Origin of the sequence: Streptomyces amritsarensis, assembly GCF_001953875.1 — a bacterium.
Lineage (GTDB): Bacteria > Actinomycetota > Actinomycetes > Streptomycetales > Streptomycetaceae > Streptomyces > Streptomyces amritsarensis.
This window is the reverse complement of sequence record NZ_MQUR01000026.1, coordinates 1-53,302: the sequence shown is the minus strand read 5'-3', so window position 1 is coordinate 53,302 and position 53,302 is coordinate 1. Positions and strand designations below refer to the sequence as shown.

The following is a 53,302-nucleotide window of genomic DNA, read 5'->3' as shown; positions in this document are numbered from 1 at the left end:
GTCGTCCACGTTGTACGGGTCCGCTTCGGGGAGGTGCACGATCGTCGCGGCGTGGCGCAGGGCCGCGTCGACGGCCCGTTCGGCGGGGGTGCGGGCCTCGGGCAGGTCGAGTACGGGTGCCGAGGTGCTGCCCTCCTCGACGGCCGTCGCGAGTCCCCGTACGGCCGCGGGGATCTCGGGGGGCAGTGGCCGGCCGCGCAGGTGTGCGGCGGGGGCGGCTTCCACCAGCGGGATCACCACGTTGAGCTGGGCGAGCATGCGCACGAGCGACGGGCTGCGGCCGTGGACGCGGGCCCGGCGGCCCAGGATCAGGTCGTAGGCCCGGTCGAGTTCCCCGGTGACCCGGCGGCGGCGCTCGTCGTAGAGGTCGCCGGGACCGCCGGCGGCTTCCAGGGCGTCGGCCAGGGCCCGGTAGGTGGCGGCGACGGCGGCCCGTTCGGGGCGGCGGCCGCGCAGCGGCCAGCCCAGCAGGGTCAGTGCGAGGACGAAGAGTCCCCCCGCGCTCAGCAGCAGCGGGGCGATCCACCAGGGCTGCGGCATGGGGAGCCCGGCGCCGACGACGGCGTTGAGCAGGAGCAGCAGCCCGGACACGGAGGCGACCGTGCCGATGGAGGAGATCATCCCGGAGACCAGGGCGATGAGGGTGAGCACGGCGACGGCCACCCAGCCGTGGCCGTAGACGAGGGTGCCCAGGGCCACGCCGACGGCGCCGAAGACCTGCGGGACGGCGATGTTCAGGACACGCATCCGGTAGGCGTCGGCGGTGTCGCCGATGACCCCGGACAGGGCGCCCATGGAGGCGAGCGCGCCGTATTCGGGCTCGTCCAGGGCGAAGCCGACGGCGAGCGGGACGGACAGCGCGACCCCCGCGCGTGCCGCGGCGGCCCAGGGGACGGGCGCGGTGGTCGGCTTCAGCCCCTCGAGGAGCCAGGCCGGCGGGGCCAGGGGGTGGTGCCGGGCTCGCCGCGACGCTATGTGTTCGGTGCGTTCGGTGCTCATTCCCGCTTCCGTGCCGCCGCTCGCGAATCGGTTCTTCTGGGCTCTTCTGAGCCGTTCTGCGCGTGTTGTACCTTCCGAGCTTATGGGGTGCGGCGCAGTCGTCCCGTCACCCATGCGGCGAGAGCCGCGGCGAGCCCGATCAGCAGCACGACCCAGGCGGTGGTCCGCAGGAACGCGGTGAGGGCGTCGTACACCGCGCCGGCCGCGGCGCGGTCGATGTCGGCGGGCAGGTCGTCCAGGGTGAGGCGGCGGCACACCTCCACGGTCAGCCACAGCAGTCCGGCCCCGACCGCCAGTCCCAGGCCGGTGGCGATGACGGCGCGGCGCCGCCGGACGGCGACCGCCACGGCCGACACGGCCAGGACCACGGTCAGTACGGGGAGCCAGACGCCGGCGATCTGGAGCATGCGGAAGCCCTTCCTGAGGGCGCCGAGGTTGTCGTACTCCATGACCTCCACGGACAGCCGGGTCACCGGGATGCGGTCCGCGAAGGGCACCTGGTCGGCGACGAGTTCGCTCTTGATCCGGTCGATGACGGGCGCGAGGTCGACGGTGACGGCGTCGCCGCGGCCGGTGGTGAGCGCGTGGAGGAAGGCGGTGTGGGCGGCGCGGTTGGCGGCGTCCCAGGCCGTGCGGTAGGCGGGGGTGTCGGCGAAGGAGCGCAGCGCCTCGCCGAGCAGGGCGTCGACCCCGGCCTGGAAGGGGCCCGCGTCGATCTGCCCGGTGAGGGCGCGGGCGGTGTGCGTGACGACGACCTCCTGCACGGCGGGGTTCTCGGCGAGGGGGGACATGGCCGCGGTGTAGCGGTCCGCGTCGCCCAGCTCGCGGTCGGCCCAGTACGCGACGGCGCTCGCGGGCACGAGGAGGGCCACGAGCACGATGAGTACCGCCGACAGGATGGTGCGCACGTCACCAGGGAAAACGGGGGAAGGCCCGGGCGCGAGCGGTGTTGCTGCGGGCGGGTGGTGGGCCGGTGGACGGCCCGGCTGGCCCGCCCGCCGTCTCGCTCACGGACGTGGTCGCCGCCGTCGAGGGGCCCGCGGAGGCCTCCCGGTGCGCGGAGATCCGGATGCAGGGGCCCGGCGCGGGCGCACCGGCGCCGGACGGCGCGGAGCCGACCTCCGCACCGCCCTCGCCGCGGCCGGCCGCGGTCAAGCACCTGCACGCCACCTGGGGCACCGAACGTCCCGCGCAGACCCTCATCGGGGTCGCCGCCCCGGCCCTGCCCGGCATGCTCTTCGAGATCGACGCCGTCGCGGTGCGCACGCCCCGACCGCTGATCCACTTGCCGGTCGGAGGCGGCGGGTGTGCCCTGGAGGATGGGAGAGAGGAGCCCGTCATGGCACATGCGGCACCCGCTGCCCCCCGGCAGCACCGCCCGATGGCGGACATGACCCACCTGAGCAAGGGCGCCTACGTGAGGCCGCTGCTCCTCGGACTGGTCTACGGAGTCTGGTGCGCGTTCATCGCCCGCCAGGAGGGTCCGGTCACCGCGGCCAACGTCCTCTTCGGCATCCTCTGCGGCGTGATCTTCGCGGGCATCATGTTCGGCCTGGCCAGGGTCGGCCCGCGGATGATGCGCGAGGTCCACGCCGCCGCCTACGGGGCCTTCGGCGGCATCGCGGTGGGCTACCTCTACAGCCTCACCGGCGAGTCGATCCTCAAGGGCGTGGTGATCGGCCTGGCGGTCGCCGTGGGCGTCGGCGCCACCGCCTTCTACCGCTACTACACGCACGAGGACTGAGCAGGCCCGCAGCCGGACCTCGCAGGGGCGCCGGCCCTCCGCCCGTGGTCGAGGGCGGGGGAGCCGGCGCCCCTCCATGTCCGCTCGCGGCCGCTATGCGGCCGAGTCGCCGGCCGCGGTCCTCGCGCCGACCTTCCGGGAGGCCACGGCCGGCTGCGCGGCCGTGGCCTGCTGCGGTTCACTCTCGTCCTCGACGGACGGGGCCGGGGTCTTCGGCGGAGCGATCGGCTCGGCCTGGCGGACGGGCGGCGCGAAGCGGGAGACCTCGGCGCGGAGCATGGCGTTCAGTGCGGCGTACGGGTCGATGGGCATGGCGGAACCTCACGGGTGCTCAGGGGGGTGTGGGGGATGCGCTGGGGACCCGGTCCGCTCAGCAGCGCAGCACCACGGTGCGCACCGTCCGCAGGGACAGGGCCGGTTCGGCCGCTCCCGTGCGAGGCCCGCGCCCGGGGACCTCGCCCTGTTTCACGTGAAACACCGTGAGCGGGGTCCGCTGGACGCAGACCGGCCCGCGCGCGGTGGACCGTACGGCTGCGCGTGCCTCGGAATCGGCGGCGGGATCGGACTGGCCCTCCGCGGGTTCGGCGGGCTCGCCGGGAGCCGCGGGGGCCCCGGGGGCCGAGGAGGCCGGGCGGTACTCCGCCGCGGCCGCACCGGCCGGACCGGCGCCGAACACGCACAGCAGCACGACGCAGGCCGCGGTGAGCGCCCTCGTCAGTGCCGCGCGTGCGTGTCGCCTCCAGGTCATGCGAGGGGTGTGCCCCGCCACGCCGGAAGACTCCCGGACGGACCCCGAGAAGCCCCCGACCGGGGGACGAAGACACTCCCCTCGGCTGACAGCCCGCCAGATGTCAACTACTGCTGCGGTGCCCCGTGAGCCGGGCCAGCACGGAGGTCTCCCCGTCGATCACCCGCAGTCGGGCGCGATCGGGCGGCTCCTCCCGGCCGGGCGCCCTGCCGGGCGAGACCCGCACGACGGTGAACACGGCCGTGCGGCGGTCCGCGCGCGGGATCTCGATGGTCCGGCCCTGGCGCAACTCCCCCAGCCGCAGCCCGGTTCCGGTGACGACGGCGGTTCCGGCGGCACCCGGCGCCGGCCCGGTGGAGTCCCAGGACGCCTCCTCGCCGTCGACGCCGAACGGCACGTCGACACCCAGGCTCGGGATGCGCAGCCGTAGGGGACGGGCGGCCCGCAGGGGTCCGGAGACCGTCCTCAGCGGCCCGGCGGCGATCCTGCGCGGCCGGGGCGCCGCGCCGGGGCGGCTCTCCCCGGACTGTTCCAGCTCCCGTACGAGACGGCGGTGGCCGGACAGCCCCAGCGCCCGCGAGGGCAGTGCGTCGTCGGTGGTCGCGGCTGCGGGCGCGGCACCCTCGGTCCGCTGCAACACCACCACGGTGCCGGACAGCAGAGCCACCGTCAGCGAGGCGACGACCCACGTGGCGCGGGGCATGGGGATTCCCTCCAGTCCGGCTCGTGCGGCCGGGTCATGTGAGCAGTGGACACTTCCACTGCCCATCGACACACCGTGAAACACGAGAGACTGACATGGAGTCACGGGCGTGTTCCCGCACGATCGGGGAGTCTTCGCAGCTCGCGCCGGTTCGGCGCACCGGCCGCCGGGGCCGGCGCGGATACGCCCGAACGGGTGAGGGATCAGCGGTGCCCGGTGACGCGGGCGCGCGGGGTCACAGGACGACGGCCGCCGTGCCCGCCCCCATGAGCGCGGCGGCCAGGTGCATGGCCGGATGGCCGTAGTCGCCGTACCAGAGGTGGCGGGCCAGGCCGCCGAGCGCGGCCAGCGCGGCGATGATGCCGATCTGGCCGAACAGCGTCACGGCGCAGCAGGGGGCCAGGAGCAGCAGGAAGGAATTCAGCCAGAAGGGTGCGGCACCCGTCCAGCCCCGCCATTCCCTGATCGCCGTCGCCATGGACTATCGGCCTTTCATCGTCAACTTGTCGGCTGCACAGCCTCCTTGGGTGCGAGGGCCGGCACAAGGGCCCGGTCGGCTAGAAAACCGAAGGCCAGGCCGAAAGTCGTCCACAAGGTGGTCTGGATGGCCAGGGACGCGAGGCGGAAGTCCCAGATCAGAGCGGCGGGGAAGCCGGCCGGGACCTCGTCGACCCCCGGCAGGACGGCGTATGAGACTCCGATGAGTACGACGAAGGCCGCGCCGGCGGCCACCGACGCGTTCCCGTTGCCGAGCTTCGGCGCGAGCCGCCGCCCGACCATCACCGCGCCCGCGGCCAGCAGCATGCCCAGGACGATCATCAGGAGGTAGAGGGCGGTCCGCCGGGCAGCCGTGCCGGGGTCTCCGACGGCCGGCGGGTTGGCGGGGTACTTGAAGAAGGGCACCAGGGTCACGGTGACGAACAGGCCCGCGGTGACCAGCGCCGCCGTGGCCCGCGGCCCGATGCGGCCGATGCGGCCGAGCGCGAAGCAGTGGACCAGCGCGGCGAGTCCGCCGAGCGCGACGCCGTAGAGCACGACGCCGGTGGCGAGACCCGCCGTGGCCTGGAGGGCCCGGCTGACCGGGGCCTCCCCGCCGTGGCCGTGTCCGGCCCCGGCGGCGGCCTCCTCGATGGCGATGGCCGCGTCCACCTCGGACTCACCGAGGAGGTACGCGACGAGGAAGGCGGCCGCGCCGGCCAGCAGGCCGGCGAGCATGCCCCGGACGAGCAGGGTGCGGGGGGATGCGGAGTTCATGGTTCGGTTCCCTTGCTGAGACGGATCCCTTGCCGAGAGGGGGTCGGTGGCAGGGGAAGCGGATCAGTGGCAGGGGAATCCGAGCAGGTGGCGGCCGTCGTGCAGCCACTCGTGGATGGTCTCGCCCTCGAAGACGGCGGTGGCGCCCTGCTCGGCGCCGACGAAGTAGAGCAGGACCAGCATCAGGACGCCGGCGAACACCGCCCAGGGGGCGAGTGCGGAGAGCGAGATGGGGGCGATGGCGGGGGCGTTCGTCGTGGGCACGGCGGAGTTGGCCATTGCAGAACCTCCAGAGGGAACACGCGTCCCGGTCAGTGGTGCGCTCGACGACGGTGGCGGGTCTGACTTGCCTCCCCCTCCGGGAGGATTCACAGTGGCGCGACCGTGCCGGATTCTCACCGGTGCTTCCGCCGTACCGTCGTCATGGACTTGTCTCGTTCGTGACGGTACCGCGCTTAGGCTCCCCTTATGAAGAGTCAGTCGGTGCGCGTTCACCTCGTGCGCCCCCCACTGGACACAGCGGCCCGCCAGGGTCGTTTCGGTCACGCCCGGCCGTGCCCCGGCTACGGGGGACTGCGCGGCCCGGACACCGGGGAGTGGGCCGGACGCACCCTGGAGGAGGTGGCGGCCGAGGCCCCGCAGGCCCTGCACGCGTGGCTGACGGATCCCGGGTTCGCACCCCCGGGCGGGGAGTCCGTGGACGCGCTGATCGCCCGCGTCGGGGCGCAGCTGGCGGCACTGCCCGCGGGCACGCACCGGGCCGAGGTCGACCAGGCCGTCGTACGGGCGGCCGTGGTGCACGCGCTGGAGCTCCCGGCGGCGGCCTTCTGGCGGCTCGACGTGCGGCCGGAGTGGGTCACCACCCTGACCGGACGGGCCGGCCGCTGGAACCTCCTCGTCGGCCGGCCGCAGGACGAACCGCCCGACGCCTAGCAGGCGACCGGGCGGGCAGGCGACCGGGCCCGGACCCCGCGACGCGGTCCGGGCCCGGCCGGCGGCGGGCGCGGGTGTGTTACGCCGTGATCCAGTCGGACGTGGCGATCACCGGCTGCACGCCGTCACGGTGGACGGTGCCCTCGATCAGGCCGTACATGCGGTCCGCCGCGAAGTAGACCTCGTTGTCGTTCTTGAGGCCGAAGGGCTCCAGGTCGACGAGGAAGTGGTGCTTGTTGGGGAGGTTGAGCCGCACCTCGTTGACCTTGGGGCAGTTGTCGAGCACCCGCTCGGCCATCTGGTTCAGGGTCTGCTGGAGCGAGTACGAGTACGTCTCCGCGAAGGCCTCCAGCATGTGCTTGCGGACCTTCTTGTACGCCCGGTCCCAGTCGTGGCCGGGGTCGTCGGCGGCCAGCGCGGAGTGCGCCCAGCGCGCGGTGACCTTGGTCGCCAGGATGCGGTCGTACGCCTCCTTCAGCGTCGTGTACTTGTCCTTGATGTAGCCGTGGAACTCGGAGTTCGTGGAGTTCATCACCGTCAGATCCTTCAGGCCCGAGATGACCTGGAGGCCCGTCGTCTCGCTGTAGGTGATCTGCGCGGTGCGCACCTCCTGGCCCTTGAGGGCGAAGGAGTGCTGCTCCTTGCGCGTCGGGACCGGGATGCGCTCCCAGGCGAACTCCTCGATGCGGATCTGGGCCTCGCGGATCGGTGCCTGCGAGGAGACGAAGTGCTTGGCGAGCAGGATGCCGAAGGCCTCCGGCGACTCGATGCCGTGCTCCTTGCCGAAGGCGTACACCGTGTTCTTGGTGGTGTCGGTCGGCAGGCAGTTGGCGTTGTCGCCGGTCAGGTGGACGTCGCGGAACTCACCGCGGAGCGCGACCGAGACGTTGAGGTCGCGGATCTCGTGCCAGGAACCGTCGTTGCCCTTGCGGGTCACCTTCACGATCCGGTTCTCGGCCTTGCCGTACTGGTTCTGGGCCAGGACGTGCTTGCTCATGCTGTCTTCCTTCGGGTACTCGGGAACACGGAGTCCGTACTTCTGGATCCCGTACGCCCGGCGTCCAGCGGTCAGCCCGCTCCCCGCCGTTCGGCCCCGAGGGGGCCGCCCCGGGACTGACGTGCATCCCGGTCCGTAGGTGCTTGGCCTGTTTTGCGTTCGCGGCCTGCACGGATTGCAGCATGTGCGCGGCGGGTTGACCACCGCACGGATCCTCCGAACACCGGCACCAGCGGATTGGGCGACCCCACAGATGCGCAGGTCAGACGGTGTGCGCGTCAGCCACTGTCAGGGCCTCGTCCAGGATCCGCAGCCCCTTGGCGACGTCCTCGGGCGAGATGTTGCAGGCCGGCGCGATGTGGATCCGGTTGCCGGCGATCAGCGGCCAGAGCCCGCCCTTCCTGCACGCGGCCCCGAACTCCGCCATCGGCGCGTTGTCCGCCCCGGCCGCGTTGTACGGCACCAGCGGCTCGCGCGTCTGCCTGCTCCGGACGAGTTCGAGGGCCCAGAAGGTGCCGAGGCCGCGGACCTCCCCGACCGAGGGGTGGCGCTCGCCGAGCGCGCGCAGGCCGGGCCCGAGGAGCTCGGCGCCCGTGCGCGCGGACTGCTCGACGACGCCCTCCTCCTCCATCACGCCGATCGTGGCGACGGCGGCGGCGCAGGCCAGCACGTGCCCGGAGTACGTCAGCCCGCCCGGGTAGGGCCGGCGGGCGAAGGTCTCGGCGATGGCCGCCGAGACGGCCACACCGCCCAGCGGGACGTAGCCGCTGGTCACGCCCTTGGCGAAGCAGATCAGGTCCGGGGTGACGTCCCAGTGCTCGGACGCGAACCACTTCCCGGTGCGGCCGAAGCCGACCATGATCTCGTCGAGGACGAAGACGATGCCGTAGCGGTCGCAGAGCGCCCGTACCCCGGCCAGGTAGCCGTCGGGGTGCACGAGCACGCCGGGCGCCCCGCCGACGGTCTCCAGGATGATCGCGGCGATGGACTGCGGGCCCTCGAAGACGATGGTGTCCTCCAGGTGGCGCAGGGCCCGCTCGCACTCCTCGGCCTGCGTCGTCGCGTAGAACGGCGAACGATAGGCGAAGGGCCCCCAGAAGTGCACGACGCCGGCGGTCGCGGAGTCGTTGCCGAAGCGGCGTGCGTCACCGGTCAGGTTGATCGCGGTGGAGGTGGCGCCGTGGTACGAGCGGTACGCGGACAGCACCTTCGGCCGCCCGGTGTGCAGGCGGGCCATGCGGACGGCGTTCTCCACCGCCTCCGCCCCGGCGTTGGTGAAGAAGATCTTGTCGAGGTCGCCCGGGGTGCGCTCCGCGATCAGCCGGGCCGCCTCGGAGCGCACGTCGACGGCGAAGCCGGGCGCGACCGTGCAGAGCCTGGCCGCCTGCTCCTGGATGGCCGCGGTGACCTTGGGGTGCTGGTAGCCGATGTTCGTGTAGACCAGGGCGCTGGAGAAGTCGAGGTAGCGGGTGCCCTGGTAGTCCCAGAAGTACGACCCCTCGGCGCCGGCGACGGCGAGCGGGTCGATGAGCTCCTGCGCCGACCAGGAGTGGAAGACGTGCTTCCGGTCAGCGTCTTTCACGGTCGCGAGGGCGTCGGCTTCTGCGTTCATGAAATGAGAGTAGTCGTCCAGGATGTGGACACGGCGCGGCGCCCGCCGGAGGCTCCTGCGCCCGGATCCCGTCGATCAGCAGCGCGGCGGCGACCACGCGCCCGGCCGGGCAGGGCCGGGCCCGCAGCGCCGAGATCCGCATGCGGACACGCGGGCACGCGGCACGCGGACATGGGAACAGGGGGCGATGCGGGCGCGGGCCGGGGCCGCGGCTATTTGTCGGAGTAGCTGAAGTCCCCCACGGTCCAGGCGCTGACGTCGCCGAGGGCGATCCGGTACATCCCGCCGGTCTCGGGGATGCCCACCGGGCCCTGGAGGATGCGCGCCACGTGGAAGTGCAGGTGCGAGGGCGGGCCGGAGGGATGTCCGGCGGTGGCTCCGGGGGAGCTGAACACCTCGGCGAACGGGCCCAGCTGGTCGGAGTCCCGCAGGACCTCCGCCACACGCTGGCGCCAGACGCGTTCGGGGGCGAGGCGGCCGGTGATGACGGCGCCGTTCACGACGACCGTCAGGGACATCTGATTGGTCTGCTCCGACTCGACCTTGGCGGCGATGTCACGGAGCAGGTCGTCAGGGATCGACATGGGCAGGGACTCTAGCAAGCGTGCCCGGTCCGTGGCGCTGCTTCCGGCGGGACGGCGGCCGATTTCCGACGCGGAAGCGGGCCCGCGGCCCGCACGCACAGGTGCGGGCCGCGGGCCCGTTCGTCCGCCTCCGCGGCGGTGCCGACGCCGGTGCAGGTACAGGCGCCGGCGTCAGTGCGGTCTCAGGCGGGAACGATGTTCTCGGCCTGCGGGCCCTTCTGGCCCTGCGTGACGTCGAAGGTGACCTTCTGGCCTTCCTGGAGCTCACGGAAGCCGGAAGTGGCGATGTTGGAGTAGTGGGCGAAGACGTCCGCGCCGCCACCCTCCTGCTCGATGAAACCGAAACCCTTTTCCGCGTTGAACCACTTCACGGTGCCGGATGCCATGCAAGTTCTCCTTTGGGGCAGTGCCCGGGCCGCACTGTGCGGACCCGGCGTCGCCGAGATGATTGCCCCGACCGGAAATCGAACCGGAAATGAAAAGTGCGCCCACCGCAAAAATCAGGTGAGAGCACTTGTAAGCTTTTGGGGACCACAACCGCAACTGGCGCCACCGTAGCACAGTGATAACCGGAGAACCGGTAAAGACTTTCCAGGCCGATAATTCCGGCGTTGCGCGCGCCGGATATCCGGTCCAGAAATCCAATGAACGGTAATACGGTAATACGGTCATGAGGTCGTGCGGTCATGTGGTCAGGCGCCGATGCGCAGCAGCGCGAGGGTGATGTTGTCGGGTCCTCCCGCGTCGATCGCGGCCTTCCACAGTTCGAAGGCCGCCCGGCCGTCGTCGTGCACCCGCAGCAGCTCCTCGATGGCGTCGTCCGGCACCGGGTCGGTCAGCCCGTCGCTGCACACCAGGTAGCGGTCGCCCTCCGCCAGCGCGAAGGCCTCGATGTGCGGGGTGATCGCGGTGTGGCCGCGGCTGCCGCCGAGGACCTGCGTGACGGCGGAGGTGGTGCGGTGCCCGGGCACCGGGGGCGGGCTGTCGTCCACGCTCACCTGGTGCAGCCCGTCGCGCGCCGCGTGGAACACCTTGCTGTCGCCGACGTTGAAGGACAGCAGTGACTCGGCCAGGACGAGGGCGCCCGCGACCGTGGTCCCCATCGCGGTCAGGTCCGGACGGCCGTCGGCGGCCGAGTACACCGCGTCGTTGCAGAGGTTCAGCGCGTCGTCGACGGCCTGCGCGCAGTCCAGTGAGGGGCCCAGCGAGGAGAGCTGGCGCACCACGAGCTCGCTGGCCACCTCCCCGGCCGGCTGCCCGCCGAGCCCGTCGGCGACCGCGACGACGAGCGGTCTGCCGAAGGGGAACACCAGCGTCTGGGGGTTCTGGGTCACGGTCCCGCACAGGGTCCACGGCCCGATGACGAGGCTGTCCTCGTTGTGCTCGCGGACCAGCCCGACATGGCTCAGGGCGGTCACAGCTATGTACGTCACCTCGTCGTCCCGCCTCTCCGCAACGGCACCGGCAGACGCGTCCTGTCGCCACCATTGTCGCGCCGCTCCGGCATGCGGGGCGCGGTCTGCCGGAGCACGCTGGTCCTGGAGCCGCCTGTCCCCCGACGGCGGCCGGGCCAGGAAGGACCGCCGCAGATGTTCGCGAGGCTGAGCACCTACCAGGGATCACCCGTCCCCGCGGAAGGGGACGTGGGCGCGCATTCGGAGGAGATCGTCCGGCAGGTGAAGGACGCCCCCGGCTTCCTGGGCGTCTACTACCTGGTCGACCGGGCCACCGGGGAGGCCAAGTCGCTCACCCTGTGGGAGGACGAGCAGAGCATGCGGGACAGCGAGGAGCTCGCCCACCGGATCCGCGAGGAGACCGCGCGCCGGGAGGGCCAGCAGGTCGTCGGGGTCGAGCACTTCGAGGTGGGCTTCAGCCATCTGGGGCCGTAGCGGCAGCCTCCGGCGCACGCGTCCCGGCGCGGCGTGGGAGAGAGGTACGAGGGACGAGGAGCGATGGTCATGGGCAAGCTCTCGATCGACCAGCTGCGGGAACGCGTACGCGGGGCGGTGGTCACCCCCGGCGACGACGCCTACGAGGAGGCCCGCGCGGTCAACAACGCCATGATCGACCGGCGGCCGGCCGCCGTCGTGCGGTGTGCCAACGCCGGCGACGTCATGGCCGTGGTCGACTTCGCACGGGAGAACGGGCTGGACCTCGCGGTCCGCGGCGGCGGCCACAGCGTGCCGGGCTTCGGCACCTGCGACGACGGCGTGGTCGCCGACCTGTCCGCGATGCGCGGGGTCCGCGTCGACGCCGCGCGCCGCACGGCGCGCGCGGAGGGCGGCGCCACCTGGGGCGACTTCAACGCGGCGACCCACGCCTACGGGCTGGCCACCACCGGCGGGATCATCTCCACCACCGGCATCGGCGGGCTCACCCTCGGCGGCGGCATCGGCTACCTGTGCCGCGGGCTGGGTCTGAGCTGCGACAACCTGATCTCGGCCGATGTGGTGACGGCGGACGGCCGGGTCGTCGTGGCGAGCGAGGAGGAGAATCCCGACCTCTTCTGGGCGCTGCGCGGCGGCAGCGGGAACTTCGGCGCGGTGACCTCGTTCGAGTACCGGCTCAGCCCGGTCAAGGACATCTACGGCGGACCGATGCTCTTCGAGCTGGACGACGCGGCGACCGTCCTGCGGTCGTTCGCCGAGTACATCGCCGACGCCCCGGAGCAGCTCGGCGGCTTCCCCGCCTTCCAGCTCGCCCCGCGGCTGCCGTTCATCCCGGAGGACCGGCACGGGGATCCCTTCGCCCTGATCGTGGGGTGCTGGGCCGGGCCGCTCGACGAGGGTGAGAAGGCCCTGCGGGCCTTCCACGACTTCGCCCCGGTGGTCGCGGAGCACGTCGGCCCGATGCCGTACCCGGCGCTCAACAGCGCCTTCGACGCCCTCGTGCCGCCCGGTCTCCAGCACTACTGGAAGGCCAACTTCGTGACCGAGCTCAGCGACGCCGCGATCGAGGCGCACCTGGTGCACGGTCCGAAGCTGCCCGCCGTGAACTCCACGGTCCACATCTACCCGATCAACGGTGCCTGCCACCGCGTGGGGGCGGACGAGACGGCCTTCGCCTACCGCGACGCCTCCTTCGCCACCGTCATCGCCGGCATGTGGCCGGACCCCGCGGACAACGAGGCGAACACCGCCTGGGTGCGCGACTACTACGAGGCCACCGCCCCGCACTCGGAGGAGGGCGGCTACATCAACTTCATGGCCGAGGACGACCAGAGCCGGATCAGGGCCAACTACAAGGGGAACTACGACCGTCTGGCCGAGGTGAAGCGGACGTACGACCCGGGCAACCTCTTCCACCTGAACCAGAACATCCAGCCCGCCGCCTGAGGCGGTGCGGATGCGGGCCGTGTCCGGTTGTGCATAGTTTGTCGTAGTACCGGAAGGTCCCGTACGCCTGGTTTTTGCCTGATCGAGGAAGGCCCCTCCATGAAGCGTTTCCCGGTGGTCGGTGTGCTCTGCCTGAGCGCGGTGTTCGGCCTCAGCGCGTGTTCCGACGACAGTTCCCCCGCCGAGGAGGCCACCGAGGCCGCGGCCGACCTGTGCACCGACCTGAACGCCCTCAAGGCCGACAACGCCAAGCTGAAGGCCCTGAACCCCGCCGTCGCGACCAAGGACGAGATCAAGGATGCCTACGACGCCGTCCAGCAGGACTGGGAGGACGTCAAGGAGAACGCGAGCAAGATGAGGGACGCGGAGCGCGAGGCGGTCCAGTCCGCCGCCGAGAACCTGAAGAAGGGCTACGAGGACCTGCCGGGCGACACGACCGGCAAGGACGCGCTCACCCAGCTGCAGCCCCAGATCCAGTCGCTGGACCAGGCCGCGACGGCCGCCTCCTCCGGTCTGAAGTGCTGACCACCGGGTGACCGGCTCCTCGGCATCGTGCAGAAGACCCCGTCCGGTTCGCCGGGCGGGGTCTTCGCATGCAGCGCGGGCCCGCGGGCGGGCCCGCGGGGCTGAGGGCTCAGGGTTCCTCGTCGTCCACGAACGGGGGTCCCCCGCGTCGCTCGCCGCCCCGCCTGCGCATCCCGATCTTCATCGCGCCGAAGAGGGCCTTGGCGATCACGCCCACCACGATCAGGTCGGCGATCATCTGCACGGTGACCAGCACGCGGCCGGTCCCGGTGGTCGCGGTGATGTCGCCGAAGCCGACGGTCGCGAAGACCGTGACCGTGAAGTAGAGGGCGTCCGTGCGGTCCAGGGGCTCGGTGAAGGTCGCCGGGAGGCTCTCGGAGAGCATGAAGTACGTGGCGGAGAAGACCACCAGGAAGAGCGGTACGGCGGTGGCCATGGCCTCCAGGGCGCTCAGTCTCGGATACTCCGCCCGGGTGATGGCGTGGACCTGCCAGGCTGTCAGCACGCTGAAGGCGAGCAGCCCCAGCACGAGCGTGAGGACCGTCAGGATGCCGAAGCCGCCCTCCAGGGGCGCCAGGTAGTACAGCGCCGTGAGCAGGACCACCGAGCCCGCCGCACGCAGGCAGTGGCCCAGCAGGACGCGTCGGCGGCGACGGGCGGCGTTGCGTTCCATGCCTTCAGGAGAACGGCAGCCGCCGCATCCGGCGACCGGAGCGGCGGACGTACCGCGCTCCCGCCGTCAGCGGGTGAGCTCGTACAGGCTCCTGGCCGCCAGCCACACGCCGAGGACGAGGCAGCCGAGGACGATCGCCGGGTCCTTGTGGTCCGACAGCCACGCCCGCATGCCCGTGAGCGCCCGTGCGGCCCGCTCCTGGGCGAACACCATGTACAGCTCCATCGCCAGCAGGGTGGAGGTGGCCAGCAGGCAGAAGCCGATCAGGGCCAGATAGGTGGCGCCGTGGGAGAGGTCGGCCTGGAGCACCGTGGCGGCGGCCGCGGCGACCATGCCCCACGGCTGGAGGAGCACCCCGAGCCCGGCCGCGGACCACGCGGACGTCCGGTCCATCCGGGTGAGCGCGCTCGGCTCCTCGGCGGAGCCGGACGGGGATTCTCCGGACGTGCGGGCGGCGTCCGCCGCGGGGCGCCGCCGGCGCCGGTGCTCGGCGTACGCCACCAGCCCGATGCCGATGACCAGTCTGACCGCGAGCCCGGCGGTGGACGGCGGGGAACGCGGCGGCGGGGGCTGGCCCCCGGTGACGAGCAGGACGAGGGCGATCACGACGACGAGGCAGCCCAGCCAGGCGAGGATGAAGGCGAGCCCCTTCCACACGCCTCCGGGCGCGGACACCACCAGCACGAAGGCCATGATGGGCAGCGGATTGAGCGCGATCATCAACCCGATGACGAACAGGTCGAGCACCATGGGCTGTTCCCCGGCGTCGCTGGAACGTGCCTTCCCCGCGAACGGAGGGAGGCGATCTCACGCCTTCATGGTCGCGCCGTCCCGCGTACGGGTGCAAAAGATGCCGCATCTGCTCCGCATGCGGAGCAGCCGACCCGCCTGTATCAATGAAGTACCACGTGCATGATCGGAGTCGGGTATGGACGACTATCCCCTGCTCAACCTCTTCTGGACGATGCTGTGGTTCTTCCTGTGGGTCATGTGGTTCTTCCTGCTCTTCAAAATCATCACGGACATCTTCCGTGACCACAGCCTGCACGGCTGGGGGAAGGCGGGATGGCTCATCCTCGTGCTGCTGGTCCCCTTCATCGGTGTGTTCGTCTACGTCGTCGCGCGCGGCCGCAGCATGCACGAGCGCGATGCGCAGCAGGTCAAGGAGAACGAGGCGGCCTTCCGCTCGTACGTCCGACAGGCGGCCGGCAGCGGTGGCGGCGGCAGCGCCGACGAGCTGACCAAGCTCTCCGCGCTCAAGGACAAGGGCGACATCAGCCAGGAGGAGTTCGACCGGGCCAAAGCCAGGATCCTGGCCTGAGCCGGACCGGTCCGGTGGGCCCCGCCCCGCCCGGGGCGGGGCCCACCGGGCTCATTCGCGCTGCTCCGGCCGGTCGTCCGGCCCGTCGGCGAGGCGGCCGCCGGCCGCCAGCAGGGCCAGGACGGCGAGCACCGCGAGCAGGATCAGCACCAGCAGCAGCACCGTCAGCACCGTCGGGTGGTTCCACAGCGCGAACACGAGCGCGACGACCAGGAGCGCGCCCACCGTGAGCGCGTGGCGGTGGGCCTCCACCCACCGGCCGGTGCCGCCGGTGTGCACCCCGTGCCCGGCGCCCCAGCGCGCCGCGGAGTCGGCCGTACGGTCGGCCCTGCCGCGCACACCGCGCGGCAGGCGGCCGGCACCGGACAGGTACGCGCCGAGCGCCACGACGACCCCGAGGACCATCGCCGTCCGCAGACTGACCCGCAGGAAGCGCACCAGGGTGTCGAAGACGGCCGCCGCCGCCTCCGGGGACTGGACCTCCTCGGGAAGGTGGTCGAGGTAGTAGCGGCGGCCCACCACCAGGGCGATGGCGACCAACAGGCAGGCGAACGCGGCGCACAGGGCGGTGGTCACCAGGGCCCGGCGCCGGCGCCGGGCGAGCAGCACGCCGGCCGCGCCCAGGATGACCGTGAGGACCGGCAGCCAGTTGCCGAGGACGTCGAGCAGGCGCACCGCGCCCCTGATCTGCCCCAGCTTGTCGTTCTGGAACAGCACCATCTGCTTGTCGACCTCGGGGATCTTCTCCGCCGGGGAGACCCCGGCGGCCACGAGCTCTTCCTTGACCCGGTCGACGGCCTCGCCGACATCGAGGGTGACGGTGCCGCCGTCGACCCCGACCGCACCGCGGCCCTCGCCGGTGAGCGCGTGCACCACGGCGTTGTGGGCGGCGCGGTTGGCCACGGTCCACACGTTCTCGAACCGGTCGCTCTCCACGAACCGGGTCGCCACCTTGGAGACGACCTGGTCGGCGGCCGAGTCCAGCTGCGGGCCCAGCGCCTTGACCGCCGCGCCCACGCGCGGCGGCAGGCCCTGGGACTCCAGCCACTTCGCCAGGTCGGCCGTGACCTGGGAGCCGTCCACCTTCACATCGGCGGCCTGCGTGATGCGGTGGACGGCCGCCTGCTCGATCGCCGGGTTCGAGGCGAGCGGCTCGACCGTGGAGACGTACCGGTCCGTGTCCAGCACGATGTCGTGCACCCAGACGGTGAGCAGGGAGACCGGCACGAAGATGCACGTCAGCGTGATCAGTACCGCCGAGAGGGTGCTCTTCGCGATCCTCCCCCCACGTGATCCGCCGCCGGGGGCGGCGGCCGGCCGGGAAGGCGGCGCCGCGCCGGGCGGGTCGCCGGGTGACGGGGACGGCTCGCTCATGGCACTCCCGGGGACGGCTGGGCAACGGCGGGGCGCGGCGGACGGCCGCGCCCTGCCATTGCACCCAGACCCCCGCGGGACGCGCCTGTTCAGCTGGGCCCTCCAGGTGACGCGGCCCCGGACACGGGCTACGCGTCGGCGACCGCGCACGCGGGCCCGGACCGGGGGATCGGGGGGACCGGTGGGGTCCGGGAGACCGGTGGGACCGGGGGATCGGTGGGGATCGGAGCGGGCTCAGAAGGGGACGGAGTCGGCGGGCCCGACGATGCCGAACAGCGCGCCCTCCGGATCGCGCAGGGTGACCTCGTGGGGGCCGGCCCCCGAGTCCGCCACCGAGACGGTGCTGCCGCCCAGATCGGTCGCGGCCTTCACCGCGGTCTCCAGGTCGGGGACCCGGAAGTGGACCTGCCAGCGCGGCCGCACGTTCGGGTCGGGTGCCTGCGCGAGCGTCCCGCCGTGCAGGCGGGCCACCGTACGGCCGGCGTGGCGGAGCAGGATGCGGTTGTCCTCCTCCATGTAGGCGACCTCGCAGCACCCGGCGTGCGCACAGGCCCATTCCAGGACCTCGCCGTAGAAGATGGCGGCGTCGAAGGCGTTCCGGGTGCGCAGTTCGAGCCAGGCCGGCGCGGCCTCGCCGCCCATGCCCCAGTCGGGGATGGCGTCGCCCTGCCAGATCCCGAAGACCGCCCCGTCGAGGTCGGAGGCGAGCGCCGCCCGTCCCGTACCGAAGGCGAGGGGGCCGACGGCGACGGTCCCACTGCGTTCGAGGATGCGCGACGCGGTGACGTCGGCGTCGTCGACGGCGAAGTACGGGGTCCAGGCGACGGGGATGGTGACACCGGCGGGCATGGAGCCGATGCCGGCCACCGGGATCCCGTCGCTGAAGCCGACGGCGAAGCCGTCGCCGAGCCGGTCGCTGCCGAACCGCCAGCCGAGGACCGCGCTGTAGAAGTCCCGGGCGGCGCCGACGTCGCGCGCCATGAGGCTGACCCAGCAGGGTGCGCCGAATGTTTCGTGACTCGATGTCGACACGCCTGTCATCCCCATCCGCCGGTGCGGCCCCGGATGCCCCTCCCACGGTACTCGCGGGGGCTCCCGGGAAGCGTCGGCCAACATCCTCCTGGCGCCACCGCCCGCCCCCGCGCCGACACGGCGACCGGCACCCCGCCCGGCGGAACACATCCCGCCCGCCCGCAGGGCCGGCCCTCACCGAAAAGTGCTGGCCGCAGGCCCGGCAGGGCCGTGGCGGGATGGGGAGGAGTGACACCAACGTGCCAGACCCCATGCTGCCAGCCGCATCCCTTGGGCCCGCCGCGGCTCTCGTGCAGGATCGACGCAAGGGGAAATCGGGCCGGAACACAGAACGATCCGGCCGGTTGTCGAAAGTGAAACACGGGGGAGCTCCACATGAAGTGTGTCAGGAATACGGTCGCCGCATTTGCCGCGCTCATCGCCGTCGCCTACGGGGTGGCCGCATTCGGAGCCGGTGACGCGGCGCCCGCGGCGGTCTTCTCGGCGTCGGCCGAGACCGCGCCCGAGGTGGCCGCCGCTCCGGCCGCCACCCGCAGCAGCCTCAACTGGGACTGATCCGGCACATCGCGAGAAGGACGTAGGGAGAAACAGATGAATGTCTTGGTGTGCCGATGGGACCGGGTCACGCTGGAGGCCGTACTCGACCGGGGCGCCTCCGTGACCCTGGTGTTCGACGAGTGGGAAGCCGCCAACCGGGGCATCGACCAGGCGCTGCTGGACCGGGTCGACCGCCACTACGTGATCCGCAGCTTCGACGCCCTCGACGAGCTGGCGCAGCTGGCCGTGGACATCCGCTCCACCGGTGTGAAGATCGACCGGCTGCTCAGCCTCTCCGAGTTCAGCCAGTTCGGCGCCGCCTACCTGGCGCAGCTGCTCGGCCTGGCGCTGCCCGCCGTCGAGACCTCCGTGCTCATGCGGGACAAGCGCGCGATGAAGGACCGGGCCCAGCAGGCCGGGATCCGCTGCGCCCGCTACGTCTCCCTGTCCACCCGGGACGTCGAGGGATCGGTGCGCCGGGTCGAGGACGAGCTCGGATTCCCGGTCATCGTCAAGCCGGCGGCGGGCCTCGGCTCGGTCGACACCTTCAAGGCCGAGGACGCGGCGCAGCTCACGGCGGCCCTGCGCGGGGCGGCCGGTGACGCGACGGTCAAGTTCCTGATGGCCGAGCAGGTCCTGGACGGCGACGAGTACCACGTCGACGCGGTCTGGACGGACGGGAAGGCGCGCGTCTTCGGCGTCAGCCGGTACCTGCGCCCCCGGATGACGGTCACGACGCCGGGCCACGACAACGGCTCGATCCTCCTGCCCCGCGACCGGGAGGCCGCGCTGTACGAGGAGATCGAGCAGCTGCACGAGCGCATCAACACCGCCTTCGGCATCACCGACGAGATCACCCACCTGGAGATCTTCCGCCGGGCGGACGGCGAGCTGTGGTTCTCCGAGATGGCCACCCGCTTCGCCGGCGGCGCCATCCCGGAGAGCTTCGGTCCGCAGGGCGCCGACCTGCGGGAGCTGTGGATCGCCGCCGCTCTGGGCGAGCCCGGCGAGGAGCTGCCCGCGAAGACGGCCCCGTACCCCTACATCGGGTGGATCAACCTCGCGCCGGCCGTGACCGGACGGATCCTGGAAGACCCCTCCGACGAGCTCGTCTCCCGCTTCCCGTACGTACTGAAGACGGTCCGCAGCCGCCCGGTCGGCTCCGAGATCGGCGAGCTGCACCCCTCGGTCTGGTGCACGCTGCTGGTCCTCGGCGCGGACAGCGAGGCCGAGTTCCGCGAGCGTGCCGCGGAGCTGGAGGCGGCGCTGCTGCCGGCCTACGTGATGGGGGAGTGAGCCGGATGGGCGTGACGGGGCTCGGCTTCGGCCGGTACTTCACGCGGCACATGGCGCTCGCGCGGTGGACCCACGGGTCGGGCTGGTCCGGCGTCGAGCTGACCGGGCACGGTCCGCTGGCCCTGTCCCCCGCCGCCATGGCGCTGCACTACGGCCAGGCGATCTTCGAGGGGCTCAAGGCCTATCCGCAGCAGGACGGCTCGCTCGCCCTGTTCCGGCCCGGGGTCAACGCGGAGCGCCTCAACCGCAGCGCCGTGCGCCTGGCCATGCCCGAGCTGCCCGAGGAGCTGTTCGTCGAGGCGTGCTCCGCGGTGGTCCGGGCGGACGCCGACGAGGTGCCGCGCGGGCCCGGGCAGAGCCTCTACCTGCGCCCGTTCATGATCGCGGTGGAGCCCTCGCTGGGCGTGCGGCCGGCGCTCGAGTACCTGTTCGCCGTCATCGCCTCCCCGGTCGACCACTTCTTCGCCGACGGCTACCAGGCCATCGACGTGTGGTGCGCGAGCGACCAGATCCGTGCCGCCCGCGGGGGCACGGGGGCGGCCAAGTGCGCCGGCAACTACGCGGGCAGCCTGGCCGCCAAGGCCGAGGCCGTGGCCCAGGGCTGCCACGAGGTGCTGTGGCTCGACGCGCAGGAGCGCCGCTGGGTGGAGGAACTGGGCGCGATGAACTTCTTCTGCGTGACCCAGGACGACGGCGCTCCGCTCCTGGTCACCCCCCGGCTCTCGGGGACGATCCTGGCCGGCAACACCCGGGACAGCCTGCTGCGCATCGCGCCGGACCTGGGCGTGCGGGTCGCCGAACGGCCGGTCGCGCTGGATGAGTTGACGGACCCCCGCGGCCGGGTCACGGAGGCGTTCGCCTGCGGTACCGCCGCCTCGGTGGTGCCCATCGGCGCGGTGACCACGGCGCACGGGCGGGTCCGGATCGGCGACGGCCGCCCGGGGAAGATCACCACGATGCTCCGGGACGAGCTGGCCGCCGTCCAGTACGGCACCCAGCCGGACTCCTACGGTTGGATGCACCCGGTCCGGGCGCCCGAGGCCGCCGCGGCCCCGGCGCGCTGACACCGGGGCGGCTCCGGGCGGCCGCGGCCGGGCGCAGCCGCTCGCGCCCGGCCGCGGCTCACAGCCAGCCGCACTCCGCGGCGCGCACACCGGCCTCGAAGCGGCTGCGGGCCTCCAGCCGGGTCATGAGGTCCGCCATGATCCGGCGGACGCTGCGCAGGGAGAGCCCCAGCCGCTTGCCCGCCGCCTCGTCGGTCATCCCGGAGGCCAGGATGCGCAGCAGCTCGCGCTCCTGCGCGGTGAGGCCCTGGTCGTCGCGCTGCCCGGAGGTGCCGAGCGGGAGCGCCGACTCCCACAGCCGCTCGAAGAGGGCGACCAGGGCGGCGATCACGCTCGCGTCGCGCATCAGCACGGCTCCGGCGCGGCTGTCCTTGAGGTCGATGGGCAGGATGGCCGTCTTCCGGTCGATCACGATGATGCGCATCGGCAGGGTGGGCACCGTGCGGATCTCGCCGCCCAGACCGGTGAGCCAGACCGCGTACTGCTGGGTCGCGGGGTGGTTGCGGACGCTGTCCAGGTACAGGGTGCGCAACGACACCCCGCGGGCCAGCACCTCGCTGTCCAGCTTCTGGCTGGCCTCCAGGCTCTCGGGCGACAGCCCGGCCTTGGGGATGAGGGCGAGGATCTCCGACTGCACGTCCTTGGACAGCTCGGCGATGCGGTGCCTGGTCGAGTCGAGGCTGCGCAGATACTCGATCTCGCCGGTCTCCCGGGGGCCCTGGGCGGCTTCCTGCTCGCGCATCAGGCTCAGCATCGCCGTGCGGGCCTGCTGCAGTTCCTGCTGCTCCTTCAGGAGCGCGGCCTCCCGCTCCGCGATGAGCGTGCCGAGGCCGAGGCTCGGCCGGATGGCGACCCTCCGGCGGGGCTCCTCGTGGGAGGGCCAGATCAGGCCCAGTTCCATCAGCTCGGCGAGGCTCGCCTCCACCGCTTCCTCGGTGGTGCCGAGTTCCGCGGCCAGTTCGGGCGCGTCCCACTCCGGATTGCGGAGCATCAGCTGGTAGGTCGACTCCGCCTGCCGGGTCAGGCCGAGGCAGTCGAGCACGGGTTCCGTCGAATCCACCGAATCCACCGAATCCACCGAACCCGCCGTATCGCCCCCGAGGCGCTCCAAGATCATTTCGCATTCTCTTTCTCCAGCCCCGGATGGTCCCTTCGGGGCATCGCACCGCGAGGGACTGTAGCCCGCGGGTGCGCGCGATGTCCAAGATCGTCACATAGCGTGATCATCCCTGATCGGAGGGCAGGGCTCGGAGTGAGGTGACACCAAGGTGCCAGTCCGCAAGCTGCCCCGCGAATCGATTGAGTCGGCGATTGCCGCGGAACGACAATTTGTCCACGGAATTCATATCTGTGGGGGCGGGATATCGGAAGAGAAATCCGCATAATGCATCTCCCTGTCCGGGGCGGCATCGGCGGCTCCCGCCCACGGACGATTGCACGAGGTGTTTCATGCGTTTTCTGGTCTGCCGTTGGGAAGTGGGAGCCATCGAGGCCCTGCTGTCCCGCGGTGTGGACGTCGTCCTGCTCATCGACGCGTGGGAGGCCGAGCACCGCCACCTCGATCCCGGGATCACCGACCGTCTGGAACGGCTGGTCCGGATCGACAGTTTCGAGGCCATGGACGAGCTGGCCCTGCTCGTCACCGGTCTCCAGGAGGAGGGCCTGGCCTTCGACCGGGTGGTGAGCGTCTGCGAGCGGGGACAGTTCGCCGCGGCCTACCTGGCCGCACTGCTCGGCCTGGGCCGGCCCACCATCGTCCAGAGCGTCCAGGTCCGGGACAAGCGCGCCATGAAGACGGCGGTCCGGCGGCTGGGCGTGCCCACCGCGCGCTTCACCACGGTCCCGTCCGGCGACCCCGCTGCCGCCGCCCGGCACGTCGAGCGGGAGATCGGATTCCCGGCCGTGGTCAAGCCCGTCGCCGGTGCCGGCGTGGTCAGCACCGCCCGGGTCGGGACGGCCCCGGAACTGGAGGCGTGGCTCGCCGAGAACGCCGCGGACGGCCGCTTCATGGCGGAGCAGATGATCGAGGGCGAGGAGTTCCACGTCGACGCGGTCTGGGTGGACGGCACGGCATGGGAGTTCGCCGTCAGCAAGTACCTGCGGCCCCGGATCGAACTCGACGACCCCTCCCACCTCAACGGCGCGGTCCAACTGCCCGCCGGGAGGGAGCCCGAGCTGTACGCGGCCGTCGAGGAACTGCACGCCCTGGTCAACGAGGCGCTGGAGATCACCGACGGCATCACGCACACCGAGCTGTTCCGCTCCCCGGACGGCAGCCTCTGGTTCTCCGAGATCGCCACCCGTCCGGGCGGCGGCGGCACCACCCAGGCCTTCCGGGCCCGGGGGGCCGACCTGCGCGAGGTGTGGGCCGAGTCCCTGGTCGCACCGGACCGGCGGCCGGAGCCGCTGCCCGCGCCGCCCCACCCGTACGTCGGCTGGGTCATGCTGACCCCCCGTACGCCGGGCCGCGTCACCGGCGAACCCTCGGACGCCGACATCGCCGCGTTCCCGTACGTCCTGGACGTCGACCGGACCGCCCGCGTCGGCGACGTCGTCTGGACGAACAGCCTGGCGCCCGGCCTGAGTCTGGTCATCGGCGCCGACAGCGAGGAGCAGTTCACCGAGCGGGCCCTCGCCCTCGAAGCGGCTCTCGTCTTCGAGACGCGGCCCGCGGTGGAGGCCGCCGCATGAGCGTCGTCCAGGACTTCAAGGACCTGCCCGCCCCGGCGAAGCAGCTGCTGCTGGCCAGGGGTGTCACCTCCTTCGGCTCCGGTCTGGTCCTCCCGCTGCTGGTCATCTACCTCGTCCAGGGCCGCGGCTTCGGGATCTCCCTCGCCACCGGCGCGATGGCCCTCACCTCGGTGACCGCCTTCGTCGGAGGCCTGGTGGCCGGCTGGGCGGCCGACCGGTTCGGCGGTGTGCGCGCGGCGTGCACCGCACTGCTGCTCGCCGCGGTCGGCACCGGCATGTACGCATGGGTCACGGCTCCCTGGCAGGCCCTGGCGGCCGCCGCGGTCTTCGGGCTCGGCGTGGGCGGAACCAGCGTCTGGTACGGGCTGCTCGCCGAGGCGGTGGAAGCAGACCGGCACCCGGTGGTGTTCGGGTTCCACTTCGGTGTCGCCAACGCCGCGCTCGGCGTCGGCGGCATCCTCGCCGGGATCGCCGTCAGCGTCGAGCGCCTGTGGACGTTCCAGGCCGTGTACCTGGCCGACGCCGTCACCTTCGTCCTCGCCGCGGTGGTCACCGTCGTCGCGGGCCGGAGCCTGCCGACTGCGCGGGACCGGGCGCAGGAGGGCGGCCGGAAGTCCTCGTATGTGCGGGTGCTGGCCAACGGGCCGCTGCTCGCGGTGCTGCTCATCGGCTTCTTGATGTTCTCCATCGGCTACTCACAGCTGGAGTCGGGCATCCCCGCCGTACTGGTCGCCGTCTCGGACGTGCGGACCTCGGACATCGCGCTGATGTGCCTGGCGGACACCGCGTTCGCCGTGATCGCGCAGATCGCCCTGATGCCGGTGGTCAAGCGCACCCCGCACCGGGTGTCGCTGGCGATCGCCGCACTGACCTGGATGGTGTTCTGGGTCGTCCTGCTCGGCGCGCTGCAGTCCGGTTCCCGGGTCGTGCTGCTCACCTCGATCTGTGCGGGCGTGGCGGTGGCCTCCGTGGGCGCCGCCTTCTACTCCATGGCGATGCCGACGCTCGTCAACGCCGCCGCGACCAGTGCCGACCGCGGTCGGGCGAACGCACTCCTCGGGATCTCCACCTCGCTGGGGTTCACCGCCGGGCCGTTCGCCGCGGGCCTGTTCGCGGACCACGGCATGGCCCGGGTCTGGGTGTTCGTCGCGGCTGCGACCGCCGCGACCACCGCACTGCTGGCCCGGGTGCTCCGGCTGCCCGCCACGGCACGGCCCGAGGAGCCCGGGCAGTCCAAGGAGCCCGAGCAGTCCGAGGAGCCCGGACGGTCCGAGCGGCCCGCGGAGCCGAGGCTGCAGTCCGAAGCGGTCTGAACCGGCGGTACGAAGAAGGACGGACGGGGCGCCCGCTGCACAGCGGGCGCCCCGTCCGTCCTTCTTCCCGTCGTCTCACACCTCGGCGGCGCCGGCCTCCACGGCCAGCTCCACGAGCGCGGCGTGCACGGCACCGGCCAGTCGCCGCAGGCCCGCCACCCCGATCCGGGCAGGGTCCGAGGTGAACAGCAACTGCCGTGTGCCGCCGGGCCGGTCGGATCGCAGGAGCTCGGCGGTGAGGTCGGTCGAGGGGGCACCGCCGGGCAGCCGCACCGGCGCCAGCAGCGAAGCCCCCAGACGCAGGGCCCGGGCCGGCTCGCCCGGCTCCACCCGCAGGGTCGCCTGGAGCGGGGGCTCGGGCTTTCCCCCGTACCACCAGTGGTCGGCCGAGAACAGCAGCTCCCGGTCGCAGGCGCGTGCCAGGGAGACGAGCGGCTCACCCGGTACGGCACGCAACGGTACGAGGAGCGTGAGCACCCGGCGGCCGAGTACGGGTTCGGGCCACGGCTCCACCCGGCCCGACACGACCAGGCCGATGCGGAACTCCGGCTGCCCGGTGAACACCGCCAGCCCGCGTGCGTAGGCGGTGAGCACCAGCGAGGTCAGGGACACGCCCAGGGTGCGGGTCGCCGCACGGAGCCGACCCAGCAGAGCGCCGTCGACCGGTACGGCCCACTCGGCCACGTCGCCGCCGGCCGTGCCACCGCCGGCCGCACCGCCCGCCCCGGGTTCGCCGCCGGCGGCCGGGTCGCCGCCGGCCGGAGCCCCGGTCGGCCAGGCGATCGGGGGCAGCGCGGCCAGCCGCCGGTGCCACTCGGCCACCACGGGCGGGGCCTCGGCGTCCGGCGCGGGCCGGAGCACGGCAGAAGCCGCCCGCCCGGACCCTTCGGGGTCCGATGGACGGGCGGCCGAGTAGGCGCTCTCCAGCTCGCGTTCGAAGACGCCCAGCGACCATGTGTCGAGCGCACTGCGGTGCACGTGGACCGCCAGCAGGCGCCCGCCGTTCCAGGTGTAGAGGACGCAGCGCAGCAGTGGGCCGCGGACGGTGTCGAGCCCTTCCCGGGACCCCGCCGCGGCGAGGTCGCGGGCCTGCTGGAGGGCCTCCCAGCCGGCATCCGGCACGGGTACGACGTCGACGCCCAGCCGGTCCCAGTCCGGCAGGACCGCGGATCGGCGGGCGTCGTCCCCCGCCCCGGCGGGCAGGGTGCGCAGGGCGGGCTGCCGGGCGGCCACCGCCCGTAGCGCCGTGGTCAGGCGGCCCGGGTCGATCCCGAGGTCCCCGGTGCCCGTATAGGTCAGGGACACGACGTCGCCGGACCGCCCGGCCTCCGCTCCCCCGCGAGGGAGGTACGGGCCGGGGGCCCCGCCGGCCGCTCCCGGCCGGCGGAGCCCGGCCGCGATGCGGCCGGGCGTGCGTCCGGCGTAGATGTCCGCGACGGGAATGCGGACACCGAACTCCTCCTGCACGCAGGCGGCCAGGCGGATCGCCGCACTCGGTTCGAGTCCGGCCTCCGCCAGGTCGGTGTCGTACCCGATCGGGACCTCCAGCACCTCGAAGGCCGATTCCGCGATCCTGGCGGTGAGTTCGGGCACGCTCCAGGAAGGCGGTCGGGTCACGGGGTGAGCGCCACGCCGTTGAGGCGGGGAGCGAGCTGGAGCTCGCGGATGTCCTTGTGGTTGAGCACCCACATGAGCCAGCGCTCGACGCCGAGCCCGAAGCCCGAGGTGTGCATCGGCGTGCCCTGCTTCATCCGCACGTACCAGTCGTAGGACTCCTCCGGAACGTTGTGATGGGCCAGGGCGGCGCGGGTCTGGGCACCGTCCACGTGGCGCTCGCCGCAGCCGACCGTCTCGCCGATGCCGAACAGCAGGTCGCCGTTGAGCGCGGTCCGCTGCTCCGCGTCGCCGTACGCCTGGTAGAAGGGCACCGACAGGTGGTCGAAGTGGGTGACCCACAGCACCGGGCTGATCTCCTGCATCAGGCGCCGCTCGCCGTGCCGGGTCAGGGTCCGCCAGCCGTCGTGCTGCTCGACCGCGTACGGGTCGTCGCCCAGGTGGGCCACGGCCTCGTCGAAGGTCAGGCGGGGGAAGGCGTCCATGGCGAGCATCTGCTCGATGTGCGCGGTGGATCCCGCCAGTTCGCGGATCTCCTCGGACAGGTTCTCCATCACGCCGGCGGCCAGCGAGCGCACGTACGCGTCGACGACGTCCATGCAGTTCTCCAGGCCGCCCGGCAGCTCGGCCTCGCTGTGGAAGAACTGGTTCAGGTGGGACTCGTCGGCGTCCTCGCCCCGGAAGCTCGGCATCAGGTACCAGGCGCCGTTGCGGCTGAGGCGGCAGCCGTACTCCAGCATGAACTGCATCGAGTCGGCGAGGAAGGTGCGCTCGCCGAACAGGTCGATCTCCACCGGGAGGGAGTCGCTGCCCAGGCCCATCGGGCTGGAGATGCTGTTCGTGGTGATCGGCAGGTGCACGGACTTGACGCCGCGCTCGCTCCAGAAGGACGTCGTCCGGGTGGTCACGAGGTCCTGGAGGTCGACCAGGGTCCGGTACAGCGGCTGGTCCACGATCTCGAGGAACCGGTCCGCCGAGGGACGCCATCCGCCGTGGGAGAACTCGTTCTTGAGGCTCATGTTTTCTTCCTGTTCGGTGGCAGACCGGCCGCCGGAGGATCTCGTGGGCGCTCCGGAGCCGTCTTGGCATACGTACTGATCGGGAGAAGAGCCGCGCGCAGATGTCACGGACGGTCCCGTTGATCGAGACAGGATGATTCCCCCGCCGACCAATATGTCGGCAGCGGTGGCGGCGGGCCAAGTGATGTGGTTGGCAGCTATGTTCGTGGCAGCTTGGTGCCTGCCCGGAGAACAATCCGTCGTTGATTGCCGCGCATCTCCGGGGATACATTCACGTCATCATCCTTCGGCATGGCCCCTTCGGCGGCCCATTCGCCGATATTCCGTGCGTACTCCGTATCCCGTGCCGCCCGGCCGTTCTTTTGCCGTGCCGTCCCGGGAATTGCGCCCCTCCGTGTCACGCGGTGGGCAGTGCCGGAGCAACGGACCGCACCGCACCACGCACCGCACCACGCAACGCGTCACGCACCGCACCACGCAACGCGACGCATCACGCAACGCACCACGTTCTGAGGAGATCCCTTTCATGACCGAGAACCTGCTCGCCGACGTCCAGGACTACTTCTCCGTGAAGGCCGAGGCCTACGACGACGTCGACCTGCAGCCGTACTGGATGCTGTCCGACCGGCTGCTGGCCGCGGCGCTGAAGGACGAGGTGCTCGCGAAGCTCCCCGAGGGCTTCCGCTTCCTCGACGCCGGCTGCGGCACCGGCCGCTGGACCACCTTCTTCGCCGAGCAGGCGCCGACCAGCCGCGGCACGTCCTTCGACCTGACCGCCGAGATGCTGGCCGTCGCCGAGGAGAAGGCCCGGCGCCGCGGCTTCGCCGACCGCGTCTCCTTCGTCCGCGGCGACCTGGCCGACGTCTCCGAGACCCTGGCCGGCCAGACCTTCGACCTCGCCTTCAACTTCCACAACGTGCTCGGCTTCGTCGCCGACCCCGAGCAGGTCATCGCCGACATCGCCGGTCTGCTCAACCCGGGCGGCCTGCTCGTGTCGTTCCTGCCGAGCGTCTGGCACACCGCCTTCTTCAACATCAGCGTGGGCAACCTGGACGAGGCCGAGAAGGCCCTCGGCCGGCGCGGCCGCTTCACCACCCAGATGCCCGACATGCACCTGTTCGACCTTGAGCGCATCGAGAAGATGCACGCGGACGCAGGCCTGGAGCTGGCCGTGGTCTCCGGCTTCCCGAACCTGATCTACCCGGGCTACCAGGAGACCCAGCTGCACGGCTCCACCGAGAAGCTGGTGGACATCCTGGCCGGCGACAACGTCGAGCGGATCTTCGAGATGGAGAACGCGCTGCGCACCACCCCGGGCATCGCCCCGCGCGGCAACAACCTCTTCGTCGTCAGCCGCCGCCCGGCGTGACGGCCCGACACCGAGACGAGCTGGACTGATCATGCACGCAACACTGCCGGCGCAGTCGCCGTCGCTGTTGTCGGAGGAGTTCGCCCGTTCCCCCCACCCCCACTACCGGCGTCTGCGCGAGCAGGCGCCGGCGTGGTGGGACGCCGAGACCGAGTGCTGGTACGTCACCAGCTACCGCGAGGTCAACGCCCTGCTCCGGGACACCAGGCTGTCGGCCCGGATCGGGTCGGGCTTCTTCGGGGACCTCGACGCGGCCGCCCGTGCCGGCATCCAGGACGTGGTGGACTTCTTCGACTCCTGGCCCATGTTCACCGATCCCCCCGCCCACACGCGGGTACGGTCCGCGGCCGGTCCGGGATACCGGCCCGCCGGCGTCGGCCCCCTGCGCGAGTGGATCGCGCGGGAGGCGCGGGAGCTGCTGGCCGGCTGCGATCCCCGGGAGACCGACCTGCTGGGACGGTTCGTCCACCCGCTCGCCGTGTCGGTGACCTGCCGACTGCTCGGCATCGACGACGAGCACCGCGAGTCGGTCCTGTCCTGGTCCTGCGACATCATCGATTTCATCGGCGTCCCCCAGTGCGACCCGGACCGGGCGCCCGCCTCCCGCGCGGCGATCCTCGAACTCCAGGACTACCTGAGAACGGTGATCCTGCCCATGGCCCGGGCCGGGCAGGGGCCCCCGCAGATCCGGGCCTTCCTCGACCTCGACCCGCACCAGGGCGCCGCCCTGTACGCCCAACTGCTCACCGGCGGCATCGAGCCCGTCGCGGCGAGCCTGGGCTCCGCGCTGGTCAGCCTGCTGGACGAGGCCGGTGACGTACTCGACCGGCTGCACCGGGGCAGTCTCGACGCGGGCCAGGTGGCCGAGGAGGCGCTCCGGTACGACGCCCCGTTCCACTTCGTGCCGCGCACCGCCACCGAGCCGATCGAGGTGGCCGGGGCGACCATCCGGCCCGGCGAGCGGGTGGCCCTCGTGGTGGCCGCGGCCAACCGGGACCCCGCCGTGTTCGCGGACCCGGACCGCTTCCGGATCCCGGCGGAGGGGGATTGGGACCGCCCGCACCTGTCCTTCGGGGCCGGCCACCACTTCTGCCTGGGCGCCGGCATCGCCCGGGCGACCCTCACCGAGGCCATCGCGGCGTTCGCCGAGTGGACCGCGGGGCGGCCCGTCGGCCCGATCGCGGCCGACCGGTCCGCCGCGTTCTGCCGGACCGTGTGGCAGCGGGTCGCCGTGGGGCTCTGACCTGTGTCCGCACCACCTCGGCCGGTGTGAGCGTGAGCGAGGGTTGCGGGTGGACCGCCGTCGTCATCGGCGGCCCGCCCGGGACCCTCGCTCACGCGTGTGCGGCCTCCGTAGGGGTGCGGGGGCGGCGGCCGGCGTTGTCGCACCGGCCGCCGCAGACGACCAGGGGCCCTCCCACCCGCGCCCGGGGGTGGGAGGGCCCCTGTGCGCCGTGCGCCTGTGCGCCGTGCCCCGGCCGCCCGTAGGCCGGCCGGCGCTACGGGCCGTGCGTCATGCGGCGGCGCCCTCCAGCACCGTGTGGACGGCCGCCGCGGCCTCGGCCAGGGGGACGGTGATGTTGCCGCCCTGGGCGAAGCGGGCGCTGCCGCCGCCCCGGCCGCCGGTCACCGCCAGCACCCGTTCCAGCAGCTCCTTGGCCGTGCCCGGCCCGTCGGACGGCACCCCCACGCCGATGCGCAGGGCACCCGCGCCGTCCGGCAGCAGGAACAGCACGGCGGCGTTCAGCTCCGCGCCGAGCCGGCCGGCCTCGTCGGCCATCTGCTTGGGTTCCAGGGGCGGATCGACGAGCAGGACGTAGCGCCGGCCGGGCACCGGTTCGCGGACCTCGGCGGCCAGGGACTGCGCGCTGACCAGGTTCTGCCGGGCGGGCCTGTGCTCCTTGGCGGTGAGCGCCTCGATCCGCGCGGGCAGCTGCTCCACCGACACCCGCAGCCGGCCCGCGACCTGCTTGAGGGTCCGGTCGCGGTCCAGGGTGTGGGCGAGCGCGGCCTCACCGGTGAGCGCCTCGATCCGGCGTACCCCGGCCCCCACACTGCCCTCGCCGACGATCCGGAAGAGGCCGATCTCGGCCGTGCCGTTCACGTGCGTCCCGCCGCAGAGCTCGCTGCTGACGTCCCCGAACGAGACCACGCGGACGTCTTCGCCGTACTTGTCGCCGAAGAAGGCGATCGCCCCGTCGCGCACCGCGTCCTGGTACGGCTTCACCTGTACGTCGCGGCCCGCGTTCACCAGTACCCGGGCGTTGACCAGGCGTTCGACCTGATCGGTCTCCTCCTCGGTGAGGGCCTGGGGGTGCTCGAAGTCGAACCGGAGCCGGTCGGGTGCGACGAGGGAGCCCGCCTGCCGCACCTGGTCGCCGAGCACCTCGCGCAGTGCCGCGTGCAGCAGGTGGGTCGCGGAGTGGTTGCGCATCGTGGCCCGGCGGCGCGGCGCGTCCACGGCCAGTTCCAGGGTGTCGCCGGCCCGCAGCACGCCCTTCGTGACCTGGACGAGGTGCACGTGGTGGCCGTCGATCCGGCGGGTGTCCGTCACCTCGGCGGACAGCTGCGGGCCGGTGAGCGTGCCGGTGTCGCCGACCTGGCCGCCGCCCTCCGGGTAGAAGGGCGTGCGGTCGACGACCACCAGGCCCTGCTCACCCTCGGCCAGGCTGTCGGCGGGGCCGTCCGGGCCGTCCGGGCCGGCCACGGCGAGGACCCGGGCCTCGGAGTCCAGCCGTTCGTAGCCGAGGAACTCCGTGGTGGCCGAGCCGACGGCCGCGGTGAACGCGGGTGCGAGGGTCCGCACGGCGCCCTTGGGGGCACCGGCGTCGCTCTTGCCCGCGCTGCCCCGCGACAGCTCGCGGTGGGCCGAGAACAGCTCCGTGAAGCGCGCCTCGTCCACCGAACCGCCCTGTTCGGCGGCGAAGTCGCGGATGAGGTCCACCGGCATGCCCTGGGTGGCGTACAGGTTGAACGCCTCCTCGCCGGAGATCCGGAAGCCGGGGCCGGTGGCCAGCCCGGACAGCTGGTCCAGGCCGCGTCGGACGACCCGCCCGAAGTCCCGCTGCTCCCGGCCGAGCAGCTCCAGGGTGCGGTCCCGGTTGCGGCCCAGCTGGGGGTAGGCGCCCTTCAGCCGGTCGATGGCGACGTCCGCCAGCTCGGGCACGTCGATGTCCTGGAAGCCGCTGCGGGTCGCCACGGCGATCGCCTTGCGCAGCAGGCGCCGGGGGATGTAGCCGCGGCCGTCGTTGGAGGGCACGACGCCCTCGCTCAGCATGAAGGTCGAGGAGCGGATGTGGTCGGAGATGATCCGCACGTCGCGCTCGGAGGCCGAGGCGCCGCCCAGGCCCTCCCGGACGGCCCGGACGATCGGGGCGAACAGGTCGGTCTCGTAGGCCGAGCCGTGTCCCTGGAGCACCATCGCCATGCGCTCCAGCCCGGACCCGGTGTCCACGCTGGGGAAGCGCAGGCGCTCGAAGCGGCCGTCCGGCCGCTTGTCGAACTCCATGAAGACGCCGGCGTTCCAGATCTCGATGTACCGGCTCGTCGTGTCGAACTCCCCGCCCGGGCGGTACTCCTCACCGTGCTCGGCCCCGGTGTCGTAGAACACCTCGGTGCAGGGGCCGCAGGGACCGGTGTCCCCGGTGGACCAGAAGTTGTCCTCGCCGAGGTAGACGATGTGGTCGCGGGCGATGCCGACCCGCTCCCAGGCGGCGGCCGAGACGTCGTCCGGCGGCAGGCCGAGGGCCGGGTCGCCCTGGTAGACGGTGACGTACAGCTTGTCCGCGGGGAATCCGAAACGCTCGGTGAGCAGCTCGAAGGCCAGCTCGACGGCGCGTTCCTTGAAGTAGTTGTCGATGGACCAGCTGCCGAGCATTTCGAAGAACGTCAGGTGGTGGCGGTCGCCGACATCGGTGATGTCGTTGGTCCGCACGCACGGCTGGACATTGCAGAGGTCGGGCGCGGGCGGCAGCACCTCGCCGAGGAAATAGCGTTTGAGCGGCGCCATGCCGGCATTGACGAAGAGCAGGGACGGGTCGTTCACGGGAATGACCGATGCCGAGTCGATCCTGGTGTGGTTCTTCTCGACGAAGAATTCCAGGAACGTGTCCCGTATCTCGTCGCTGGTGAATGTACGGATCATATGGAGTGCCTGATTCCTGGGGAATGGTGCGTACGGGTGTGAGGCAGGCAGGGCTCGGGGCGCGCTGTGGAAGTCGGCGCCGTGCAGGCCCTGGCGACATACCGGGCCCAGGTGGATACGACGAGTTCCGCGCAGGGGCCGCCGGGACGTCCCCGCCGATGCCGAGTCCCCGGACACCGGGCGGCGGACCGCCGTGCCCGCGCGGCTCATGATGGCACAAGCCCGGCGGTGAAATGCCCGGTTATATGCGACTTATCCGCCTACTGCGGACGGTCGTGCTCCGGGCACCAAGCTGCCAGGGGAGTAGGTGCCACAGCGCAGTGCTGTCAGCCGCGTTCCCGCTGGCGAATGCTGGAACGGCCGGGGGACGACCGATCCCGGCCCGTGCTCCGAGTCCCCGGGCGGCGGGCGCCGGCGGCAAGCGCTCTCTTCAGGGTGGACCACCGACCAAGGAAGACGAAGATGATTGACGTCGCCCCTCATCCGACGCTGACGACACCGTCGCAGACGCAACAGGCCATTCGGCAGCGGATGTTCGCCACGGCGTCGTCCGTGGGCGGGAGCCCGGCGACCCGGGGCGTGGCGACCGCGTTCCTGGACGCCCTCACGGAGCGCGGATACGAGCTGACCCCTGCGGCCCGGCTCACCGAAGCCGATTCGTCGGTGACGTTCGTCAACGCGACCATCACCCCGCACAAGCAGGCCCTGGCCCGTGGCGGCCGCATCGGATCCATCTGCCACTACCAGCCGTGCTTCCGGGCGCACGGCGAGCACCCCTGGCTGTTCGCCTTCGGCATGGTCGGCCTGCTCGCCGACGTCGAGGGCCCCGACGACCTCGACCGGATCGCCGAGGACACCCACCTGGCGACCCTCGCCGCGCTCGGCCACCCCCCGGTGGACCGGCTGCACATCCTCATCGACTCCCGGGACACCGACCTCCAGGACTCCGTCGGCCGCGCGGCGGCCCTCCACGGCGGCGTCCTGCACGTCCTGCCCGACTCCACCGTCGGTACGCGCTGGACGTACGGCAGCGACAGCCCGCTCACCGGACGCGGCATCACCTACTACTACCGGCGCCCGGACGTGGGCTGCGAACCGCAGTGCCGGCCCGACTGCCGCTGCCCGCGCTGGCAGCCGCTGTCGAACCTGATCGTCGTGCACAACGGCGAACGCCGCTACGCCGAGGTCGGGTTCGGCACGGAGGTCACCGCCGCCATCCCCTACGGCCCGAACGCCTTCTCCCTGCCGGAGATCGCCGACCGGGTCGCCATGGCCACCGGGGCCGGCCTGGCCGACGATGCCGCCGCCGACGCGGTGAACCTCTTCCGCGCCGTCACCATGCTGGTCGAGGACGGTGCCCGGCTCTCCGGCAAGGGGCCCGGTTCGGTGGTGCGCAAGTTCGTCCTGCGCCTGCTGGACCTGCTCGACGGCACGCTCGGCGTGGAAGGCGGCGAGCGGCTGCTGGCCCGCTTCGGCGCCACCCGGCAGCTGTTCGACGTACTGACCGCCGAACGGCGGCGCAGGGAGGCCGCGATGGCCGACAACCTGCGTGCCGCCCTCTTCATGCTGGACCGCAACCCCGGCACCACCGACGCGGAACTCCGCTCCACCTACGGCGTCTCCGAGGGGCAGGCCCACCGGCTGAGGCAGACCCGGCTGCGTCCGCCGCGGCTGAAGGCGGGGGACGGGGTGACCGTGGTCTCCCCCTCCTGGCGGGGCGGCGAGGTCTTCCCGCAACGGGCGGCGCGCGGCGCCGCCGACCTCACGGCCCGGACCGGCCTGAGGGTGTCGATCTCGTCCGTGAAGCCGGGGCTCTGCCCGGAGTCCCGTGCGGGGCGGGCGGAGGAGTTCAACCGCGCCGTACAGGACCCGGCAACCCGGGCGATCCTGTGGATGATCGGCGGACTGACCGCCTCCGAACTACTGCCCCTGATCGACTACGAGGCGTTCGGGGCCCGACCCAAGGTGCTGTGCGGCTACTCGGACGCGACGGTGCTGCACCACGCCCTGTACGCCAGGACCGGCGCCACCACCTTCTACGGCCCGGCGCTGCTCTCCCAGTTCGCCGAGAACGGCGGCACCCCCGAGCTCACCATGGACTCCTTCGCGGAGCTGACCATGCGGGGCTGGACGGGACGCTTCCCGACCGCGTCCGAGGTGATCGAGGAGTTCGTCGACTGGGCCGACGACAGCCGCCCGCGCCGCGCCGTCCCCGCGCTCCCGCGCAAGGCGCTGCGCCCGGGCCTGGCCCAGGGACCCCTGCTCGCCGGATGCGTCCCGAGCGCGCTCCAACTGCTGGGCACGCCCTGGCTGCCGGACTACCGGGGCCACGTCCTCGCCTTCGAGTTCACCGACGACAACGGCTACGGGCCGGGGCAGGCGGCCCGCGACCTGTGGCAGCTGCGCCACGCGGGCCTGCTCGACGGCGTCGAGGGCCTCGTCCTGGGCCGGCCGCGCGGGTGGTCCGACGCCCAGCGGGAACAGCTGGAGCGCATCGTGCTCGACGTGTGCCACGGGACGGCGTTCCCCATCGTCACCGAGTTCGAGTTCGGCCACACCGACCCGGTCCTGACCCTCCCCACCGGCGTCCCGGTCGAGCTCGACAACACCACTCTCACCCTCTTGGAACCCTCCGTCCGCTGATCCGCGGCTGCCGCACACGGATGACGGCAGCGGCGTGGTCGGGGCCGAGGAGGGGTTTCGTACGGCTGGATGTATCGGCGGGCGCAGCCGTCACACGGCGGTCGGCGGACGGGGTGTTTCGGCGGTGCGGCGGTATTCGGCGTTGATGCGCTGGGCTTCCGCGAGCTGGTCTTCGAGGATCACGATGCGGCAGGCGGCCTCGATGGGGGTCCCCTGGTCGACGAGCTCCCGCGCGCGGGCGGCGATGCGCAGCTGGTAGCGGGAGTATCGGCGGTGCCCGCCCTCCGAGCGGAGCGGGGTGATGAGGCGGGCTTCTCCGATGGCGCGCAGGAAGCTCTGGGTGGTGCCCAGCATGGCTGCCGCCCGGCCCATGGTGTAGGCGGGGTAGTCGTCGTCGTCCAGACGATCGTCGAACGATTCGTGTGCTGTCATTTGCACCTCTCCCTGTGGAACGCGTGGAGGGGCCCTGGTGCCGTAACGGCACCAGGGCCCCGAAGGAACTGCTACACCATCTGCCGACCCTGGTACTGCGTCGGCGTTCTGTTTCCGCGGGCCTGGCCTGCATTCGGCCGGGGACGCGGGGATCGCGGTTGCTTGACCGGAGACCACCTCACTATCGATGTCCTGCGGTACCCGGGCTCAGCCTTCGACCCGGGCGATCCTGATGGCGGTCAACTCCTCCGTTCTTCCCTCTGAACTGATCACTTGCCAAACGGGTTACTGCGTACTGCTGGTGATGCGAACTGCTCAGTGGCCTGCGGTAGCGCCACTCTCCGGCAGCCAGCCCCGTCGCCCATCCTGCATCTGCTCTGGCTCAGAACCCCACTGCCGAACTTCCCGGTACGCGCGCCCGCAGCCGACGCCTTTACCGAGGTACCGCGAACTGCACCTACTGAACTGCCGCTGCGTGAACTGCGGTACTGCTCGTGGCAGCCCCTGATCACTGCGGGCCGCCCGGTCCGGTCGTCAGCCCCGTCGCCGTCCTGCAACACCTTTTGGCTTCGGGACTCCACCACCGCACCGCCCTGCGTACTGCGTGTACTGCTGCCCGGCAGTTCGTCTCTCCGGGCCTTGCTCGATCTCGGCTACGAGAGAAACCATAACCACACCGCGAGCGAATGTCTACTGCGGCCACGATAGATTTTTGCTTGTTCGACGAGCAGGTAATCGGGGTCGAACGCACACCCTGGGAGCAGGGCTTCCGGCAGCCGGCCGCCGCGCCCGCCCCGGCGGTCGGACCTTGCGGATCCTGGCGCGGGGTGGGGCGGGATCAGGCGGCGTGCTGGGGCTGGCGCAGCTCTGCCTGGCCGAAGAGCAGTGCGTAGCCGCCGGGCAGCTGGTGGAGGATCCGGGCGAGGAGGTCGGGTCCGGCGAGTCGGGCGACGACGGCGAGTACGGCGCCGGTGTCCCAGCGGGCGATGGCAGGGGTGGTGCCGGTTCGGCTGGCGAGGTCCTTGACGAAGCCCCATCCGGTGAGTGGTTCGGTGTCGGGGATCTGGGCGGTCAGGATGAGGGCGGCCTCGACGGGCAGGCACTGGGCGAGGTCGACGCGTTCGTCTCCGGTGATCTGTCGGCCGAGGGCGGCCAGGATGGCGCGGACGGCTTCCTCGGCGCGTTCGCGGGTGGGGTGGACGCCTTCGTAGCGCACGCGTTCCAGCATCTGGTCGAACGTCATGGCCGCGAGGGTCGGGTTCGTTCGAGGCTGGTCGTACATGGCGGTGCGGTTGCCTTTCTCTTCGAGGGCTCGGTCCGTGCCGGCCGCGGTCAGGTGGGCTGGGGGTGGCCGAAGAGGAGGTCGTAGCCGGGTGGGAGCTGCAGCAGGACCTCGCGCATGAGAACGTCTCCGGCCGCTGCGGCCACGGTGGACAGGACCGCGCCGATGTCCCACAGGGCCGTCTTCTCGGTGGCGCCCTCGATCCAGGCCGCGGTCGCGCGGATGAAGCGTTCGGGTGAGAGCGGTTCGGCGGCCTGCAGGGGGTTGAGGAGGATCAGGGCGTAGGTCTCGGGGAGCCGGGCGGCGAGCTCGGCCCGCACGGTGCCCACCAGGTGCGCGCCCAGCAGGGCCAGGACGACGCGGGCCGCCCGTTCGGCTTCCTCCTGGGTCCGGTACTCGCCGCGTTCCTGGACGTGTTCCAGGAACGCCTCCCGGCGCATCGTCATCTCACGTCACCTCCAGGGGAGGGAAGAGCGGGGTGAGGGGTGCGGAGGACGGGGTTGCCGGAGGGGGAATCGGTTGCCCGTCCTCCGCCGCTGGTACCCGGTCGGTCAGCCGGAGATCTGCTTGCGGCCGGAGTCGCCGCCGATGCTGATCTTCCGCGGCTTGGCGCGCTCGGCGATCGGGATCCGCAGGGTCAGGACACCCGCGTCGTAATCGGCCTCGATGTGCTCGGTGTCGAGCGTGTCGGCGAGCATGACCTGGCGGGAGAAGACGCCGAGGGGCCGCTCGGAGAGCTCCATCTGCACGCCGTCGGACTTCTCCGCGGGCCGGCGCTCGGCCTTCACCGTCAGCATGTTCCGCTCGACGTCGATGTCGATCGCCTCGGTGCTCACGCCGGGCAGGTCGAAGGCGATCACGTACACGTCGCCCTGGCGGTAGGCGTCCATCGGCATCACGGACGGCTTCGACCACGTACCGGACGCGCCGGAGAGCTGCTGAACGATCCGGTCCATCTCGCGGAACGGGTCAGTGCGCATCAACATCGCGAAACACCTCCAGTTGGTTCGGGCAGGAACTGCCAATGCGCTTCAACGTGCTTCCGTTGTAACATGTCATCGAAACGATGACAAGTAAGGGGTCATCTGGAGGATGACAGAGTCACGGAGAATGCGATGAACGAGGCCGCCGAGCCGAACACACCAGTCCCCTTCCTGGCTGCCGCCGCGGCGCTGGAGGCCATCAACCAGGCCGTCCAGGACGCGCAGCAGCCCTCCGCGAGAACTGCGACGACCGAAGCGGCGCCCGCGGCGGACTCCGGCCCGCACCCGGCTCTTGCCGCCCTGCTGATGCTGCGGGAGGTCCGTGAGCAGCTCGCGGGCTGGGAGAGCGGCCTGATCGAAACCGCCCGGGGCCGGGGCGCGAGCTGGGCCGACCTTGCCGGGCCCCTCGGGGTCGCCAGCCGGCAGGCCGCCGAACGCCGCTACCTGCGCCTGCGCCCCGGCGCCGCCGGAAGCACCGGCGAGGAACGCGTCCAGGCCACCCGCGACACCCGCGCCGCCGACCGCACCGTCACCGCCTGGGCCCGCGACAACGCGGCCGACCTGCGCCGCCTCGCCGGGCAGGTCACCGCACTCACCGGCCTCCCCGCAAACGCGCAGGGCGCCATCGGCGACCTGAACCTGGCCCTCGCCGACAACGACGCCGCCCGTCTCGTCCGTCCCCTGACCGCCACCCGGGCCCACCTGCGGCCCGAGGACGCCGAGCTCGCGGAACGCATCGACGCCTTGGCCCAGCACACCGACCAGCTCCGCCAGGACACCCACGACCGGCGCAGCACGTGACACGCGGTCCGCGAACGATCGACTTGCCGCCCGCGCCGAGGTCCGCTCGACCGCGTTCATCCCGGCGTGCTGCCGGTGCTGCCCGCCGCTGAGGATCGGTGCTGTTGCGGTCGCAGGCGGGGGCCGTCCGTACGTCAGCCGCTGTGGCGGAACCCCTTGCCGGTGCGGTCGAGGGGGTCGGGCGAGAGGCCGAGGAAGCGGTCGCGGAGGGTGTCCCAGGCGGTGAGGCGGGTGAAGTCGGGAGCGTCGAGGATCTCCTGGCGGTCGGTGAGGAACGGGTTGGGCAGCAGGATCGTCATCATCTGCTCGTCGCGGCCGTTGAACAGGCGGGCTCCCCAGCTGACGGGGGCCCCGTCGGCGCCGAGGCTGCGGTAGAGCTCGGCACGCGAGCAGCGGCGGATCCTTCCGAGTTCGGGGCCGGAAGCGGTGTGCTCGCCGATGCACAGGTGGAAGTGCCAGGCGCCGAAGTCGACGGTGGCGTATCCGTCGTTCATGGTGATGGCGGTGGGGGCGCCCGGGGCGCCGACCTCCCAGGCGGCGCCTTCGATGATGGGCCCGAAGTGGATGTGCTGCCAGTGGTCGGTGAAGACGGTGGTGACGAGGTCGAGGAGGGTGGCCTCGTCGGCCGGGAGCGGCCAGACGTGCTGGGTGCCGCCGCCCGGGGTTTCGACGACGGTCGGCTCGGTGGTGGTCATGAGGTCTTCTCCTTGGGGTTGAGGACACAGTCGCCGCAGGTGCCCGCGCCCGGCACGCGGTAGTACAGGCAGCAGCTGCGGCGCCGGAAGACGAGCGGTGAGGCGGGGGCGGCGCGGTACGTGCCGGCACCCGTCAGCGGCGGCCGGTCCAGCAGTCCGCGGACGAGGGGCACCACGGGGTACGGGGTGTGCGGCTCCTTGGCGAGCAGGACGCGGTGGGCGCCGATGAGTGCCGAGGCCGCGTTGCCGCGCAGGGTGTGCGGGGAGACGCCGGACACGCGCCGTACGGCGTCGGCCCAAGGGCCCAGGTTCTGTACGCCCACGGTGTGGTGCAGCGCCGGGAGCGGTTCCCGGCCCACCTCCCGCAGGCCGGGCAGCCACAGGTCGAGCGGCCCGGCGGCGGGCAGGCGCCACCACAGCCGGGCCGCACCCAGATCGGGCACGCGGCCCGTGAGCGCGGCGCAGGCCAGGGCGATCGACCAGAGCCGGGAGGCAGTGCCCAGGTGCAGGGTGGACGCGGCCACCCGCGGCTGGCCGGTGCCCAGCCGCTCGGAGACGGTCCGTACGCACTCCTCCAGCACGCCCGGGTCGGCGTACAGGTCGGTCAGCGGCCGGAAGCCGTCGGCGTCGGGGCGGGGGCCGGTGGCCACCGCGAAGTAGGGGCCGATCGCGGAGATCCGGGCCAGGGTGTCGGGCGTGATGACCGCGCTCACCATGTCCGTACCGTCCGTGTCAGCTCGTGGAAGCCGTGCGTGTGGACGACCCGCCCGTCCGGTCCGGTGAGGGTGAACCGGTCCGCTCCCTCACAGCCCACCCGTGTGGTGGCGGCCGGGTCGCCCGGGTCCGTGAGGGCCAGTCCTTCCCGGGCGAGGGCGCGTTCGAGGAGCGGGAGCATGTCCGGCGGTGCCTCCACCGCCACGCCGGCCCGTGCGGTGCGGCGCAGGCCGAAGGTGCCGGAGGCCGGGTCGAAGGCGAGGTGGTCGGCGTCGAAGGCGGCGGCGACGGCTCCGCTGTGGATCAGGTCCTCGGGTGCTCCCGCGTGCACGCGGGAGTCACGGTCGACGAGCCAGACGGCGTCGGCCACGCGCAGGGCCAGCTCCAGGTCGTGGGTGCTGACCACGACGGTCAGGCCCTTGTCCCGGGCGAGGTCGCGCAGCAGCACGGTGAGGGCCACGCGTGAGGGGACGTCGAGGAAGGCGGTCGGCTCGTCGAGGAGGACGACCTCGGGTTCCTGGGCGAGGGCGCGTGCGGTCAGGACGCGCTGGCGTTCGCCGTCGGACAGCTCGGCGGCAGGCCGGCTCGCCAGATGCTCCGCGCCCACGGCCTTCAGCGCCCACTCGACTGCCGCGTGGTCCGCGGCCGTGAGACGGCCGGTGAACCCGGTGTGCGGGTGGCGGCCGAGCCCGGCCAGTTCCCGTACGGACAGCAGCCCGGGGTCCACCCGGTCGGTCAGGACGACCGCCAGCCGCCGGGCGAGAGCGGCGGGCGGCTGGTGTGCCAGGTCGGCCCCGCCGATGCGTATCCGGCCGTCGAGCGGCGGCAGGAGCCCGCACAGGGTGCGCAGCAGCGTGGACTTGCCCGCGCCGTTGGGACCGAGCAGTACGGTCAGTTCTCCCGCCCGCGCCCGGAGGTCGAGCCCTGACAGCACGGCCCGGCCTGCCCCGCGTCCGCGCAGCGGCCGGGCGCGGTAGCCGACGGACAGCCCTTGGGTGGCCAGGCCGCCGGGACGGTCCGGCCCGGCGGGCGTGTCCGTGACGGGTTCGGTCAGTGTGTCGGTCATGAGGCCACTCCTTGTACGCCGCGGCGGCTGCGGATCAGGAACGCGATGACGACGGGGGCGCCGAAGAGCGAGGTGACGGCGTTGAGCGGCAGCACCGAGTCCGTGCCGGGCGGCTGGCTCAGCAGCGCACACGCCAGCGCGAGGAAGGCGCCGGCGAGCATCGACGCGGGGATGAGCGCCCGGTGGTCCGAGGTCCCCAGCGCCACCCGCGTCAGGTGCGGGACGGCCAGGCCCAGGAAGGCGACCGGGCCGCAGAACGCGGTTGCCGCGCCCGCCAGCAGCGAGGTGCCCAGCAGCGCCAGGTCGCGGCTGCGCCGTACGTTCAGGCCCATGGTGCGGGCGTAGTCCTCGCCGAGCAGCAGGGCGTTGAGGCGTTTGGCGGTCAGCAGCGCGGTCAGCAGACCCGCGCCGATGACGGGCAGCATGACGTGGAGGTCGGGCCAGGTCGTGGCGCTGAAGCTGCCCAGGCCCCACATGACGAACTGCTGGGTGCGCTCGGGGCGGGCGTAGACGAGCATCACACCGACCACCGCGGTGGCCGCAGAGCCGATCATGACACCGATGACGAGCAGGGTGACGGCCGACTGCACCCACCGCGAGAGCAGGAGGACGAGGGCCAGCACGCCGGCGGCGCCGAGCGAGGCGGCCAGGACGACGCCCACGCGCCCCAGCCCGGCCAGGTTTCCGGTGAAGCTGCCGGCCACCCCGCCGGTGCCGACCACCACGGCGGCGACGCCCATGCTGGCGCCCGAGCTCACCCCGAGGGAGAACGGGTCGGCCAGCGCGTTGCGGAACAGGGTCTGCATCTGTACGCCGGCCACGGCGAGGGCGGCGCCGACGGCTGCGGCGGTCAGCGCGCGCGGCAGCCGGACCTGCTCGACGATCACGGTCCATCTCGGGTCGTCGGCGGTGCCGCCGAGCAGGATCCGCGCCACCTCGGCGACCGGCACCCGGTGGGAGCCGGTCGCGACGGTGAGGACGAACAGCGCGGCGGTACCGGCCGCCAGGGCGAGGACGACGGCGAGGCGCCGCCGCCGGGGCCGTACCGCCCCGGGGGCGTCCGGGACGGCGGCCGGCGCGGTTGCCACGGGGGTCGTCACGCCTTGGGAACCTGCGTGTAGAAGGTGAAGGCGTGGTCCTTCGCCTGGTCCGGGTGGATCAGCGCGAAGAGGTCGGCGAGGACCAGATCGGGGCGCAGCACACCGCGCTCGAAGTAGTCGTTGCCGCCGCCGGGGCCGAGCGCCTTGGTGTTCGTCCACACCGCACCGCCGGTGAGGGCCTTCAGCTGCCCGTACCGGCTGTCGGCCTGCACCGCGTCGGCGGTGGACTTCCACTTCTGGTCGGCGATCCAGACCGGGGCCTCGCCGCCCTTGGCGTACACGGCCTCGAAGTTCAGCTGGAGGTTGCCGGTGCCCGCCTCGCCGGCCCAGGGGTAGGTGCCCCCCGCGTCCTTGATCAACTGGGCGGCGTAGCTGCCGCCGGCGGGCATGTTCCAGGTGCCCTGGTACATCGTGCCGGGCAGCACCTCGACGGGCTTGCCCGCCGTGACCGCCTGCGCGCCCTTCTCGGCGATCTTCCGGTAGTCGCCCTCGATGGTGTCGAAGACCTCGCCGGCGCGCTTCTCCGCTCCGGTGAGCGCGGCCATCGCCTTGACCCACTCGGCGCGGCCGAGCGGACTCGGCTCCAGCCATTCGGCGTTGGCCACCACGGCGATGCCGGCCTGGCGCAGCTTCGGGTACTGCGGATCGTCGGTGCCCTGGGTCATCAGCACGTCCGGCTTGGCACCGATGACCGTCTCGGCGTTGAGGGTCCGGTCCTTGGCGTACTCGGTGACCTTTCCTGCCTTCACGTGCTCGATCACCTGGGCGGAGGAGATGTTGGTGGCGCTCGCGACACCCGTCAGGACGTCCAGGGTGCCGGTCTCGGTCAGCAGGGGAAGGTGGGTGGTGGAGGCGGAGTACAGGCTCTTGACGGGAACGGTGACCTGCTGCGCGGATGCGAGCTCACCGGTCAGCTCCGGCTTCGGCGCACCGCACTTGACCAGCACGTACGACTCGGGCTTCCCCTTGGGGAACGGCTCGTTGACGGTGAGGACCTGATAGCTCTTCTCGTACCGGAGCGTGAAGTTCTTGGCGTGCTTCACCGTCGACTTGACCGGGAAGTAGTCCATGGCCGGGTCGAAGTCTTCGACGCAGTCTGCCCCGGCTGCCCGGGGCTTGGCGTCGGCGGGCGAGCCGGAGCCGCCGCCGCACGCGGTGAGGGCGAAGGCGACGGTGAGAAAGGCCGCCGCGGCGGCCTGACGGCGGCCGGGCATGGCGGATCGTACGGGCATGGTGACTCCTGGTGACGTGCGTGGGAAGTGCGCACGGGCACGCCGGTGCGCGTGAAGCGGTGTAGGGGAAGGAAGCCGCTGAGGGAGGAAGCCGTCAGAACCTGAGGGATCGGGCCTGTGCTTCAGCCGGGGCAGGTCGGCCCCGACGGGCCAAGGGCAGCGCAGAGCTACCGCCACACGTACGCAGGCACACGGGTGCCACCGCCTCTCCTGGGGAAATCCGCCCCGTACATCGAGGTGCGACGGCGTGAGTCTCCTGACTCGGGATCACAGCTTCTCCGGCCTTCCCACCCCCGGATGGGGCGGTGGCCATGGGTGGAGTCGCTCCCCCTACACAGTGGCGGTACCGTGCCGGAATCTCACCGGCTTCCTCGTTCCGCCGTCGCTTGTCGGACGGAAGCATCGCAGAACCGGCCACGGTCACGCCAGACCCACACCTGTGCGACCAGACACAGCAGTTGGCGCCCGAGCGATGTGCGGTCGGTACGCTCGCCCGGCCCGCCCCGAGCGCGTCGACCGCCGCGGAGAGACCCGCCGCCGAGCTGGTCCGTGCGAGGGACCCATGCATGCGCTGATGGCGTGATCCTCGCGGGACACAGGCACCGGTGGGTTCGCGGAGCCATGCAATCAGATCTCTTCCCGCAACCGGACCAACTCGACGGCCCCGGTATGCACCGAGCCCGCCTGCGAGGGCGACTTCTTCGCGCGGCGCCCGCTCGTGGGCCGCGGCTGGCCCGCCATGATCAGGGCCGTGCCCAGCCACCGGACGATCCCGTCGAAGACCAGCACCGCGATGCCGACCGGCACCGGCAGCCCCGCCGGCGGGCGTCTCCGGCCGTGCAGAAGGGTGATAGACGGAGCGTATCGGGACGGAAGTGGATCTACCTCCGACAATGGCCCGCACCATGGCATCCGTACGCCTCCGTCATGTGAAAGGTGCGACGAATGGTCATGGGCGTTCTGCGCATGGGCCCCTGGGCCACGGCGGCCACGGCGGTGGGTGCTGCGGCGCTGCTGGTCGCCGGACCCGCCTGGGCCGAGCCCCAGTCGGCCCCCCAGCCCGCCGCAGCGGCGGCCGCGCCGTCGGACTCGGACCTGCAAACGGTCCGCATCGACCCTGAGCCCATGGTGCTGGGCGGCCGCACCGAGCTCCACGCATTCGTCGCCAACGCCGGCCCGGAGGAGACCAACTCCCCGATGTTCATCACGGTCACCCTGCCGCGCGAGGTGACGGTCGAGGGCCCGTTCTACCCCGACACCTGCGAGCCGTCCCCGGACGCCCACCAGGTGCACTGCGAGTTCCCCGCGGGACTCAAGGAGAACCGCTCCGCCACTGCCCTGGTCCCGCTCCGCATCGACAGGTACGCCGAGCTGGGGACGTACAAGGGCTCGTTCACGGTGCAGAGCGCGGACGACCGGATCGGTGACAACAACCGGGTGGAGTTCGAGATCCCCGTCGTCGACTACGTCCCGGAGTGACTGGGTGGAGGACGGGCTGCTGCGAACACCGCGAAGCTGTGGCTGCTCAACCACCTGCCGACCACCGGGCTCGCCGTGCTGGTGGTCGGCGGGATCATCCTGGCCTTCGTGATCGTGAACCTGTGGACCGATCCGCAGATTGCCGAGACGGTCGTCGCCGCCGAGGCCGGCGCGGTCTCGCAGATCGTCCGCGACGCCGCCGTGACCTCGCAGGCGGTGGACGACCTGTACCAGGTGCTCGCCGCCTACGAGCCGCGGTCGTTCTCCAAGCAGTCCTTCTACCAGAAAGCCCTCAACGAGCTGTCCGCGCTCCTCCAGATGCTCATCTTCGGCGGGGCCGCGGTGATCATCCTGATCACCTTGCTGTGACGTATGCGATGGCGCGTTCGCTCAGCGGATCCCAGAGCCGGGATGCTCGGCATCCCATTCCCGGCGCGCCCGAGCTATGGGGTCGCGGTGTTCCGCTGACCAGTCGGCGAGGGTTTTCACCAGATGGGTCAGGCTGTGGCCCATCGGGGTGAGCTCGTACTCGACCTGCGGTGGCACCGTGGGATGCACCGTCCGGGAGACCAGCCCGTCGCGTTCCAGCCGGCGCACCGTCAGTGTCAGCATCCGCTGTGAGATGCCGGGCACGGCGCGCTGGAGTTGCCGGAAGCGGCGTATGCCCTGGGCCAGTTCGACGACGACCAGGACCGACCATTTGTCTCCGAGCCGGTCGAGCACCTCGCGGATGCCGCAGTCCTCGTGTTCCTCCCCGCAGCTGACGACGGGTCCGATGGTCGCAGCCGTGGTTACTCCCGTGTGCCTCACCGACATCGAAGTGCCTCCTTACGCCCCCCGGCGCCCCACCGCAGGATGAATCCCGGTTACCGAAAAGAACCTATCTGAACAGGGAGAACCTCATGATCCTGGTCACTGGCGCAGCCGGCGCTCTGGGCACGCTCGTCGCCGAGCGGCTGGCGGGTCGCGGCGACACCGTCCTCGGGACGCGCGATCCGCGGCAGATCCAAGCCCCGTTGCCCGTCCGCCGCATCGACTTCGACGATCCCGACGGCCTTTCCCAGGGTTTCGCGGGTGTGGATGTGCTCCTGATGATCTCCGCGGGCTACGGCGAGGACGACACCGTCATGGCCCGGCACGGCGCCGCCCTCGACGCCGCCCGGAAGGCGGGTGTGGGCCATGTCGTCTATACGAGCCTGACCGCCGCCGGTGACCACCTCCCGTACGCCCTGCCGCACCGCTGGACCGAGCGTCGGCTCCAGGAGAGCGGCATGGACTGGACGATCCTGCGCAACGGCCTCTACGCGGAGCTGCTGGCCGGACTCGCGGCGCCGTCGGCGGACAACCGGATCACCGCCCCGCTCGGCGATGGCAGGCTGGCCGCCGTCACGCGGGCGGATCTGGCCGATGTCGCAGCGCTCGTGGCGGTGGACGCGGCCGCCCATGCCGGCCGCGTCCATGAACTCGTCGGCGAGCAGGCCATCGGCGGCGCGGACCTGGCGCAGGCGCACGGAGCGGATGCCACCTACGAGCCGGAGACACTCGCCCAGGCTCGCGAACGGCTCGCCGCCTCCGGTGCCGAGCCGTTCCAGGTGCCGATGCTGATCGGTACCTACTCCGCCATCGCCGCCGGCTTCATGGCGCGTACCAGTGGCGATCTGCGCCGGCTGCTGGGCCGAGCACCCCGCTCACCGCTCGCAGCGGCAGCCGCGTAGCACCCCGGTGCGAGAATCACGGCTGCGAAGGCAGAGGGTTTCGGGTTCCGGAGGGGGTGGGGCAATGGTCCTGGGAACGGTGGCCGTCACCGGTGCGGCAGGGAATATCGGCTCTGTCGTGCGGGAGGCGCTGCGACAGGAGGCCACCCGGCTCGTCCTGCTCGACCGTGTCCCGCTGCGGCGGGAGGCGGCCAACGAGGACGTGCACACCGTAGACCTGCGCGACGCGCCGGCCGTGGAGTCGGCACTCTCGGGGGTGGACTGCGTGCTCCACCTGGGCGGCCTGCCGGACGAGGCGCCCCTCGCCGAGCTGCTGGAAGCGAACGTACTGGGCACCCACAACGTCCTGGAGGCCGCCCGGCGCAACGGAATCGAGCGGGTGGTGCTGGCCAGCAGCAACCGCGTGACCGGCTTCTATCCCACCGGGCACCTCACCGGCCCGCAGGAGCCGGCGCGACCGGACGGCTTGTACGGGGTGAGCAAGGTGGCAGTCGAGGCCCTGGGCCAGCTGTACGCGGACAAGTTCGGGCTGTCGGTCGTCTGCCTGCGCATCGGCAGCTTCGAGCAGGCACCCACCGAGCCCCGGCACCTGGCGACATGGCTGAGTCCGCGCGACACCGTCGGCTACGTCAAAGCCGCGCTCACGGCCACACCCGCCACCCGCTTCGCCACGGTGTACGCCGTCTCGGCCAACACCCGCCGCTTCTGGGAGCTGCCCACGCAGGCAGAGCTGGACTACACACCGTCCGACGACGCCGAAGCACATGCCGAACACATCGCAGGCGCCAGCACTCCCGCCGACTCCGCAGCGCCACAGGCCGGTTCCTACGCAGCCCCCGAGTTCACCCTGCGGCACCTGCGGCCTTGACGCGCCGGTTGACCCCGGCGCGTTGCGGCACCGAGCGGGCGGTTCGGCGCCGTTTCCCCTTTTGCAGCCCTACGTGTCGACCGCAGCGGGGCCGAGGGAGTCGACGTCCTCCATGAAGGACAGCATCCGGGCGTTGACCACGTCGGGGTGGTCGATCTGCGGGCCGTGCCCCGTCGCGGTGATGATCTCCGCGCGGGCTCCGGGGACGAGGCGCGGTACGCGTTCCAGCTGCCGCTTGGGGTGTACGAGCAGGCTGTGCTTGCCCATGATGACGTAGAGCGGGGTCCGGATGGATCGCAGCGCGTCCTCGGTCAGCGGAAGCGGTGCGGGGCGGCGGATCCGGTACGCGCGGGCGCCGAGCTGGATCCACGTGCGCATCTCGGGGACGGCGAGGACCGGCTGGTCCAGCCACTTCGCGAGCCGGGGCCGCAACGCCTTCGGGGCGAAGGTGGCGAACAGGCTCACGAAGACCCAGCCGAAGAAGCGCAGGCCGACCTTCTCCAGGCCGCCGGGGTCGAGGGCGGTGACCGAGGCGAGCCGTCCGGGCCGCCGGTGGGCTTGGTTGAGCACCAGCCAGCCGCCGTAGGAGGAGCCGACGAGGTGTACCCGGTCGAGGCCGAGCGCGTCGAGGGCCTCCTCCATCCACTGGGCGGCGCGCTCGGGCTGCCACATGGGCTCGCGGTGGACGCTGCGGCCCGCGTCGCCCGGGGTGTCGAGGGCGTAGACGGGGCGGTCGAGGCTGAGCCCGGGGGTGTTGGGGTACCACATCGCCGAGCTGTAGCCGGCACCGTGGATCAGGACGATCGGGGTCCGGGAGTCGGCGGCGGGGTCCGACGGGCCGTACCGGTAGACGTGGGTGGTGCCGAAGCTGGTCTCCACGTCCGTCTCGGCGCGGGCTGGTGCGCCCATCGCGTAGAGAACGTCGGCGGCGGCGAAGTAGCGGTCGCGCAGGGCGTCATCGACGTAGCGGCCGACATCGCGGCGTACGCGGGCGGTGTTCTCGGGCACGGCGGCACCTCCTGTGAAGATCCGTTCTTCGTGGTACGAACGTATCACCAATATGGTACACCGGTATCATGAAGGGGTTCGGGTGGCGGAGCGGGCACCCACTGTCGACAGGCGGAGACACGGGAACATGCCGAAGCGTGTGGATCACGAGGAGCGGCGCGCCCAGATCGCCGAGGCACTCATCCAGGTGGCGGGGCGGCGGGGGCTGCATGCCGTCGGCATGCGCGACGTGGCGGCGGAGGCCGGTGTGTCGCTCCGGCTCGTGCAGTACTACTTCGAGACCAAGGAGAAGCTGCTCTTCCACGGCCTCCAACACCTGACCGACCGCTTCACCGCGAGGGTGGGAGCCCGCTTGGCGGCTGCCGGCCCGGACCCGGGCCCGCGTGCCACGGTGGAGGCGCTGCTGTCGGCCTCGCTGCCGACCGACGAGGAGAGCCGTACGTTCCACCTGCTGTACAGCTCCTACGCGATCCTCTCCGTGACCGACGAGGCGCTGGCTGCGCAGCCCTTCATCGACAACCCCGACGCCGCGGAGAACGCCCTGACCGGACTCCTGGAGCACGCGCAGGGGGCCGGCCTGGCCGACCCGGACGCCGACGCCCGCACGGAGGCGATCAGCCTGCTCGCGATGGCGGCGGCCATGGGTACCAGCATCCTCGTGGGCCAGCGGACCCCGGAGTCGGCGATCGCGGTGCTCCATCACCACCTGGACCGGATCTTCGCGACTGCCCAGACGCCCGAGGGGGGAGCGGGACCGAACTGACGTGTCGCGAACTGCTCGCACGGGGCGCCCGTCCAGCGGGTTCCTACAGGGACCACCCGAAGGGCCGCATGGCATCGCGATGCGGATCCCCACGTCTGCCGAGCATCAACTGCGACCCACGTAGAGGGCCGTGTGGTGCGGGCGTGCCGGTGTCGCCTTGGCGCGGCGCCGTTTGCCACCCGCTCCGAGGCCTCGCCGGACCGGCGGTCGCAAGGCCGAGGGGCGGCGCGGATCCGGGTCATCGTCTGCATCTGTGCGGGCTGTACGGCGAGTTGCCGCACGGGGTGGCGGAGACGGTGGTCAGGCTCGCCGGAGAGAAGCGCAATCCGCCCGTCACGATCGCTGATGCCGTCGCCCGACTCGCGAAAGCCGGCCTGCCGCGCTTCGCGGACCTCCTGACGCATCACCTCGGACATCTCACGAGGTGATGCGGGCGCAGGTGGTGCGCGACGCCGAGAAAGGTCTAGACAATGACGAAGGCCCAGGTCGCTGACCTGGGCCTTCTTGCAAGAGCGGATGACGGGAATCGAACCCGCGCTATAAGCTTGGGAATCACCCGGTACTTGGGTAGGCGCACAGTCTCTGACCTGCGAATACGACCGCTGACGATGCCGTTATGGCTGCTTCGGTGCGACCCTTGTTGACCGCTGTTTACCGCCCCTACTGGCACGTTGTGGCACGGCTTCCGCGCCGGCTGGATGCGCGAGGGTGTTGTCGCAGGTCACTGCCAGAACACCTCCTCGACGATGATCTGCGGGTCGGCGGTGCGGCGGGTGAACGTGTAGTGGATCCAGCCCCGGCCGTGATCGAAGTAGCAGACGTACAGTCCGTTCGGCACCGTCGACCGAAGCGGGGCGATACGGCAGCCGGGTGGGAGATCCGGGATGTTGTCGGTACCGCGGAAACAGGGGTCCTCGACGGTGACCAGTTCGGCTCGGATGCCGTCGATCAGGTCGCGTACCGGCTTGGGTAGGGAGTCGCGGGCGGTCCGGGCCGTATCGACCCAGTCCATCTGCCAGGGCGGCCCCATGAAGTCGCTCACTGGCCGGGCTCCGCCTTCCCCGCCTCGCGCCGAAGGTGCGCGGCCTGCGTGAGCAACTGTGTGGCCTCGGCGTTCGTCGACGCGTCGGCTGCCCGGCTTTCCAGGTCGTGGATGTGCCGGTCGAGTGAGGGATCGCGGGCGATGGCAAACTCGGCCCACCACTGGGCGAGGAACGCCGGTACCGGGGCGATGTCGTGCGCGTCGCCGATGGCCCACTTCCAGTGGGCGTCGAAGTCGGCGAGGAGCTGCGGTGTGTGCTCGGCGATCGCGGTGCGCAACGCCTTCGTGTTCCGCTCGGGCATGGGCGGGATGCCGGACGGCCTGGGGGCGGTCGTCATGCCGCCACCTCCTCGGTCTCGCTGCCCTGGGCGGCCTGCTTGGCCTTGTAGGCGGCGGCGAGGGTGGACGCGTACTGGGGTGTCCACTCCATGTGCCGGGCGACGGCCGGCGCTCCGCCGCGGCCGAGGTCTACGGCGATACGCCCCGCGGTCTCACGGAAGTGCGCGACGGCATCGTCGGCGGCCTTCTTCGCCCGATCCAGTTCGAGCTTCTGCGCGTCGGTCAGGGCGGCCTGCGGAGCTCGGGCGCGGGGCTTGTCGGTCATGGGAGCAGTGTGGACCCCACGCCGATAAATCGCAAAGGCTACTTGTCATTAAGAGCCTCGTCCGAAAGGAAAGACCTTGCGTCGAGGGCGACGCCAAGTCCAGCGGCTGGTGTGTGGGTGAGTGGGCGACCTGCCGGCCATCCTCTCCGTCGAGGTCGAGCGGCACCTTGAGTGGCTCGCGGAGTAGGGGGGCCGGTGGTACGCGAAGGCGCTGTGGGCAGGATATTCCTGCGAGTTGGGGCACGCGGAGGGCACGGAGACCCCTGAGAGGTCTAGACAACGATGAAGGCCCAGGTCGCTGACCTGGGCCTTCGTCTCTGAGCGGATGACGGGAATCGAACCCGCGCTATAAGCTTGGGAAGCTCATGTTCTACCATTAAACTACATCCGCGCAGCGGGCCAGTTGCCTGGATCCCTACCGTTGCACACTCTACCTCATGATCGACCCCCGGTGCATTCACCGCGGGGTCGCCGTTGTCTGTGCTGTGCACCGGAGCGTGTGGGGGCGGGAGTTGGGGCGTACCGTGGGTGCGGAGCGGCGGCTGGAGCGGGTGCCGATCATCCCCTAATGTGGCGATTCGTCGCAGTACGGCTCGTTGGGGAAAGGGACTCGATGGAGCACACCGTCGTCCGCTGTGCCGAAGGGCACGTTTTCAGTACCGCCTCCTTCCCGCTGCAGCACCTCGGTGCCGGCCGGATCGGGCCCGGGCGGCTGCTGCGGTGTCCGCGGTGCGCACGCTTGCGGCAGGCCGTACCCGTCGGTGGTGCGGTCAAGCGCTAGAGGTACGGCCGGGCGCGCGGGCGGTCCCTTCGATTGGGGGTGGCCCGCGCGCTCTGCGTATCCTCGGGGCGTGCTTCTCTCTGACAAAGACATCCGGGCCGAGATCGACAGCGGACGGGTTCGCATCGACCCGTTCGACGAGGCGATGGTGCAGCCCTCCAGCATCGACGTGCGTCTCGACCGGTTCTTCCGGGTGTTCGAGAATCACCGCTACGCCCACATCGATCCCGCGGTCGAGCAGCCGGACCTGACCCGGATGGTCGAGCCCGAAGGGGACGAGGCGTTCATCCTGCACCCCGGTGAGTTCGTCCTCGCGTCGACCTACGAGGTCATCACGCTGCCCGACGACATCGCCTCCCGGCTGGAGGGGAAGTCCAGCCTGGGCCGCCTCGGCCTCGTGACGCACTCGACCGCCGGGTTCATCGACCCCGGGTTCTCGGGTCACGTGACTCTTGAGCTGTCGAACCTGGCCACGCTGCCGATCAAGCTCTGGCCGGGCATGAAGATCGGCCAGCTGTGCATGTTCCGGCTCAGCTCGCCCGCGGAGTTCCCGTACGGCAGCGAACGCTACGGATCCCGGTACCAGGGCCAGCGCGGGCCGACCGCCTCGCGCTCCTTCCAGAACTTCCACCGCACCCAGGTGAGGCACGAGGCATGAGCAGCGCAGTACGCGAGAACCTGACCTACGAGGGCTTCGGCGCCGCCGTGCGCGAGCTGGCGCAGACCATCGCCGACGACGGCTACGAGCCCGACATCATCCTGAGCATCGCCCGCGGCGGCGTGTTCGTCGCCGGCGGTCTGGCGTACGCCCTGGACTGCAAGAACATCCACCTGGTGAACGTGGAGTTCTACACCGGCGTCGGCACCACGCTGGAGATGCCGGTGATGCTGGCGCCCGTGCCCGAGGCGATCGACTTCACCGACAAGAAGGTCCTCATCGCCGACGACGTCGCCGACACCGGCAAGACGCTGAAGCTGGTGCACGACTTCTGCCTGGGCCACGTGGCCGAGGTGCGCTCCGCCGTCGTCTACGAGAAGTCCCACTCCCTCGTGAAGTGCGAGTACGTGTGGAAGAAGACCGACGAGTGGATCAACTTCCCCTGGTCGGTCGAGCCGCCGGTCGTCAAGCGCGAGGGCCAGGTCCTCGACGCCTGACCGATGCGCGTCCCCGTACCTGCGCGAGGGGCCCCCGGCCATGGCCGGGGGCCCCTCG

The 53,302-nt window shown here is 71.8% G+C and carries 60 protein-coding genes, 1 tRNA gene and 1 riboswitch (1 of these 62 cut by a window edge); of the genes, 24 read left to right on the top strand and 37 right to left on the bottom strand.

Translation table 11 applies throughout. The features are described 5' to 3' along the window. Both AVW11_RS14145 and AVW11_RS14140 read right to left on the bottom strand, forming a co-directional pair. Positions 1-999, bottom strand: partial view of an FUSC family protein gene (locus AVW11_RS14145; protein WP_078094713.1) — the 5' portion only. Its footprint begins 996 nt before the window's first position; 999 of the gene's 1,995 nt are visible here — the first part of the coding sequence; its start codon is at positions 997-999; its stop codon lies beyond the left edge, outside the window. Between the two features lie 80 nt (positions 1,000-1,079). Then, positions 1,080-1,907 carry a hypothetical protein gene (locus AVW11_RS14140; RefSeq protein ID WP_060177106.1) on the bottom strand — a complete coding sequence of 276 codons (828 nt, stop codon included), beginning with the start codon at positions 1,905-1,907 and terminating at the stop codon, positions 1,080-1,082. 65 nt (positions 1,908-1,972) lie between these two features. Between AVW11_RS14140 and AVW11_RS38305 the strand changes: the two genes are divergently transcribed. Next, on the top strand, positions 1,973-2,743 hold the full coding sequence (locus AVW11_RS38305) for a hypothetical protein (protein WP_240528173.1): 771 nt from the start codon (positions 1,973-1,975) through the stop codon (positions 2,741-2,743). Between the two features lie 93 nt (positions 2,744-2,836). Here the strand turns inward: AVW11_RS38305 and AVW11_RS14130 are convergent, their stop codons facing one another. The 6 genes from AVW11_RS14130 to AVW11_RS14105 all read right to left on the bottom strand — a co-directional run bounded on the left by AVW11_RS14130 (position 2,837) and on the right by AVW11_RS14105 (position 5,727). After that, entirely contained in the window at positions 2,837-3,055 is a 219-nt protein-coding gene (locus AVW11_RS14130) for a hypothetical protein (RefSeq protein WP_030838996.1), read from the bottom strand. Between the two features lie 58 nt (positions 3,056-3,113). Beyond that, positions 3,114-3,491 carry a hypothetical protein gene (locus AVW11_RS14125; protein WP_076044128.1) on the bottom strand — a complete coding sequence of 126 codons (378 nt, stop codon included), beginning with the start codon at positions 3,489-3,491 and terminating at the stop codon, positions 3,114-3,116. Positions 3,492-3,594: 103 nt separating this feature from the next. Beyond that, entirely contained in the window at positions 3,595-4,194 is a 600-nt protein-coding gene (locus AVW11_RS14120; protein ID WP_076044127.1) for a class F sortase, read from the bottom strand. Between the two features lie 235 nt (positions 4,195-4,429). Next, positions 4,430-4,672, bottom strand: coding sequence for a hypothetical protein (locus AVW11_RS14115; RefSeq protein WP_030838987.1), 243 nt, complete (start codon positions 4,670-4,672; stop codon positions 4,430-4,432). A 20-nt stretch (positions 4,673-4,692) separates the two neighbouring features. Continuing rightward, a complete protein-coding gene (locus AVW11_RS14110; RefSeq protein ID WP_060177104.1) occupies positions 4,693-5,448 on the bottom strand; it encodes a CbtA family protein in 756 nt (251 codons plus the stop codon). A 63-nt stretch (positions 5,449-5,511) separates the two neighbouring features. Further along, positions 5,512-5,727 carry a CbtB domain-containing protein gene (locus tag AVW11_RS14105; protein WP_030838981.1) on the bottom strand — a complete coding sequence of 72 codons (216 nt, stop codon included), beginning with the start codon at positions 5,725-5,727 and terminating at the stop codon, positions 5,512-5,514. Positions 5,728-5,916: 189 nt separating this feature from the next. Here AVW11_RS14105 and AVW11_RS14100 point away from each other — a divergent pair, with 189 nt between their 5' ends. Beyond that, positions 5,917-6,381 carry a histidine phosphatase family protein gene (locus tag AVW11_RS14100; protein WP_030838978.1) on the top strand — a complete coding sequence of 155 codons (465 nt, stop codon included), beginning with the start codon at positions 5,917-5,919 and terminating at the stop codon, positions 6,379-6,381. Positions 6,382-6,460: 79 nt separating this feature from the next. On the opposite strand, the gene pucL is transcribed toward AVW11_RS14100, so the two are convergent. From pucL to AVW11_RS14075, 5 genes are all read right to left on the bottom strand, one after another. Beyond that, entirely contained in the window at positions 6,461-7,378 is a 918-nt protein-coding gene (gene pucL, locus AVW11_RS14095) for a factor-independent urate hydroxylase (RefSeq protein WP_030838975.1), read from the bottom strand. Positions 7,379-7,640: 262 nt separating this feature from the next. Further along, positions 7,641-8,990, bottom strand: a complete 1,350-nt coding sequence (locus AVW11_RS14090) for an aspartate aminotransferase family protein (protein ID WP_076044126.1) — start codon at positions 8,988-8,990, stop codon at positions 7,641-7,643. Positions 8,991-9,202: 212 nt separating this feature from the next. Next, on the bottom strand, positions 9,203-9,574 hold the full coding sequence (locus tag AVW11_RS14085) for a hypothetical protein (RefSeq protein WP_030838971.1): 372 nt from the start codon (positions 9,572-9,574) through the stop codon (positions 9,203-9,205). 182 nt (positions 9,575-9,756) lie between these two features. After that, entirely contained in the window at positions 9,757-9,960 is a 204-nt protein-coding gene (locus tag AVW11_RS14080) for a cold-shock protein (RefSeq protein WP_030030412.1), read from the bottom strand. A gap of 306 nt (positions 9,961-10,266) precedes the next feature. Continuing rightward, positions 10,267-11,007 carry a PP2C family protein-serine/threonine phosphatase gene (locus AVW11_RS14075; RefSeq protein WP_076044125.1) on the bottom strand — a complete coding sequence of 247 codons (741 nt, stop codon included), beginning with the start codon at positions 11,005-11,007 and terminating at the stop codon, positions 10,267-10,269. 156 nt (positions 11,008-11,163) lie between these two features. On the opposite strand from AVW11_RS14075, the gene AVW11_RS14070 reads away from it, so the two are divergent. The 3 genes from AVW11_RS14070 to AVW11_RS14060 all read left to right on the top strand — a co-directional run bounded on the left by AVW11_RS14070 (position 11,164) and on the right by AVW11_RS14060 (position 13,434). Then, positions 11,164-11,463 carry a hypothetical protein gene (locus AVW11_RS14070; protein ID WP_030838964.1) on the top strand — a complete coding sequence of 100 codons (300 nt, stop codon included), beginning with the start codon at positions 11,164-11,166 and terminating at the stop codon, positions 11,461-11,463. A gap of 69 nt (positions 11,464-11,532) precedes the next feature. After that, positions 11,533-12,909: an FAD-binding oxidoreductase gene (locus AVW11_RS14065; RefSeq protein WP_076044146.1), complete on the top strand. Its 1,377-nt coding sequence runs from the start codon at positions 11,533-11,535 to the stop codon at positions 12,907-12,909. 99 nt (positions 12,910-13,008) lie between these two features. Then, positions 13,009-13,434, top strand: a complete 426-nt coding sequence (locus AVW11_RS14060) for a type IV pili methyl-accepting chemotaxis transducer N-terminal domain-containing protein (protein ID WP_030838957.1) — start codon at positions 13,009-13,011, stop codon at positions 13,432-13,434. 109 nt (positions 13,435-13,543) lie between these two features. Here AVW11_RS14060 and AVW11_RS14055 read toward each other — a convergent pair whose 3' ends face one another. Both AVW11_RS14055 and AVW11_RS14050 read right to left on the bottom strand, forming a co-directional pair. Next, positions 13,544-14,107, bottom strand: coding sequence for a potassium channel family protein (locus tag AVW11_RS14055; protein WP_076044124.1), 564 nt, complete (start codon positions 14,105-14,107; stop codon positions 13,544-13,546). Positions 14,108-14,173: 66 nt separating this feature from the next. Next, complete coding sequence (locus tag AVW11_RS14050; protein WP_030838951.1) at positions 14,174-14,857, bottom strand: GAP family protein; 684 nt, start codon at positions 14,855-14,857, stop codon at positions 14,174-14,176. A gap of 178 nt (positions 14,858-15,035) precedes the next feature. Here AVW11_RS14050 and AVW11_RS14045 point away from each other — a divergent pair, with 178 nt between their 5' ends. Continuing rightward, positions 15,036-15,428 (top strand): SHOCT domain-containing protein, encoded by a 393-nt coding sequence (locus AVW11_RS14045; RefSeq protein ID WP_030838949.1) that lies wholly within the window; start codon positions 15,036-15,038, stop codon positions 15,426-15,428. A 51-nt stretch (positions 15,429-15,479) separates the two neighbouring features. On the opposite strand, the gene AVW11_RS14040 is transcribed toward AVW11_RS14045, so the two are convergent. Together AVW11_RS14040 and AVW11_RS14035 are read right to left on the bottom strand one after the other, a co-directional pair. Next, on the bottom strand, positions 15,480-16,802 hold the full coding sequence (locus AVW11_RS14040) for a hypothetical protein (protein WP_225884874.1): 1,323 nt from the start codon (positions 16,800-16,802) through the stop codon (positions 15,480-15,482). Positions 16,803-17,036: 234 nt separating this feature from the next. Beyond that, the gene (locus AVW11_RS14035) at positions 17,037-17,783 is read right to left on the bottom strand and encodes a VOC family protein (RefSeq protein WP_076044123.1); all 747 of its coding nucleotides are present in this window, start codon (positions 17,781-17,783) and stop codon (positions 17,037-17,039) included. Positions 17,784-18,209: 426 nt separating this feature from the next. Here AVW11_RS14035 and AVW11_RS14030 point away from each other — a divergent pair, with 426 nt between their 5' ends. Genes AVW11_RS14030 through AVW11_RS14020 form a run of 3 tightly spaced genes read left to right on the top strand, consistent with a single transcriptional unit; the run spans position 18,210 to position 20,731 of the window. Next, complete coding sequence (locus tag AVW11_RS14030; RefSeq protein WP_030838939.1) at positions 18,210-18,389, top strand: hypothetical protein; 180 nt, start codon at positions 18,210-18,212, stop codon at positions 18,387-18,389. Positions 18,390-18,425: 36 nt separating this feature from the next. Beyond that, positions 18,426-19,667: an ATP-grasp domain-containing protein gene (locus AVW11_RS14025; RefSeq protein ID WP_076044122.1), complete on the top strand. Its 1,242-nt coding sequence runs from the start codon at positions 18,426-18,428 to the stop codon at positions 19,665-19,667. 5 nt (positions 19,668-19,672) lie between these two features. Beyond that, on the top strand, positions 19,673-20,731 hold the full coding sequence (locus tag AVW11_RS14020) for a branched-chain amino acid aminotransferase (RefSeq protein ID WP_079250619.1): 1,059 nt from the start codon (positions 19,673-19,675) through the stop codon (positions 20,729-20,731). 58 nt (positions 20,732-20,789) lie between these two features. Here the strand turns inward: AVW11_RS14020 and AVW11_RS14015 are convergent, their stop codons facing one another. After that, the gene (locus tag AVW11_RS14015; protein ID WP_143568840.1) at positions 20,790-21,791 is read right to left on the bottom strand and encodes a helix-turn-helix domain-containing protein; all 1,002 of its coding nucleotides are present in this window, start codon (positions 21,789-21,791) and stop codon (positions 20,790-20,792) included. Between the two features lie 389 nt (positions 21,792-22,180). On the opposite strand from AVW11_RS14015, the gene AVW11_RS14010 reads away from it, so the two are divergent. Together AVW11_RS14010 and AVW11_RS14005 are read left to right on the top strand one after the other, a co-directional pair. Then, positions 22,181-23,422, top strand: a complete 1,242-nt coding sequence (locus AVW11_RS14010; protein WP_079250618.1) for an ATP-grasp domain-containing protein — start codon at positions 22,181-22,183, stop codon at positions 23,420-23,422. Continuing rightward, positions 23,419-24,735 carry an MFS transporter gene (locus AVW11_RS14005; RefSeq protein WP_076044120.1) on the top strand — a complete coding sequence of 439 codons (1,317 nt, stop codon included), beginning with the start codon at positions 23,419-23,421 and terminating at the stop codon, positions 24,733-24,735. Before AVW11_RS14010 ends, AVW11_RS14005 begins: the two co-directional genes overlap by 4 nt. 75 nt (positions 24,736-24,810) lie before the next feature. Here the strand turns inward: AVW11_RS14005 and AVW11_RS14000 are convergent, their stop codons facing one another. Then, positions 24,811-26,352: a phosphopantetheine-binding protein gene (locus AVW11_RS14000; RefSeq protein WP_158076135.1), complete on the bottom strand. Its 1,542-nt coding sequence runs from the start codon at positions 26,350-26,352 to the stop codon at positions 24,811-24,813. Then, complete coding sequence (locus tag AVW11_RS13995) at positions 26,349-27,368, bottom strand: amino acid--tRNA ligase-related protein (protein WP_078094727.1); 1,020 nt, start codon at positions 27,366-27,368, stop codon at positions 26,349-26,351. The genes AVW11_RS14000 and AVW11_RS13995 overlap by 4 nt, the downstream gene beginning before the upstream one ends. Before the next feature lie 526 nt (positions 27,369-27,894). On the opposite strand from AVW11_RS13995, the gene AVW11_RS13990 reads away from it, so the two are divergent. Both AVW11_RS13990 and AVW11_RS13985 read left to right on the top strand, forming a co-directional pair. Further along, positions 27,895-28,737 carry a class I SAM-dependent methyltransferase gene (locus AVW11_RS13990; RefSeq protein ID WP_030838916.1) on the top strand — a complete coding sequence of 281 codons (843 nt, stop codon included), beginning with the start codon at positions 27,895-27,897 and terminating at the stop codon, positions 28,735-28,737. 31 nt (positions 28,738-28,768) lie between these two features. Then, positions 28,769-29,980 carry a cytochrome P450 gene (locus tag AVW11_RS13985; RefSeq protein ID WP_076044118.1) on the top strand — a complete coding sequence of 404 codons (1,212 nt, stop codon included), beginning with the start codon at positions 28,769-28,771 and terminating at the stop codon, positions 29,978-29,980. A 270-nt stretch (positions 29,981-30,250) separates the two neighbouring features. Here AVW11_RS13985 and alaS read toward each other — a convergent pair whose 3' ends face one another. After that, on the bottom strand, positions 30,251-32,881 hold the full coding sequence (gene alaS / locus AVW11_RS13980) for an alanine--tRNA ligase (protein WP_060177095.1): 2,631 nt from the start codon (positions 32,879-32,881) through the stop codon (positions 30,251-30,253). Positions 32,882-33,343: 462 nt separating this feature from the next. On the opposite strand from alaS, the gene AVW11_RS35805 reads away from it, so the two are divergent. Continuing rightward, positions 33,344-35,524, top strand: coding sequence for a S66 family peptidase (locus AVW11_RS35805; RefSeq protein ID WP_143568839.1), 2,181 nt, complete (start codon positions 33,344-33,346; stop codon positions 35,522-35,524). Between the two features lie 90 nt (positions 35,525-35,614). Here the strand turns inward: AVW11_RS35805 and AVW11_RS13970 are convergent, their stop codons facing one another. The 4 genes from AVW11_RS13970 to AVW11_RS13955 form a co-directional block, all read right to left on the bottom strand. Next, a complete protein-coding gene (locus AVW11_RS13970; protein WP_060177093.1) occupies positions 35,615-35,956 on the bottom strand; it encodes a MerR family transcriptional regulator in 342 nt (113 codons plus the stop codon). A gap of 838 nt (positions 35,957-36,794) precedes the next feature. Beyond that, a complete protein-coding gene (locus AVW11_RS13965) occupies positions 36,795-37,238 on the bottom strand; it encodes a DUF2267 domain-containing protein (protein WP_076044117.1) in 444 nt (147 codons plus the stop codon). Between the two features lie 50 nt (positions 37,239-37,288). Beyond that, a complete protein-coding gene (locus tag AVW11_RS13960) occupies positions 37,289-37,684 on the bottom strand; it encodes a DUF2267 domain-containing protein (protein WP_030838898.1) in 396 nt (131 codons plus the stop codon). A 105-nt stretch (positions 37,685-37,789) separates the two neighbouring features. Beyond that, positions 37,790-38,224 (bottom strand): Hsp20/alpha crystallin family protein, encoded by a 435-nt coding sequence (locus AVW11_RS13955; protein ID WP_030838895.1) that lies wholly within the window; start codon positions 38,222-38,224, stop codon positions 37,790-37,792. Positions 38,225-38,353: 129 nt separating this feature from the next. Here AVW11_RS13955 and AVW11_RS13950 point away from each other — a divergent pair, with 129 nt between their 5' ends. Further along, complete coding sequence (locus tag AVW11_RS13950; protein WP_030838892.1) at positions 38,354-39,022, top strand: hypothetical protein; 669 nt, start codon at positions 38,354-38,356, stop codon at positions 39,020-39,022. Positions 39,023-39,156: 134 nt separating this feature from the next. On the opposite strand, the gene AVW11_RS13945 is transcribed toward AVW11_RS13950, so the two are convergent. The 6 genes from AVW11_RS13945 to AVW11_RS36540 all read right to left on the bottom strand — a co-directional run bounded on the left by AVW11_RS13945 (position 39,157) and on the right by AVW11_RS36540 (position 44,636). Next, complete coding sequence (locus AVW11_RS13945) at positions 39,157-39,717, bottom strand: DUF7676 family protein (RefSeq protein ID WP_060177091.1); 561 nt, start codon at positions 39,715-39,717, stop codon at positions 39,157-39,159. Then, complete coding sequence (locus AVW11_RS13940) at positions 39,714-40,433, bottom strand: (2Fe-2S)-binding protein (RefSeq protein ID WP_063898431.1); 720 nt, start codon at positions 40,431-40,433, stop codon at positions 39,714-39,716. Before AVW11_RS13940 ends, AVW11_RS13945 begins: the two co-directional genes overlap by 4 nt. After that, positions 40,427-41,497, bottom strand: a complete 1,071-nt coding sequence (locus tag AVW11_RS13935; protein ID WP_060177090.1) for an ABC transporter ATP-binding protein — start codon at positions 41,495-41,497, stop codon at positions 40,427-40,429. The genes AVW11_RS13940 and AVW11_RS13935 overlap by 7 nt, the downstream gene beginning before the upstream one ends. Further along, positions 41,494-42,597 carry a FecCD family ABC transporter permease gene (locus tag AVW11_RS13930; protein ID WP_240528172.1) on the bottom strand — a complete coding sequence of 368 codons (1,104 nt, stop codon included), beginning with the start codon at positions 42,595-42,597 and terminating at the stop codon, positions 41,494-41,496. The genes AVW11_RS13935 and AVW11_RS13930 overlap by 4 nt, the downstream gene beginning before the upstream one ends. Further along, positions 42,594-43,829: an ABC transporter substrate-binding protein gene (locus AVW11_RS13925; protein ID WP_240528171.1), complete on the bottom strand. Its 1,236-nt coding sequence runs from the start codon at positions 43,827-43,829 to the stop codon at positions 42,594-42,596. The genes AVW11_RS13930 and AVW11_RS13925 overlap by 4 nt, the downstream gene beginning before the upstream one ends. Before the next feature lie 227 nt (positions 43,830-44,056). Beyond that, positions 44,057-44,248: riboswitch (cobalamin riboswitch) on the bottom strand. Between the two features lie 208 nt (positions 44,249-44,456). Then, positions 44,457-44,636, bottom strand: coding sequence for a hypothetical protein (locus tag AVW11_RS36540; RefSeq protein WP_076044115.1), 180 nt, complete (start codon positions 44,634-44,636; stop codon positions 44,457-44,459). Between the two features lie 138 nt (positions 44,637-44,774). On the opposite strand from AVW11_RS36540, the gene AVW11_RS13915 reads away from it, so the two are divergent. Both AVW11_RS13915 and AVW11_RS13910 read left to right on the top strand, forming a co-directional pair. After that, positions 44,775-45,308 carry a hypothetical protein gene (locus AVW11_RS13915; RefSeq protein ID WP_076044114.1) on the top strand — a complete coding sequence of 178 codons (534 nt, stop codon included), beginning with the start codon at positions 44,775-44,777 and terminating at the stop codon, positions 45,306-45,308. Between the two features lie 75 nt (positions 45,309-45,383). After that, a complete protein-coding gene (locus AVW11_RS13910; protein ID WP_076044113.1) occupies positions 45,384-45,677 on the top strand; it encodes a hypothetical protein in 294 nt (97 codons plus the stop codon). 21 nt (positions 45,678-45,698) lie between these two features. On the opposite strand, the gene AVW11_RS13905 is transcribed toward AVW11_RS13910, so the two are convergent. Then, positions 45,699-46,124 (bottom strand): winged helix-turn-helix transcriptional regulator, encoded by a 426-nt coding sequence (locus tag AVW11_RS13905; protein WP_076044112.1) that lies wholly within the window; start codon positions 46,122-46,124, stop codon positions 45,699-45,701. Positions 46,125-46,210: 86 nt separating this feature from the next. Here AVW11_RS13905 and AVW11_RS13900 point away from each other — a divergent pair, with 86 nt between their 5' ends. Both AVW11_RS13900 and AVW11_RS13895 read left to right on the top strand, forming a co-directional pair. Then, complete coding sequence (locus AVW11_RS13900) at positions 46,211-47,023, top strand: NAD(P)H-binding protein (protein ID WP_076044111.1); 813 nt, start codon at positions 46,211-46,213, stop codon at positions 47,021-47,023. A gap of 64 nt (positions 47,024-47,087) precedes the next feature. Continuing rightward, positions 47,088-47,891 (top strand): NAD-dependent epimerase/dehydratase family protein, encoded by an 804-nt coding sequence (locus AVW11_RS13895; RefSeq protein ID WP_076044110.1) that lies wholly within the window; start codon positions 47,088-47,090, stop codon positions 47,889-47,891. A 69-nt stretch (positions 47,892-47,960) separates the two neighbouring features. On the opposite strand, the gene AVW11_RS13890 is transcribed toward AVW11_RS13895, so the two are convergent. After that, positions 47,961-48,899, bottom strand: a complete 939-nt coding sequence (locus AVW11_RS13890) for an alpha/beta fold hydrolase (RefSeq protein WP_076044109.1) — start codon at positions 48,897-48,899, stop codon at positions 47,961-47,963. Positions 48,900-49,026: 127 nt separating this feature from the next. Between AVW11_RS13890 and AVW11_RS13885 the strand changes: the two genes are divergently transcribed. Further along, positions 49,027-49,662, top strand: coding sequence for a TetR/AcrR family transcriptional regulator (locus AVW11_RS13885; protein ID WP_076044108.1), 636 nt, complete (start codon positions 49,027-49,029; stop codon positions 49,660-49,662). A 68-nt stretch (positions 49,663-49,730) separates the two neighbouring features. Continuing rightward, entirely contained in the window at positions 49,731-50,090 is a 360-nt protein-coding gene (locus tag AVW11_RS39415; protein ID WP_476755986.1) for a VapC50 family PIN domain-containing toxin, read from the top strand. Between the two features lie 293 nt (positions 50,091-50,383). Here the strand turns inward: AVW11_RS39415 and AVW11_RS13880 are convergent, their stop codons facing one another. From AVW11_RS13880 to AVW11_RS13865, 4 genes are all read right to left on the bottom strand, one after another. Beyond that, positions 50,384-50,704, bottom strand: coding sequence for a hypothetical protein (locus AVW11_RS13880; RefSeq protein ID WP_225884880.1), 321 nt, complete (start codon positions 50,702-50,704; stop codon positions 50,384-50,386). Next, a complete protein-coding gene (locus AVW11_RS13875) occupies positions 50,701-51,042 on the bottom strand; it encodes a hypothetical protein (protein WP_037920733.1) in 342 nt (113 codons plus the stop codon). The genes AVW11_RS13880 and AVW11_RS13875 overlap by 4 nt, the downstream gene beginning before the upstream one ends. Further along, positions 51,039-51,308 (bottom strand): hypothetical protein, encoded by a 270-nt coding sequence (locus tag AVW11_RS13870; RefSeq protein WP_037920736.1) that lies wholly within the window; start codon positions 51,306-51,308, stop codon positions 51,039-51,041. The genes AVW11_RS13875 and AVW11_RS13870 overlap by 4 nt, the downstream gene beginning before the upstream one ends. Positions 51,309-51,628: 320 nt before the next feature. Further along, positions 51,629-51,699 (bottom strand) — tRNA-Gly (locus AVW11_RS13865). A gap of 177 nt (positions 51,700-51,876) precedes the next feature. Here AVW11_RS13865 and AVW11_RS38300 point away from each other — a divergent pair. From AVW11_RS38300 to AVW11_RS13850, 3 genes are all read left to right on the top strand, one after another. Continuing rightward, positions 51,877-52,089, top strand: coding sequence for a hypothetical protein (locus AVW11_RS38300; RefSeq protein WP_076044107.1), 213 nt, complete (start codon positions 51,877-51,879; stop codon positions 52,087-52,089). A 70-nt stretch (positions 52,090-52,159) separates the two neighbouring features. Beyond that, on the top strand, positions 52,160-52,747 hold the full coding sequence (gene dcd / locus AVW11_RS13855; protein WP_030771835.1) for a dCTP deaminase: 588 nt from the start codon (positions 52,160-52,162) through the stop codon (positions 52,745-52,747). Continuing rightward, complete coding sequence (locus AVW11_RS13850) at positions 52,744-53,244, top strand: phosphoribosyltransferase (protein ID WP_030838874.1); 501 nt, start codon at positions 52,744-52,746, stop codon at positions 53,242-53,244. Before dcd ends, AVW11_RS13850 begins: the two co-directional genes overlap by 4 nt. Positions 53,245-53,302: the final 58 nt, after the last annotated feature.

What these genes read in the sequence shown, in the direction of transcription:
- AVW11_RS14130 (WP_030838996.1), bottom strand. Translation starts at nt 3,055, where the DNA reads ATGCCCATCGACCCGTACGCCGCACTGAACGCCATGCTCCGCGCCGAG.
- AVW11_RS14125 (WP_076044128.1), bottom strand. Translation starts at nt 3,491, where the DNA reads ATGACCTGGAGGCGACACGCACGCGCGGCACTGACGAGGGCGCTCACC.
- AVW11_RS14120 (WP_076044127.1), bottom strand. Translation starts at nt 4,194, where the DNA reads ATGCCCCGCGCCACGTGGGTCGTCGCCTCGCTGACGGTGGCTCTGCTG.
- AVW11_RS14115 (WP_030838987.1), bottom strand. Translation starts at nt 4,672, where the DNA reads ATGGCGACGGCGATCAGGGAATGGCGGGGCTGGACGGGTGCCGCACCC.
- AVW11_RS14110 (WP_060177104.1), bottom strand. Translation starts at nt 5,448, where the DNA reads ATGAACTCCGCATCCCCCCGCACCCTGCTCGTCCGGGGCATGCTCGCC.
- AVW11_RS14105 (WP_030838981.1), bottom strand. Translation starts at nt 5,727, where the DNA reads ATGGCCAACTCCGCCGTGCCCACGACGAACGCCCCCGCCATCGCCCCC.
- AVW11_RS14100 (WP_030838978.1), top strand. Translation starts at nt 5,917, where the DNA reads ATGAAGAGTCAGTCGGTGCGCGTTCACCTCGTGCGCCCCCCACTGGAC.
- pucL (WP_030838975.1), bottom strand. Translation starts at nt 7,378, where the DNA reads ATGAGCAAGCACGTCCTGGCCCAGAACCAGTACGGCAAGGCCGAGAAC.
- AVW11_RS14090 (WP_076044126.1), bottom strand. Translation starts at nt 8,990, where the DNA reads ATGAACGCAGAAGCCGACGCCCTCGCGACCGTGAAAGACGCTGACCGG.
- AVW11_RS14085 (WP_030838971.1), bottom strand. Translation starts at nt 9,574, where the DNA reads ATGTCGATCCCTGACGACCTGCTCCGTGACATCGCCGCCAAGGTCGAG.
- AVW11_RS14080 (WP_030030412.1), bottom strand. Translation starts at nt 9,960, where the DNA reads ATGGCATCCGGCACCGTGAAGTGGTTCAACGCGGAAAAGGGTTTCGGT.
- AVW11_RS14070 (WP_030838964.1), top strand. Translation starts at nt 11,164, where the DNA reads ATGTTCGCGAGGCTGAGCACCTACCAGGGATCACCCGTCCCCGCGGAA.
- AVW11_RS14065 (WP_076044146.1), top strand. Translation starts at nt 11,533, where the DNA reads ATGGGCAAGCTCTCGATCGACCAGCTGCGGGAACGCGTACGCGGGGCG.
- AVW11_RS14060 (WP_030838957.1), top strand. Translation starts at nt 13,009, where the DNA reads ATGAAGCGTTTCCCGGTGGTCGGTGTGCTCTGCCTGAGCGCGGTGTTC.
- AVW11_RS14055 (WP_076044124.1), bottom strand. Translation starts at nt 14,107, where the DNA reads ATGGAACGCAACGCCGCCCGTCGCCGCCGACGCGTCCTGCTGGGCCAC.
- AVW11_RS14050 (WP_030838951.1), bottom strand. Translation starts at nt 14,857, where the DNA reads ATGGTGCTCGACCTGTTCGTCATCGGGTTGATGATCGCGCTCAATCCG.
- AVW11_RS14045 (WP_030838949.1), top strand. Translation starts at nt 15,036, where the DNA reads ATGGACGACTATCCCCTGCTCAACCTCTTCTGGACGATGCTGTGGTTC.
- AVW11_RS14040 (WP_225884874.1), bottom strand. Translation starts at nt 16,802, where the DNA reads ATGAGCGAGCCGTCCCCGTCACCCGGCGACCCGCCCGGCGCGGCGCCG.
- AVW11_RS14035 (WP_076044123.1), bottom strand. Translation starts at nt 17,783, where the DNA reads ATGGCGCGCGACGTCGGCGCCGCCCGGGACTTCTACAGCGCGGTCCTC.
- AVW11_RS14030 (WP_030838939.1), top strand. Translation starts at nt 18,210, where the DNA reads ATGAAGTGTGTCAGGAATACGGTCGCCGCATTTGCCGCGCTCATCGCC.
- AVW11_RS14025 (WP_076044122.1), top strand. Translation starts at nt 18,426, where the DNA reads ATGAATGTCTTGGTGTGCCGATGGGACCGGGTCACGCTGGAGGCCGTA.
- AVW11_RS14020 (WP_079250619.1), top strand. Translation starts at nt 19,673, where the DNA reads ATGGGCGTGACGGGGCTCGGCTTCGGCCGGTACTTCACGCGGCACATG.
- AVW11_RS14010 (WP_079250618.1), top strand. Translation starts at nt 22,181, where the DNA reads ATGCGTTTTCTGGTCTGCCGTTGGGAAGTGGGAGCCATCGAGGCCCTG.
- AVW11_RS14005 (WP_076044120.1), top strand. Translation starts at nt 23,419, where the DNA reads ATGAGCGTCGTCCAGGACTTCAAGGACCTGCCCGCCCCGGCGAAGCAG.
- AVW11_RS13995 (WP_078094727.1), bottom strand. Translation starts at nt 27,368, where the DNA reads ATGAGCCTCAAGAACGAGTTCTCCCACGGCGGATGGCGTCCCTCGGCG.
- AVW11_RS13990 (WP_030838916.1), top strand. Translation starts at nt 27,895, where the DNA reads ATGACCGAGAACCTGCTCGCCGACGTCCAGGACTACTTCTCCGTGAAG.
- AVW11_RS13985 (WP_076044118.1), top strand. Translation starts at nt 28,769, where the DNA reads ATGCACGCAACACTGCCGGCGCAGTCGCCGTCGCTGTTGTCGGAGGAG.
- alaS (WP_060177095.1), bottom strand. Translation starts at nt 32,881, where the DNA reads ATGATCCGTACATTCACCAGCGACGAGATACGGGACACGTTCCTGGAA.
- AVW11_RS35805 (WP_143568839.1), top strand. Translation starts at nt 33,344, where the DNA reads ATGATTGACGTCGCCCCTCATCCGACGCTGACGACACCGTCGCAGACG.
- AVW11_RS13970 (WP_060177093.1), bottom strand. Translation starts at nt 35,956, where the DNA reads ATGACAGCACACGAATCGTTCGACGATCGTCTGGACGACGACGACTAC.
- AVW11_RS13965 (WP_076044117.1), bottom strand. Translation starts at nt 37,238, where the DNA reads ATGTACGACCAGCCTCGAACGAACCCGACCCTCGCGGCCATGACGTTC.
- AVW11_RS13960 (WP_030838898.1), bottom strand. Translation starts at nt 37,684, where the DNA reads ATGACGATGCGCCGGGAGGCGTTCCTGGAACACGTCCAGGAACGCGGC.
- AVW11_RS13955 (WP_030838895.1), bottom strand. Translation starts at nt 38,224, where the DNA reads ATGTTGATGCGCACTGACCCGTTCCGCGAGATGGACCGGATCGTTCAG.
- AVW11_RS13950 (WP_030838892.1), top strand. Translation starts at nt 38,354, where the DNA reads ATGAACGAGGCCGCCGAGCCGAACACACCAGTCCCCTTCCTGGCTGCC.
- AVW11_RS13945 (WP_060177091.1), bottom strand. Translation starts at nt 39,717, where the DNA reads ATGACCACCACCGAGCCGACCGTCGTCGAAACCCCGGGCGGCGGCACC.
- AVW11_RS13940 (WP_063898431.1), bottom strand. Translation starts at nt 40,433, where the DNA reads ATGGTGAGCGCGGTCATCACGCCCGACACCCTGGCCCGGATCTCCGCG.
- AVW11_RS13935 (WP_060177090.1), bottom strand. Translation starts at nt 41,497, where the DNA reads ATGACCGACACACTGACCGAACCCGTCACGGACACGCCCGCCGGGCCG.
- AVW11_RS13925 (WP_240528171.1), bottom strand. Translation starts at nt 43,829, where the DNA reads ATGCCCGTACGATCCGCCATGCCCGGCCGCCGTCAGGCCGCCGCGGCG.
- AVW11_RS13915 (WP_076044114.1), top strand. Translation starts at nt 44,775, where the DNA reads ATGGTCATGGGCGTTCTGCGCATGGGCCCCTGGGCCACGGCGGCCACG.
- AVW11_RS13905 (WP_076044112.1), bottom strand. Translation starts at nt 46,124, where the DNA reads ATGTCGGTGAGGCACACGGGAGTAACCACGGCTGCGACCATCGGACCC.
- AVW11_RS13900 (WP_076044111.1), top strand. Translation starts at nt 46,211, where the DNA reads ATGATCCTGGTCACTGGCGCAGCCGGCGCTCTGGGCACGCTCGTCGCC.
- AVW11_RS13895 (WP_076044110.1), top strand. Translation starts at nt 47,088, where the DNA reads ATGGTCCTGGGAACGGTGGCCGTCACCGGTGCGGCAGGGAATATCGGC.
- AVW11_RS13885 (WP_076044108.1), top strand. Translation starts at nt 49,027, where the DNA reads ATGCCGAAGCGTGTGGATCACGAGGAGCGGCGCGCCCAGATCGCCGAG.
- AVW11_RS39415 (WP_476755986.1), top strand. Translation starts at nt 49,731, where the DNA reads ATGGCATCGCGATGCGGATCCCCACGTCTGCCGAGCATCAACTGCGAC.
- AVW11_RS13875 (WP_037920733.1), bottom strand. Translation starts at nt 51,042, where the DNA reads ATGACGACCGCCCCCAGGCCGTCCGGCATCCCGCCCATGCCCGAGCGG.
- AVW11_RS13870 (WP_037920736.1), bottom strand. Translation starts at nt 51,308, where the DNA reads ATGACCGACAAGCCCCGCGCCCGAGCTCCGCAGGCCGCCCTGACCGAC.
- AVW11_RS38300 (WP_076044107.1), top strand. Translation starts at nt 51,877, where the DNA reads ATGTGGCGATTCGTCGCAGTACGGCTCGTTGGGGAAAGGGACTCGATG.
- AVW11_RS13850 (WP_030838874.1), top strand. Translation starts at nt 52,744, where the DNA reads ATGAGCAGCGCAGTACGCGAGAACCTGACCTACGAGGGCTTCGGCGCC.